This is a genomic window from Pseudoalteromonas sp. XMcav11-Q (assembly GCF_040104525.1).
Lineage (GTDB): Bacteria > Pseudomonadota > Gammaproteobacteria > Enterobacterales > Alteromonadaceae > Pseudoalteromonas.
On the sequence record NZ_JBECOX010000002.1, the window covers coordinates 57,672 to 115,342 of the forward strand.

The following is a 57,671-nucleotide window of genomic DNA, read 5'->3' on the forward strand; positions in this document are numbered from 1 at the left end:
CATTTCTGCTCGCCAGAATGCAGCAATACATTGAGCGCATTACTGGAAAACCTATCCCTTTACGGGTAGTAAAGCGTGGCAAAGCGGACTTAACCATTCGCGTAGAAAATATCGAAACCGAGTTACAGTTTCCTCAGCTGAATATGCCAGAAGACTACCAGCTTCATATTGAAAAGGGTGGAATAGTGCTTAGCGCAACCTCCGTTTTCGGCGTGCAGCACGGTCTTGCTAGCCTATTACAATTGGCTCAGAGTAATACATCGAGTCAATTCATACTCCCCTATACAACGATCAGCGATAGTCCCCGCTTCCCTTGGCGTGGGCTACTTATTGATAGTGTTCGCCACTTTATGCCAATTGCGACAATAAAGCGCCAACTCGATGGTATGGCCGCGGCAAAGCTAAACGTTTTGCACTGGCACTTAACTGATGACCAAGGCTGGCGAATGGAAAGTAAGGTGTTTCCTAAGCTGACTCAACTGGCCTCAGACGGATTGTATTATCGTCAATCAGAAGTGAAAGAAGTGATTGAGTATGCAAGCCTTTTAGGGATCCGCGTGGTGCCTGAATTTGGTATGCCGGGGCATGCAAGCGCGATTGCCGTCGCTTACCCAGAGCTGATGACTAAATCGCAACCTTATGAGATGGAGCGCCATTGGGGAGTATTTAAGCCACTGCTAAATATCGCAAGGCCTGATGTGTACGCCTTTATCGACGATTTACTGGCTGAGATGACGAGTCTATTTCCAGACGGCTACCTGCATATTGGGGGTGACGAGGTAGAGCCTGAGCATTGGTTGGAAAGCCCTGAAATACAGGGGCTAATGGCAAAACATGCGTTGAAAGACGGTCATGACCTGCAAAATTACTTTAATACTCGTGTACAAAAGATTATCGCTAAGCACCAACGTGTGATGATGGGGTGGGATGAAATTTTTCATCCGGCGTTGCCTAAAGATACTGTCGTGCAGTCTTGGCGTGGTCATGATTCGCTAAATGCAATTGCAGAAGCAGGTTATCAAGGCATTTTATCAACCGGGTTTTATATTGATCAGCCGCAGTATTCATCATTTCATTACCGTAACGACCCACATCCGGTTTTACCGACAGTGGATCTCACTCAGCCGCGAGTATTAAGCTTAGCCTTTACGGTCCCACGCCTAAAAGGCAGCGCAGTCAAAGGCGAGCTTGTGGTGTTGGGTGGACAAGTGCTTATAAAGCTTAATAACAATCGCCATCAGTTAGTACAAACAGATAGGCCAATTACTAGCAAGACTCAGCAATTTACCGCAGCCATGGATAGTTGGATGGGACCGTTACAGTTTGAGTTTAATACAGCGCAGCAACAAGGCGCGGCAATGATTGGTAATAGCCGTTATCCGCTCACACTTGAGGCGCTTGAAAAACCACAGCCTGTCGAGGTTTCAACACCGTTAAGCCAAGTAAACGACGGGCGTATTTTAGGTGGTGAGGCGACCATTTGGAGCGAAATGGTCACCGAACATAATCTTGATATCAGAATATGGCCGCGACTTTTTGTGATTGCCGAGCGTTTATGGTCTGCTAAAACGCTTACGGATAGCAAGCAGATGTACGCGCGATTGGATCATATAAGCGATTTTGCACATAACGTCATTGGCTTAGGTCATAAAACGCAGCAACAAGCGGGTTTTAGTAGGCTTATCAGCACAACCTTGGATGAGCCAAAGCGCAAGGCTACGCTTGAATTACTCACTCATCTTGCAGAGCTTGTAGAGCCAAGTCACTATTACACGCGTCACCATATTAAGTTCTTAAACGACGAGTATCACCAGTTTGCAGCGCTTGATAAATTTGTCGACTATGTTGCGGTTGAAAGCCGGCAGGTGAGGCTACTTGAGGAGCGAGTCGCAAGCTATATCGCTGGTGATAACACTGCGTTAGCGCACATTGGCGCGATATTGCAACGTTGGCAAGCGGGGCTTGAGGCGTTAACACTGTTACAGCAAAGTCCCAAACTTACAGAAGCACACTCAACGGCGTTAAAGGTGACGCAGTTTATTGAATTGAGTCAGCAAGTGCTTAAGGTTTGTAAAGGGGCTTTACAGGCTCCGCACCTAGATAGCCATCTGCTAGCGCTGCAAAATTTAACGGATGAAGTGGTCATAACTGGAATATATCCAGTTCGAGCGCTTTACCTTCATTGTAAATAGGAAAGTCATGAGAAAAGTCATATTCAGTTTATTTTTGCTACAGAGCAGTGGTTATGTAGCTGCCAACACGGTTGTAGATACACAAGATTGGATAACGGATGGGGTTTTCACGCAAGGTATTGAGGGACCTGCGGTGGATGCTGCTGGCGTGTTATATGCGGTTAACCATCAACAGCAAGGCACTATTGGTAAAGTGACTGCGCAAGGCAGAGCGGAAACCCTGCTGACGTTAAAAAATGGCTCTATTGGTAACGGTATTCGCTTTGATAAGCAAGGAAATATGTATATAGCCGATTACGTCAATCATAACGTGCTCAAAGTCACCAAAGCAGCTCTTGCACAAGGTGGTGATTTGTCACAATCCGTGTCGGTATTTGCTCACGATAATCGCATGGATCAACCTAATGACCTTGCGATCATGGACAACGGAATTCTTTTCGCCAGCGATCCTAATTGGCAAGCCAGTAGCGGTAAACTTTGGCGTATAAATACAAACGGAGCAGTAACCCTATTAGAAACGGATATGGGCACCACCAATGGCATTGAAATTAGCCCTGACAATAAAACACTTTATGTGAATGAAAGCGTGCAGCGTAAAGTATGGCGCTATGAGTTAGACGAACAAGGCAATATTAGTAACAAACAATTATTTATCTCGTTTACCGATTTTGGCTTAGATGGTATGCGCACGGACAACCAAGGCAATCTTTATATCGCCCGTTATGGCGCTGGTGTGGTCGCTGTAGTTTCACCTCAGGGCAAGCTAATTAAAGAAATTAAACTGAAAGGCAAGTACCCGACCAATGTGGCTTTTGGCGGCGAGGAAGGTAAACGCTTATTTATTACCATGCAAAAACGCGGCGCTATCGAGATGGCTGAGGTAGAGTTTGCAGGGAGAAAGAAATAGTTGGGTTACAGGTGCATATATTTTTCTCCTTGTTACAACAATATTGCAAAGAAGCGCCCATCAATATCTTTACATGTACGCAAAAAGCTTTGCTTTATATAGGAAGTTTATAATGAATAGATAAGTGTTTTTGTATATTCCGCTGTTCTATATATTTCATAAAAATTTCCTGTTTAGGCAAGTGTTTAAAATTCATAGTGAGCGTTGCAGTATTTTACTCACTATGAATTATAGGTTTTAAAGTCAGGGTGTACTGCGTTATAATCGAACGCCAATGCCATCAATCTAATTAAACTAAGCTGGTTGAACCAAAATACTATAATTCTTCCTCATGGCATCCACAATAAGCTCAATTAACATCACAAATAGTTTTTGTTCGACCCACTCTGGAAGATATGGTATGTCGAATTTGCCATTCATACGTGATCCAAGCACTGATGCCAATTCCTTTGCATCTTCATCAGAGATACCATCCGAAGTATCTTTAACCAAACCATAAAGTTCATTAGGTAGGTTTTGATATAATAAGCGGTCAACCAGCTTTACAATTTTTACGAAGATAGTTTGCTCGGTCCCTTCTTTAATAAAGGGTATATTAATCTTTTCGTTTAATTTTGTAGCCAACACTTCAATTTCTTCATCGGATAGCATTTCTATTTTATTATCCATTTCTGCTTTAACTATTTCGCGTTGTTCAGTGGTTAATGTAATGGTTGTCATGGCTCTCTCCTTTCGTGCTCCATTAGTTATAGAAGGCAGGTATTGGAGCAACGTATCTGCCTTTAGGAAGCTAATCTACTAGTGATAGCAGTACGATGTTGTAAATTAATTGATGAAGCATGGTCTACTAGGCTTTCCTTTGACCTTATTACTTTATTCTGTAGCAACACGAAAGTATTTTTGTACACTCTAGGCCGGAGAATGTTAATTCTGCTCATTTAAATCTCCCAATTCCTGTTTTGTTACTATATCTAAAACATCCTTTGGTGTTTCTGAGATAAAAAATCGAAATATAAACCTGGATCATCAACAATAGTAAAGTATATGATTTTTGTGGTAACTTCAGGGTCAACTGAAGTAGAGGTTAAATCTCTTAAAGCATCAAAAGTAATTTTATTGTATGGTTTCGTTGTGTAAACATTTTTTACTTCCCTTAGGTTTTCTGATTCTAAATTTCCAAATCGACTTAACGTAAAGACTTCGTTATCAGAAAGGTTTACGTCAACGGGTCTAATTCCGTTGTTTTTTATTGATATTATGACTTCAATACCGTACTTATTCATTTGAGCTACGCTTAATTGATAAATATCAATTACAAACTCTAATGCTACTTGTTTTGATTCAACTCGGTGCACTTCTTTCAATGCCTAAAGAACTGCAATCATAGTTACCTAGTTGTGCCATACTTCAGAGTTAATTTTTCTTCGTTCTATCTTGTCCAAAACTTATCCTCCAATAATGAAAGTAGTCTCAAATCGTAACTTTTAACTATTTTCAAGCTGAGATGAAAATCAGTCGATATCATCACTGTCACAAGAGTGAGGCATCTTTCTGTTTTTTAAACTGGTACATAGAGCTTGACACATGGGCTTACTTAATTGATAGGTATCGAGGTTGTGCATACTTACTAGGATAGACTCGGCTAAGTCCCCAGAAATATAACTGAAGTCACATTTATTGCTGGAACGGGTTTGGTCTCTAGGGTGTATCAATCCAAAGGAATGATTTCTTTCGTGAATAAGCGTATTTGCAATTGCGATTGTTTTTCGGTCTAATCGCCACTTATTGAGGGTTGTGGTGTTTGTGTTAGGCGTCGTTTTTGCCGTTGTTGAAGACCACGGGTTCCATTTCCACCAGAATCTAATCTCCTCTTCGCTGTATGGGCCGTCATTTTCAAATTTATATAATAGCCATTCAGTGGGAGTGCTATGAATTGAAATTTCTTCCATATTAGTGGGAGTCCGTTTATCCCACTCTATGGCACTTTTGCTTTCAAGCTCTCTTAGTATCTCTTTGAAAAGGGGGTTGCTTAAAGCAGATTTTTGCATTGCAACCGCATCAGAGACTTTTGAAGGAAAGTTTTTCGTTCCTGTCGTTGTGCACCCTGTTATTATTATCACAAGTGTCATTAAAGCTCGTTTCATCTCTAACCCCAATCGTTAATTAGTAACATTACAATTTAATACTGACCGACATAGCCATCTTTCTGCTGCATTTAGATTCGTTCATTCAGAACATTAAAAATTTGTTAGTGTAAAAAGACGACGAGTATTCATAGACTCTTAAAATCTTAAAACGTAACTGAACCTGTTTATACGGCTTGCATGCAGCCCAAGAAACCCGATGGTATAGATATTAGCCTAGTTACTGGGAAATTAAATTACACTAAATTACACTTGTGGTAAGTGATTGATTTTTTTTTGTGGTTACAATAAAAAGCCTGCTGCTAGCGAACCAGACTTTTTGCTAGGTTTTCAATCAGTAAGAATTGTTTGGCTATGTCTTCGGCCCAGCTGGGATCGTATTCTTTTTGTAGCTTTTTAGGGCTAAATAGGTTGGCTCCATAGTCAAGAGAGATCAGTATATCGCTACCTTCTATAAACATTTGGGCTTTTACTTCGGGGATTTTTAACCCTTTTGGTAGGTGACTGGATGAGAAGAACGTTTTGACTTGCGACAATTGCGCCATATATTCTGGCGTGAGTACTTCGCGGCAGGTTTCTTCATCTTTAGCATAGACTTGATACTCTTTTTCAAAGTCTTTTTGTTCAAATTTAACTCGCTGTAATCCTTTTAAAGATTGACGTCGATTTATCAGCATGTTCCAAAGCCCCGCATCTTGTAACACTACGATTGGAGTATCTACAGGTTCAGGCATACTCAGTTTTATAACTGCACCATTAAACAAACGTTTGCTGTCATTGTTCTGGTGATGCGTGCGTATATGCACTTCAGTAAAGTAAAAGGGAATGCCATTTACTTCGCCGTTAAATCCATCTTCAGCCACAGCTCGGCCTCCTTTGGCTAATATACCTGCACTGATAGCTTCCTCGCAGATAAGTAAATTACCGCCGACTGAATATTCTAAGTTAAGTGCTGAAGCAATTGGCGCCATCATATAAGCTCTAGTTAACACACCCTTAGTGAAAGACTTAAGAGAATGTTTTAACAAAAAGTAAATAGGAATTATTGAGATTAAGAGAAAAGGCGCAAGAAATAGTAAGGGGATTGCAATACCAACCGCCCACCATTTATAGCGCTTAAACGACTTCAATTTATTGTCAAGATCGCTATCAAAGCTGGATGTGGTTTTATCTAAATTGTAATAGGCCTCTTTTAACTGCATCTCAGCGCCAGCTAGGCGTGGATCAATATGATGCAGAGACCTCTGTTCTAATAATGGCATAACTTTTCCTTGTAAGTCGCAATGGAGATTGAGAAAAAATTGTACCTTGTAATACTTTATAAAGTAAGTGATAAGAGTGGTGAATATAATAAAAGGCGAGTTCAACTTTTTACGTGACGTCTTTCACTAGGGCGTTTTGACCTTTGCTGTTTGATTTTTATTCTTCTGAGTGTGTTTTGGTCACGACACTCGACTTGCAGGGCATAAACCAGTTCGTACGCAAGCTTTGGCCTATTTAACTCAAACCCATGTCGAACATAAATTGAGTATCCGAATACCTGAGTGTTGTTTACTATCGTCTCGTCAATAAAACCTCGGGATTCCCCGTTGCTTTTAATGGCTTGTTCGCGATAGGAAATGGGACGGTATCAAGATGAATGACGCAAATTTTTCTGGATGCTTAATCCCTTTTTATTATTGTCAATGGTCAAGTGACGTTTGATTTGGCACTTCGACACAGGCAGCGAAATCTATGATCACAAAAGTATCTGAAAAAGTCATCATCTCACATTGGCATATGGTTCTAAGGTCGTTATTTTCCTTGCCTATTGTTGTTAAAAACACTCTATGGTCAATCTACACCTTATAGAAGCGTCATGGTAAAGGGCCAAAATTTCATAAGGAAATATTAAAAACCCGCATAACTTTAGATGCGTCGGGCTTTTAGTTTATTTATATAAATTGGATAAGATTAAAAATGATAACTGACAAATACCGCGATGTTACTAATACTACTTTTGAAACAAACTAATGGTTGTAGTCAACACTCAAGGCGATAGTGTCGCTCAAATGCCAGTAGGCTATTACTAAAACAATGCACAGCATCCCACCTTGGCTTAGATACACGACTTATTTAACCTCTGGCCTATTGCAACAAATTTAACGCAGTAGAAAGGGATAACAGCTGCTAGAAAACATATTGTTATCCCGAGCTCAGGTTATTTATCAAGGCTGGCAGTCAAATTACCGCTTATTATACAGGTGCATACAGTCTTTTAGTTTGGATAGTCGTGACTATAGATAACTAACTCATTTATAGCAGCCTGTTTCGGCGCCAACAGCTGAAATTGGTATAACACCTCCGATTTGGTACCTAGACTTTGGCAGGACACGAGAGCGAAACTATCCCTAAAACTCTCTAGTAAAAGAAGGAATGTTCTAACTCTTTCCTTATGCAAATCTCTGGTTGAAAATTGTATTTTTTGGAATTTCTTATTGAGAATGATTTTTATTAGTGTTAACTTCTTAGGGAACATAACTCAGAATTTGTTTTTATCGTTTTTCATTTGTTAATATTTTGTTGTTCTGATGCGGTTAATAATGGGTGATGTAATAGATAGCTATATACGATTGAATAACTAAAAGTGAAATTCATTCTCATCTGACTTGTTGATATGGTGAAACATCTGGCTGTTCTCGGTAACTTACATGTTTCTCTAAAGGAAGTATTAGCTACAGATGCCTGAGTGATACGGGGATTGGAAGGGGGGGTAAAAATGACTATGTGTAGTGACATTGAAATAAGTACAGCGAATAAACAGCAGCATATTGATAATGTGGTTGGGCAGAATTTTGTGCAGTTGATGCCAGGGCTTTCTGTGAGCCTATCTTCAGCGCAGGATTTGGGGGCGGCAGATACTAAACATGTATTTCCTGGCGATGACCAATATATTCACATTAACAATGTTCTTGCGGGGAAGTTTGAAGCGACGGTCGGTAATACGCTTTTACAATGTGAGTGCGGAGACTTTAATATTGGTTTTTCGGGTGGGGAGAATTTTTGTGCTTACCATAGTAATGATTTTAGTAACTTAGAGATCATGATAAAACCCGAAGTGCTTAATGAGCTTGCTGGTGAAGAGCTCAGTGGGGTAGATCTAGGGAAAAGTATGTCATTCTTTGTGAAGCAAAGTGGCCCCAGTAGAAAAGTCAGCACATGTGCGAACCGTATTCATAAGTTGATAAAAGATCAAGAAGCCAACCCTCTGCTGCTGCATTCCGCTACGTTAGACTATCTATATTGGCATCTCACAGCACTGAAATCAGTTGACACGAGCAACCAACTCCCGCTTCGAGAGAAAAAGCAGCTTATGGCAGCAAGAGATTTTCTATTATCCGATCTTAGTTGCCCACCTACCATATCAGATGTGGCTAAGGTGGTTGGATTGAACCAGTGTAAGCTAAAAAAAGGCTTTAAGGTACTATTTAACAATACGGTTTATGGCTGTTTCCAAGAAGAAAGAATGCACAAAGCTATGAATCTATTAAAAGACAATAATGTAACCGAAACAGCAGTCTCGCTAGGTTATAGTAATGTGAGCCATTTTAGCGTGGCTTTTAGAAAACAGTTTGGGGTGTTGCCTAAAGAAGCGAGACTGAACCTCGCTCCCAGTATTGTTTGTGGTTAATCACTTTTGAGAGTATGTCCTGCGGGCTTTGCCCGCAACACATAAATCCATTCTTCATCGCCTTTTTCCGTTAGCCCATGGCTTGGAGCGTTAGCGTTTTACTCAAAGTGATGTCAACAACACCTTCACCTTTAAAGTTCCAAGTTATGTTCAAATTACTCTGACTGGCTAAAAAGGTTAGTGCTTCTTGCTCCATTTCTCTCACCATGTCAGCAAGCTCAGGGCAACCTAGCTCATTAAACATAGCGGCATACGCACAGTCGGTGATAGAAATGCAAATCGTTGAGGAGTCAGCCTGTGATTCGCTTAATGTAAATAGGCCAAGTTTGGCGTAGTTTCTAAGCCAAGTGAGCCAGTACTCTAAAATCACATTCTCTTTGTTTTCGAATATATTAAAGGATTCAGGATTAGGCCATAGCCAGCGCATTTCCATTTTGCCTGTCTCTAGAAACATGTCACGATATAATCGGTAGGCTTTATCCTGTCCTAGTAGTTTCCTCGCGTTGCCATAACCTGAGCTAAACATACTCATATCTTTAGTGATGGACTTCCAGATTTCGGTATATTCTCCTTGGTGTCTATCGCGCCAGTGCTGTAAGCCTTTATTATCTCGACGCCATGCTAACAGCGTAGAAATTACAAACTTTGCAAAGCTATACCTACTGGTGGCCTCTTTAAGTGCTCGCCATATCTCTGATTTATAGAGATATTCTTGTTGCCTTTTGGCCATTTTTGGATGTTGCTTTGTTACTGTATACCAATTTAACCCCAAATTTCTGAGACTATTGATGTCTGATGATACGCTGTCTACCCAGCCAAACTCTTGATCTGCTCGATGTGTGTTCTGGGTGTTTGCAGGTTTTGCCGTGACACCATATAAAGCCAATGTTTGCAGTAGCTTTTGGCGCGTTTTATAAGACAAATGCTCTACGGCTTTGACGCCATAGCTGTCAAAGAACACATTGTTTAGCCAACACTCAACCACAACACATGCCATCTTGGCGGTTAGTTCATAAGAAGAAATAACCCCGTGTAACATTAGCCCTGATTGCGGATTATTGTCTGGGTAAACCCATAAACAAGTATCGGGATCTGACTCTTTTTTGGTTTTGAGCTTTTGCCCATTGTTAAAAAACATCTTGGAGAAAAATGTATTTTTACGTTCGCCTAAGCGATATTTACTCATAAACTTTGCAAATCCAAGCGTTAGGTGTTGGATGTGATAACGACTATCTAGGTGCTTTATGTCTAGGTCTTCAGCAACATACTCACAACCAAGCCCAGCGACTTCAGGTGTTGCAAATGGAATTAGGTCGGCTGGCTTTTTCAATGCTGGAAAAGCAAACTGGTGTTGTGTGTCCTGCCAAGGCGTCTCAACCTGCTTGCGAGTCCCTTCTCGCCAGCAGGTTAAGTGATTGGTAAAGCTTGCTAAAATCGCTTGTGGACTGGTCTCGCCGCCACCATAGGCTGCGCCCATATACAAACGACATTGATAATAGCCCGTTGCAGATGCTTTTTTATGCGCAAGCTCAGTTAACAGTAGTGTTGAAATACCAGGGGAGAAGCCCATACCTGTGAGTAGCAAACGTTGTTTTGATTGGGCCTCAGTATTCAGTGCGTGTATTTGATCTGCAGCCTGTAGGCTGTCATTAATGTCGAGGGCATCTATATTCGCGTTCAAGCACAGTTGATGCGCCTGTAGGGCAAATTTATCCATTGGACCTAAAGCAATCACAGCTAAGTCGAACTTTTTGAGTGTTTCAATGCTTTTGGCTTTGTCATTTATATCAAAAGGAACAAAGTTAATATGCTCTGGCAATATGCCCGCTTTTGGTGTTCGCCGTGCCGCACAGCTTATTTTTAAATCTGAGAGGCGTTCACTGAGTAAGTTGATAATGCGCCTGCCCGACTCACCTGTACCTCCCAAGACGATGATATTTTTACTCATGCAGCCTCCTGTTTGGTGTTGTTGTCTGATTTAGAAAGAATAAGCCCTGCAACGACACCTGCTTGTTCGAGATCTTTTATAAAATGATTGGCATCAACAGCTTCATGTAGCATCATTGGACCTGTTTTGGTGATTTGATTGTTTAATAATTGCTTAGCCGTTATACCGATGATAAAGCCTGTAGCCTGATAGGTATCTTCTAGAATGATTTGGCCATGGTGTACGCGGTTGTCAGCACATTTAATTTGGGCATCGACGGCGTAAATTGGGTCGAGCTTACGCATATCTTTAGCTGAGGCCTTACATAACCATCGCGCCGCACGAGCGATAGTTTTATGGTTTTTGTACATCTTGAATATCTTGGCAATCATGCAAACAAACATAGCGCGGGGCCCTAGATTAGCACCGTAGACTTTAGCTGTTTGTATGTCATGTTCGTTGGCGAGTTGCACAATTTCTTCTGCATAAATCAACATAGTAGATGCGGTGCCTATGGGAGCAGGAAAGTGTGCTTTAGTACCAGCTTTTGAGAACTTTTCACGTTTAACTTGCTGGTTTTCCAAGTAGCAAAAGCCACGTTCGTGACCAAAGTCTCCTAACCCATTTATAATGTCCCATGCCGAATTGTAGCTCCAAGCGTCTCGGCCAACGTATTGCACTTCTAAGGATTTGATGTCCGCTCCACGGCTACATTGTTGAATAAGATAGGCGGGGAATACGCCTGATAAGCCCGGTAGCAAACCGACGTTGATGATGAGCGGTACTTCACTACTGTGCTTCTTTTCATGCTCGTGGAGAGACGCGTACACTGGATCGTAGCCACCAGCATCAATAATTGGTAAGCCTAACTCTTTACAGGCCAATACTATTTGATCGCCAATAATGCCTGAGGGGCCAACACAGGCGACGACCAGATCAGTATTCTTTAACTGAGTTTTTAAATCGTCGGTGTTTTGGACATCAAGTTGTACAGTATTTATTCGGTCTTGATGTTGCGAAATTGCACTGGGTAATGAGGCTGTTCTACGTGAAGCAAACGTAAGTGCGGCTTGTGTATGCTCAAGTAAATACTCAGCTGCTTTTAAGCCTACTTGACCTGTACCACCGAGCAATAACACGGATTGAGCTTGCATGGTAACTCCCTTAATAAGCGTATCAACGCATTGATATTATTTATACAACGTCACGGTGGCGCTTAGTGCGTGCGCCACTTTCCACTCGTCATTGGTTTAGAAATTAGTACCTACAGTGAGGCCTATGGTTCTCGGGTTTCCTGCTTCTGCCGTGACACCGAAACCAAAGTTAAATTCAACTTTTGAGTAATATTCATCAAGCGCATTCTTCACCCATAAGTGCGCGTACCAGCTTTCGCTTTCAAGTCCTACTTTGGCATTTAAAAGGTGATATGCAGATTGCTTCATTTGGTTACCTGCATCAAAGTAGTGATCGCCCATATAAATGTTTTCTAACTGTGTGAATAAGGTGAAGTCGCTGTTGAGTTCTGTACGATTGCTAATGGACAGGTTGGCACTGATCTTAGGCGTGTTTGGTAAACGATTATCGGAATAATCTTCTATTGCACCAGTTTCAAAGTTCACACTTTCATACTCGCTATAAGTGGCGTCAACATAACTACTTGAGAAGCCAATGGTCCAATCCGGGTGAGGCTGGTAGCGCGACTCAAATTCAACACCCCGGCTGGTACTTTCGCCAGCGTTATCAGTGATAATGGTGGTGTTTTCTAACATCTGTTGCACTTGTTGGTCGTCTAAAGAAACGTAAAATGCAGTGATTGAAAAGCTCAGTTGGTTTTCTAGCGCTAGTGCTTTATAGGCGATTTCATAGTTATTACTGTATTCAGGCTCAAAGCTAGGCTTGCTTAAGTTGGGATATAATGTGTCAAATCCTCCTGCTCGGTAACCTTTACTCCAAGACGCGTAAACAAGGTCATTATTGGCAGTTTGATAAGAGAGGGCTAATTTGGGTAGAACTTCGCTGAATTCTTCCTTGCCACCGTGTTGCGAGGTTACTCCAGTGGACTGAGAGTCGATGTTAATATCGGCTTCTCGCTGTTCTTTATGGTAGCGTAACCCTGCAATGACGGTAATATCCTGAGTGATTGCGTAGTCAACCTGGCCAAATACTGCCCAAGCTTGGTCATCTTTCCCGATAATCGAACGATCAACCATGGGTCCACTACCTGGGTACATAGAGGAGAAGTTTAGATCATTTCTTGTCGTACTCTGGGTATCTGATTGATAGGCATAGAACCCGACTAGCCAATGGTAGTCTTCAGTATTTTTAGAGCTCCAACGCATTTCATGGGAGAGCTGATCAAAGTCGTCCTCAGAGTGACTATGGAACTGATATCCTGCGTCATTGCCTGTATCTTGATCCGCGGTGTTCAGGTTATCCCAGTCACGCCAACTTGTGATCGAGATGAAGTTTACATTGTCACCGCTATAATCCAGTGTAACCGAAGCCCCCAGTGCATCGCGATCGTCAACTCCTTCAAAATCATGTTCTATGTGATCTGGGTTGGCTTTGATACGCTCAAGTTGTCCCATCGCATACGAATCGCCACGAAAACGTTCATAATCCACCACAAAATTGGCTTCAAGATTGTCTGACGCGATCCATCTAAGTTTAGCTCTCGCACTCAGATCGTCGCGTGCACCAAAGTCTTTATCTAAGTAGGTATTTTCAAGATGTCCATCGGTGTTGTATGCCGAAGCTGATAAGCCGAGAAATAGATTATCCGCAGTCAAGGGGGTATTCACACCTAATCTAACCCGCTTTGAGCCAAAGTTATCTGCAGAAAAGGCGCCTTTGAATTCCGGCATTTCGTCTGGTTGTTTGGTGATGATATTAATAACACCAGCCAGAGAATTGCCCCCATATAGTGTGCCTTGAGGGCCCCTTAGGACCTCAATACGCTCTATATCCACAAGGTCCAAATCAAAAATACTATTGCTACTATAATTCACGCCATCGACGTAAAAACCTATGGTGGGTTCGGTGAATAAACCCGGGCCTATGCCACGAATAAATACATTACTGTCTCTTCGGCCACCCCAGCTATAAACGTGAACACTCGGGATCGCTTGTCCAAGATCTGTGATTGAATAGGCTTCAGAGTCGACTAGTTCTTGTCCAAAAATAGCCGTTACGCTAGAAGCAACTTCCATAATATTCACGGTACGCTTTTCAGAAGTAACCTCAATTCGTTCCAAGTCGATATGTTTGGCTTGATCATCAGCAAATACTGCTGAAGAGAAAACGCCTAAACTCATTGCTAACAAGGTACGCGAAATGTGATAGTTGAGTTTAGAAGTGGAGAAGAGAGGTTTGGCCGCAGACGTCAGCTTATAACGAAACATAGTAAATTAGCTCCTAGTAACAACGAATAGTAGAGTAGTTGGGCATTGAGTTATGCTGCGCTAGAAATGGGTTTTTAGGCTTACTTCTCGTCAGCGTTGACCATTTGGTCGGCCCTGTTTTTATTGCCCGTTATTGTCTGAATAAGCAAGGAAAGCCACTACCCGAAAACGGCCATTACCCCTCTGTGCGGTTTTTTTTAAAGGTAGCGAACAAGGCTGATAGTAATTAGGGCGCTTATGTGGCAGCCCTAATCGTTTGTAATGGGGGTTTACAGAGGTAGATTTTGCACTTTTGCGTCATGTAGCGTCATTTGGTGAAATAATATATCTAGTTGTTTTTCATGTTTAGGTTGATTTACGGCTTGCAACAGCTTCAGGTACAACTGTTGTGCCGATATGGGCTGTGAAGCACTCTGCACTCGATAATGTGCTAGGGTATCATTGATCACATTGCTAAATTGCTCATTATCAATGAGCTGTGACACTTCATAAACAACAAGCTGCGATTTACTTTTGGCGTATGGTTGGTGCGTCAATGCTAAGGCGTTTTTCTCCACACCGGACTCTTTAGTACGTGCTAATAAGTAGTCATTTTTAATGCTAGCCAATAGTTGTTGTGTTGCTTTGCTACTCAATCTTGATTTGGTCAGCGCAAACCAAGTTGGCACTCCCTCAGACAGTATGGGGTAACCTGCGGTGTTTGCGATTGCGATATTCTGCCACCAAACCTGAGCAACTGCATCGTGTACGGTGTATTCTAACCAGTCGGAACTGGATGGATCATTATAATTGTGTTGCCAAGCGGACATTTCGGGGATAAGCACTAAATTTGCGCTAACCGTTTGTTCTCCCATACCCTGAGGTAACGCTGCTATTTTTAAGCTGTTGTATGGGTAGGTTCCAAATATTGCTTCGCCTTGTTCAAGTGCATGTTTTGCTCGTTGTGTCATGGAATGTAGAATGGCTTCATCGGTGTTAAGATAAAACAGTTCTATGGGAATATCTTTGCCGGTTTTTGCGCTTGTCCATGTAGACTGGTGAATTTTGTATCCGGCGCTCACAATGACAGGATCCCAATGACTCGCGGTCATTGTTTGAAATTCATAGCTGTGGCGCTGTCCTTGTGTTTGGTGTTTCTGCAGATCCCCCGGCGCCACAACTACTTGATTGTTGGGGACGTCAATTTTTAGTTTATAGGTGAGCAGATCGGCGTCGTCGTGTTGGTACAAGTCTAGTGTTTGTGATTGGCCGAAAAAGTCTGGTGCCAGCGGGTCAAGGTTAAACTTCTCTCGTAACACGTTGTCTTTGATGATGTTGTTTTTCTCGAACCCAATGGAAGGCCAAAAACTTGCATCAATATAGCTGGCATTTTTTGTCACTTTGCCAATGTAATCAGTTGCGTGATTACTATAGCCTTGATATTTGACTGAAGCCGCAAAACTGAGCTGACTTTGTTGCTCATGAATGAGAGGCGTACTCAAGCCCCAAACCGAGGCATGATGCGCTTTGTCTAAAGCGAGCAGTGAAAGCGCTTGACCAGAAAGTAAGATTTCATCAAAAGCGGTATAGTTGTTGGTGTTGAGTAGCAACTGCTCGATTGCATTCTGGTTTGAATTAACCAGTGTTAAGTTGGCCGTGTATTGTATAGCGCGCTGATTTGGGTGTAGCGATATGGCAATTTCTGCGTGGCGAATTTTAGGCTGCGGTTGTGTATCGAATTGCCGGTATTGGTTTTCGTAGTCGGCTTGTACAGCATAACCATCGGCTTGTGTTTCAAATTGACCGTTAATGATCATCTCTTGATGAATTGAATAGGCTTGATAGCCAAAAACTGTGCCTGACAACAGCATAATAGCCAGTGATCGCGGTGTAACCTTTTGTGGTAAAGCTATTAATCTTTCTTTAAAAGGTGCAAGCACTCCTCGTGTCCACAGCCAGCTACTTAATACTAGCAATACACAATAAAAACTGAGCCAGTAGAGCATAAGATTGAGATCTCTGATGATAAATTGCTCGGTAGATGCAATTTCGGAGAGTTGAGCAATAGATGGCCATGCCCATAAATACATAAAGTTCTCTATCGCGTGAGTTTCATTGAATATCGCAGGAGAAATACAGAGCACCACGGCACATACCTGTGCGGCAACTTTAGACTGCAATAGCCCGTAACTAATGATGGCTATAAACACGTAAGCGAGCATTAATGGCAGCAAAACAAGCATACTCAAATGCAATAAACTTTGCCAATCGGGGTCAAAATAACCTTGTATAAATTGTGTACCCAATAAGCCTGAAATAGGCACTAGCATTAATACGAACGCAACAAGAACAGCGCAGATTATATGGCTTAAAGGAGCTTGCCAATCGGGCGTTGGGCACACAGCGACCAGCTGTGCGGTATTTAGCTGGTGGTCTTTGTGGCACTGATCAACTATAAAAAAAGCGGCGGCAAGCATGGTAAAAATCAAACTGGGATAAATTAACACGGGAAGCAGCGTGTGCGTTCTTGGCAAAATAGCTGCGCTGCCCTCCATGCCCGGCAAACGGTAGCTTAAACCGGCGATGATCTGCATCAACGAAAGCGTCAACATTGATAGGTAAAACGCCTTATTAGTAATGATTTGGCGAGCTTGAAGATAACCGGAGTAGGCGCTGAATTTAAGCCAGTAGACTGTGGCTTTATTGGTTATCAAGGTTAATGGGTTCATATTTAGTTTGCTTGAACTGTGCGTGTGTTGTTGCGCTTTTGCAACGGGTTTTGCTGAGGCTTTTTTGTTGTTACTGGTTCTAAATTTCGTTAAATCGAAGCGCCACCATGCAAATACTAGCAAAGCTAATGCTAGTGCTAAATAAAGCAAACGATTGTAAAGTAACGCCCCATCTAAACTTAAAAACTGGGTCATTCTTTGCTGTGCCGTCCAGTAAAAGATTTGTCCTTCAACTGTAACCTTACCCAATGGATCAACAACTTGCAGCCAAGGGGCTTGTGGTGCGCCGTCACCAAACAAAGCGGTGATAATGACAAACGAGCCAACGGCTATCATCATCGCTGCATAAGCTGGTGTAGCGCGTCCAGTGAGTGCCGTGAGCGCAAACGGAATAGCGGTATAAACAATGCAAGCTGGGAGTACCCAAAGCAGTATAGCGTGTAAAATATGGGGCCATGAAGTTGCTATAAAATCACTATCTGGGTAGAGTCCAAAGAGGCTTGAGATCAGAGGTAAAGTCACCATGGCGATGACAACTGAGCTCATGACTAACAGCACAATAGCTAAACTCGCTAAATATTTACCGATAAAATAGTGTTTGCTATTGATATCAAAACTATACAAATAGTCTGCAGTTTTAGAATTAAGATCCCTGAGTAATGTTGGGACTACCAGTGCGCTACCCACCGTGGCAGCCCAAAATGTGTAGTACATAAACAAGTAGTAGATTGCATATGGCGAGTTGCGTGCAACCCTGCCACTTTGCATGAGTGTATCCCATTCACCGCCTAACATTTCTCGGTAGCCCATGGCTATCATGGCTATTAAACAACCCCAAGTGGCTATGGAGCGTAGTCGATATTTTAACTCAAACAAAAAACTGGTGAACATACATGCTCCTTAAACCGCAAGTTCAGGGACGTAGCTGAAGTAAAAGTCTTCTAGGTCCGCAGTGCTTTGAATAAAGTTTGCGGTGGGTGCGGTGTCGTTTTGGATAGTGGCTTGGATGTTGCCTTTAACAATACGTGTCGAAATCACTTTGTAATTGTCTCGTAGTGTTTTCAACTCATTTCTTGATACTGATTTGTGCCAAATCTGGTGCTCTATTGAGGCGACGAGCTCATCGGGCTTGCCGCGTGCCAGTAGAGTTCCTCGGTTGAGGATCCCCATATCATCACAAAGGTTAGTGACGTCTCCTACAATATGTGTGGAGAGGATCACGATGGCACTGTCAGTGAGTTGGTGCAAAATACTATAAAAGCGGTTGCGCTCTGCTGGGTCTAGTCCCGCGGTTGGTTCATCAACAATGATGACCTTAGGGTTGGTCAATAAAACTTGCGCTATACCAAACCGCTGGCGCATACCACCTGAGTATGTATCTACCGCTTTATGACAATGCTCTGTGAGGTTAACCAGCTCCAACAATTCATTAATTCGACTTTTTCGTTCCTTGGCATTGTGAATACCCTTTAAACGAGCGAAATAGTCCAGCATATCGGTGGCGGATGCATTTGCATAAACACCAAAATCCTGAGGCAAGTAGCCCAGTTGACGACGGAACTCAGCAGGGTTTGTGAAGATATCTTGCCCATCAAAATATATTTTGCCACTGTCGGGCGTTTGTAGGGTGGCAATGGTGCGCATAATACTGCTTTTACCAGCTCCGTTGGGACCAAGCAGGCCGAACATGCCCTTGCTTATGGTTAAATTGATATCTTTTAGTGCGTGAACACCGTTTGCATACGTTTTTGATACGTCACGAATTTCTAATTCCATTTCATTAGCTTCTGTTGTTGATTTTAGATTGCGACACTGCGCAGTGGTGCCGCTGAATTAGAGGTAAATTGATCCTCTGTTCCAAGTGGTAAGCACAGCGGCTTAGTTATCTGGCCATAGCACTGAGACACAATTGCAACATCAATGTTGAACAGCCGTTTAATGATTTGCTCTGTGACGACTTGTTGCGGTGTGCCATCAGCTATTATCGAGCCATTGTTAAGAGCGATAATTCGGTCACTGAATTGACTGGCTTGATTGATATCGTGTAGCACCATCACAATGGTTTTGTGTTCATGAATTTGTAACTGCTTAAGTAAGTCTAAAAGCTGAAACTGATGACCTAAGTCTAGATAAGTCGTGGGTTCGTCTAGGAGTAAAATTTCAGATTGCTGTGCCAAGGCCATTGCTAACCATGCTCTTTGGCGCTCACCACCAGATAAATGCTGTAACGGCTTATGTTGCAACGCTTCAAGTTTGGTCTTTTTGAGCGCCCAAGTAATGGCATCCTGATCATGTTGCGATAATGTCTTGAACATTCCCAAATAGGGAAATCGACCATGACCAACAAGCTGTTTAACGAGCATACCACTTGGAGCTTGTGGACTTTGGCCGAGTAATGCGAGTTTCTTTGCTAACGTTTTAGGGGACCATTGGTGAAGCGGCTGTTGCTCCAAAGAGATAGTCCCTTGCTGCGGTTGAATGAGTCCGCCAAGTAGTTTAAGTAAGGTGGACTTACCACTGCCATTTGGACCGACAATTGCGGTGATCTGATGACGTGCAATAGAGACAGACAAGTCTTTTAGCACCGGCCTATGTTGATAATGTAAGGTTATTTGATCTGCATTTAACATGATAAATCCTAATTTTGGCGGCGGATCAATAACAGCAAGATGGGAATGCCCATCAAGGTGGTTAGCGTGCCTGTGGGGATCTCTAAAGGAGAGATGAGCGTTCGGCTTGCAATGTCTGCCGCCAGCGTTAATGAAGCCCCGGCTAACATACAGACCACCATCAGGTGGGGGAGGCTGGTACCTAAGCCGAGTCGGTTAAGTAGCACTTTGGCAAAGTGTGGCACAATTAAACCAACGAATCCGAGTGGACCCGTGATTGCGGTGGCACTGGCCGCCAGTGCTACCGCAATCAATAAGCTAATTAAACGCCACCTAGTGACGTTTAGCCCTAAAGTTCGTGCGGCATCGCTATCTAATTGCAGTATCGACAAATACTTTAATAATGCGAAGCAACTAAGCACGCCAACAAATGTCCAAGGAAGAAGCAAAAACAATTGGCTAAAGTCCCTGCCATACAGGCTACCTGCTAACCAAATCAAACTGGTTTCTGTACGATTCCCTCCCCATGCCAAAATGGCCCACATAACTAAAGCATTTAACACCGCGCCTATCGCGACCCCGTTAAGCGCCAATTGATTAGGCTGTAGTTGCTGTCGCCAACTAAGTTTCAACACCAAAGCCGTGGCTAGCACCCCACCGAGCAATGCTACAGCGGGAAGCCAAGCAAAGTTAAAATTGAAATCACTGAAGCCGAATACATGAAGTTGAATATAATCCACCACAAGTAAACAAAGTACGATGGCTAAACTCGCGCCACCATTGACTCCTAAGATACTAGGGTCGGCAAGTGGGTTGCGGATCACGGCCTGTAAAATTAGTCCTGCCAGCGCAAAATGGATCCCAACCAACATGGCTAACAATGAGCGAGGTAAACGCAGCTGCCAAAGAATATTCGAATCACTATTTTGTGGTATTGAGGAAATCAGTATCTGCCAAACAGATTGCATCGACAGTGGTACAGACCCCATACTTAGCGCGGTAAAAAATAAGCAAATAAGTAGCGCGATGAGTGAGATTAATAAACCATAGAAAGGCCAAGGCTTAATTTCTCGGCAAGCGGATATAGTCATTGTTCGATTCATATAGACGCCTGCTGATAGCGAGATTGGATGAGCCAAACTAAGCTTGGTCCGCCAAACAGCACGCATAGTATACCCACAGGGATCTCCTGATAATTTGCCAGTAAGTCGGACAGACTGACAAGCACAGCACCGCTTAGCGCGCTGCCAAATAAGACATAGCGGTACTCATAAGCCAAGTGCTTGGGCAGTAAAGTGCGGCACAAGTGAGGAGCAACCAGCCCCACAAAAGCGATGGGGCCCGTAACAGCCACGGTGGCAGATGTTAGCACAACGGCAACGGTGAGCGTTTGAATACGCCAGCGTTTTACACTTCCCCCAATACTTTTTACGACATCGCTATCGAGTTGTAAAATGGTGAGCGGGCGGGCTAACAGTGCACATAAAATAACACCGAGTAATGCGATAGGAGCTAATAACGAGACATGTTGCCAAGTGCGATTTGCAACGCTGCCAAGCAACCAATAAAACAACCCTCTGGTGTCAGTGCTTACCGAGATTAGTAGCAAAGTTGTTGCGGCGGCGCAAAACAGAGAAACGCATAAACCAGATAGAATAAGATTCACAGGCTCTAGTTTTTGCTTCCAAGAAAGCCATAGTGTGACTGACATCGCCAAAGCACCGCCAAATATACCCGCTATAAATTGGAAGTAGGTACTTAAACCGGTAAAAGTGAGGACCAGTACAATAGCCAATGCGGCTCCAGAAGAGACGCCGACGAGGCTTGGGGATGCGAGCTCATTTTGTGTTACTGCCTGAATAATGGCTCCTGCTATGCCAAGTGTTGTACCTGCGATGATAGCCAATGTTAGACGAGGTAGTCTCAGCTCCCAAACGACAAAACTAGCTTGTGACTTTGACGGGTTAATAAGTACAGACCAAACTTCTTTTAATGTGAGCTGATAGTCGCCGATTGTTACAGACAGCAGTAGGCTGAGTAGTAACATACATACGCCGATTAGATATAAGCCAGTGGGCGTTGTAGCGAAGCGAGGTCTCTCTGAGTTAATCATAGCGTGCTTACATTACCTGCTATAAATGACCAAATTGCATTGGTGTGGCCCGTGCTTTATTAGCTAGGTCGCTTGGTGGGGCAAATTGGTCAGGGTGCAATAGATGCGCTAATTCTTGTAAGACGAGCCTTCTAGCAATTGGGCCGTGAGGCATCACGTAATGGTCTGCGACTCGGTAGGCGCGGCCATTGGTAACGGCTTTGAGCTGCTTCCAAACTGGATGTGATTTAAAGGGCCCAGGTTCGCCTTTGAAGGAAATAATTACATCAGGGTTAAGCTTTAACAACGACTCCATCGAAATCGGGGCGGAATCAAGCTTTTTTAAGTCCGGCTGTGGAGAGGTGCCGACGCTATTTTTACCTTTGAGGGTCGCCATCATTTCAACGGTAAAATGATGGTCGTAAAATGCATAAGGTACATCTGACCAATGCCACAAAAACACCACAGATTGTGCTTTTAGAGGTGCAGTTGCAAAATGCTTGAGCTGATCTGCAAATACTCGGTTTAATTCAGCACCTTTTGCTTCCTTGCCCAGCGCTTTAGCCGCAGAGATTATAGCCCGATCTGAGTCGGATTTGGTGACCAAGTCATAAGCTAAAAAGGGACTGATTTCCTCAAATTTGGCTTCAAATGGCTCGGTGTAGGTACGCAGTCCGATGGTGAGATCGGGTTTTAGCGCAGTCAACACTTCCAAGTTCGTCTCATGAATTTCACCAAGATCTAGCATATGTTTAGTTTGCTCACCGAGGTAGGGTGACATCTGATGATTGAGTGTTGAGATCGCTACAGCTTGCATACCTAGAGCACTGAGTAAATCAGCACCAAATACTGAGACCGCGGCGACCTTTTTGGGTGAAGTGTTAATAGTAACAAGTTTGTCGCGGTCATCTTTCACTACGACAGGAAACTGAGCATTAACGCTGAGAGACGATAATGTTGATAAACATGCACAAAATAGCAATATGAAGCGACGCATTAGCGTTTCCTTGCGAATAATTGGGTTGGTTTAATAGGTACATTTTGCAATGCTTAAAAACCCAGCACTACCCACATCGGATTTGTAATCCCCAAAAGAGATAATTTTTAACAGCGCTGGAAGAAGGAGCTGGGGGGCAGCTCCTAGTTTGAACAAACTTTATCCTCAAGGGGGATTGATTACTAAGGTGCACACAACCATGTTTTTTGTACTGGGAACAGCGTGCCCAAATGGGTCAAAATAGCCTCAACATGATTGGCTAAGTAGAAATGGCCACCTTCGTAGACCTTAATGTTGATGGGCTGACTACTCACTTGTTGCCAGGCTTGGGCTTCTTCGTAGGTGAGCTCGGTATCAGTTGACCCGAGCATCACGGAGATTGGAAGCTGCAATTTTGGTGCATTGAGGTTTGGTTGATAAGTCTCAATTAACTGGTAATCATTGCGCAGCAACGGCAACATCATCTCTAGTAGCTCTGGAAGGGCATTGAGATCAATCTCCGTACCATTGAGACGTTTAAGCTCATTAAGCATGACTTCATCGGGGGCTTTGTGTACTTCGGTCGCATGGTGGCAACTAGGTCCTTCAACAGCAGACACCACCAGTTGAGTTGGAGGCGGATAGCGATAGGCCTGAATGCGCTTGGCAAGTTCGTAAGCGATACCGCCGCCCATACTATGTCCAAACAAGATATAAGGCTTGTTGAGTATTGCTTTAAGACCTGTGGCCAAGTTGCCGACCAAACGATCCATGTCCGAAATCAAAGGCTCAGCCATGCGGTTTTCACGACCTGGATATTGTACAACCACGACTTCTAAATCTGAGTCGGCGATATTAGCCCACTGACGAAAGTAGCTTGCACTGCCCCCTGCATGAGGCAAAATGATTAACCGTTTAGCGGCATTGGGGCGTGCTTTAAAAATGCGGTAACACGCACTGTTGTTGGTGTATGTGGTATTAAGCATTGTTGTACTTCTGTGTAAGTGGCTTTAGGTAATCGCGGCTGACCGCAAAGTTTGGGAGACTGAATTGGGCCAATATGGATTTTAGGTTATCTGTGGCGTATTGGTGGTGACCACCTGATTCCATACCTTGCTTGAAGTAAAGCTCAACAAAGCTGCGCACAAAGTTGTCATTGAGTTTGTCTTTCCATGTTATAAAATCAAGTGGTTGAATATCGCAACCGAGTTCGTTAAACCAATTATAGATCTGTGCAACATCGGTACTTTGGTCTGACACTAAGTGGAAGTTACTGTTTTGGCCCGTCGCACCTTTCACTATGGCCGTGATGCAGGTTGCCACATAGTCTACGGGAACAATGTTTACCGCCAGCTCGGACGCAGGATAGGCGTGAATATTCAAGCAAGCACGATAAAATTTTAAGAATGCATCATCATTAATAAAGGGTGTTTCTGTGGTTGCCCAAGTGATGGTTCCTGGACGTAAAATATTGACTGGTACGCCGTGTCTTCTTGCTTCAGTAAATAAGGTTTCAGCCATAATTTTTGACTGCTCATACGTTAACTCCACTTCACGCCATGGCACCACTTTGGTATGTTCTACCACAGGCTGAGATACATCACTTGGTAACGCGTGGTGTACTCCGATAGTAGAAATATAATGCACTGGCTTCACTTGATGCGAGCTTGCTAAACGGATAATTTCACGGGCGCCTTCGACGTTGGTTGGGTACAGAGCAGAAAGCGGATCCATGAGATTAATGATCGATGCATTGTGAACTATCACATCCACTTGTGCACTTAGAGCTTGATAGTCTGTATTGCTTAAACCAAAGTAAGGCTCGGACATCGTACCGCTGATTATCTGAATACGCTCGTGAGGTATAGCTGTAGGCAGGCCTTTTTCTGCAGCGGCCTGCTCTAAGCGTGAGAATCCATGCTGAATATCATCACAGCGCATCAAGCATAGAATACGATAATCCGTAGCATCCAATATTTCGTGCAAAACATAGCTACCCAAATACCCCGTGCTGCCAGTCAATAATAGGGTTTTTGGTTCGGAATTCGAATCATACGGTAGGGCATCAGCAAGGCCTTCGAGTGCTTCAGTAGCCATGCTGTTTAAATCAATACTCTCAAGCCATGCTTGTTTTGCTTCATTTGCTTTTGCCAGTGCTTCGGACATTTCGCTGAATACGGCATGATTGAAAATCAGGTCAATATCTGCATCAAAGCCTGCTGCTAGAAATGCGCTTAGCAGGTTGATGGCATTTAAGCTGGTACCACCAAGTTGGAAAAAGTCATCGTGACGCGATACCTCCCTCACGTTGAGTAAATCACGCCAGATTTGCGCCACGGTTTGCTCAACATGATTGTCAAATGGTGCTTCATATTGTGTTGTCAGTTGCTGCTGTAATTGCGTCAGTTGTACTTTAAGCTGTTTTCTATCAACTTTACTGTTTTGACTAAGAGGAAGTGTGTCTAAGCTAAAGAAATGCGTCGGTAACATGTATTTAGGCAACTTGTCATTAAGTAAGGTGCCCAACTCACTGAACATGATTTCGCTATCGGTTACTTCTTTGACAACCAGTGCCGCAGCTAAGTTACCATCAGTAGATAGATTGACCACCGCGACGTCTTTTACAGCTGGGTGTGCGGCAATAGTTGACTCTATTTCACCCAACTCAATACGATGACCATTGATTTTGACTTGGCCATCTTCGCGCCCTTGAATGGCAATGATGCCGTCATCCATAATGCAGCCTAAATCGCCAGAGCGATAAAGCCTTTCACCTGTTTGTGGATGTTTAATAAATAGCTCAGCAGTTTTTTGTTTATCGTTTAAATACCCTAATGCCAAACCATCACCTGCAATATACATTTCGCCGGTGACCCAAGTTGGGCAAGGCTCTAGTCGGTCATTTAAAATGTGAATTTGGTGGTTTGCTAGTGGCTTACCATATGGTACTGAAGCAGCATCATCCGCGATGTCTTTGACAGTGTGCTGGACACACCAAATCGCAGTTTCTGTAGGGCCACCTTGGCTGTTCAGGTCAATATGAGGCAGTTGTTGGATTACTTGCTTTGCAAGTTGGACAGGGATCCAATCGCCAGAAAGCATGGCCAGCCTAAGTGTACTGAGCGTCTGATCTTCCGCCCATGGCAAACTGGTCATCAGCATTTGCATTTGCGCAGGCACCGAATTCCACAGACTGACCTGATGCTTGGCGATCACTTGATGCCAGTGGTTTGGATCTCCTCGCAGCTCTTGAGCTGGTAATACCAAAGTCGCCCCTGCTGAGAGTGTACCAAAGATATCCCAAACTGAGAGATCAAAGCCGTAGCTCACCAGTCCTAAGGTTTTATCTTTCGAGTTGACATCATACAGGCGATTAATTTCCAACACGGTATTCAGTGCTGCGCCGTGCGATAGCTGCACCCCTTTTGGCTGACCTGTCGTACCGGAGGTGTATATTACATAAGCTGGCGCTTCGACAAAAATTTGCTGCTGTCGACGTTGCGTGAATATTTCCAATAAACCTTGAAGGTCCTGCTGCGGAATAGCCGGTAGTAATTGATCTAATGCAATAACAGTGACATCAGAGCCAAAGTCTAGGTTAGCATATTGCAACTCTGTGAGTACGATTTTGGCACCTGAGTTAGCGATGATTGATTGCTGACGAGCAAGCGGGTGTTTTGCCTCAATAGGTACATACACACAATCGGCAAACAATACAGCAAACACTGCTGCAATTTGTTGTGTGCTTTTGTCTGATACGATTGCAATATGGTCGTTCGGTTTTACCGAGTCGACAAAGGTGAGCCTGATTTGAAGTGCCAACTGTGCAAGTTGTTGGTAAGTCATTTCGCCGTTTTGGTCGATCACCGCAATTTGATCTGGGGTATCTAGAACATGTCGTGCAAATCCAGAGTGCAAATATCCTTTAGCTTGTTCTGTTTTGGTGTCGTTTAGCGCGGTGATGTGTACTTGCGTTTGCTTTGGCAAACTCACCGGGCTGGTGGACTGCCATAAGGCTTCATTATGAGCCAGCCCGTGTAATAGTTCACAAAATGCTTGATGTGCTTGCTCAATCACACCGGCTTGGAAAATCCCTTGACGGATATCCCAATCTACGATCAGCTCTCCACTGCGCTCCGTTGCTTGACAATCAAGCCAGACTTGCGGCGTTTGAGTAATTCCGTAACGCAACTGTGCATCATGCATAAATTGGTTGCTGTCTAACTCATCACCTGACAAACCAAGGGTGCTAGTGTAGACAATTGGTACTATGGTGTTGCTTTGCTGCGTTTGGTTCATAGCTCTTAATACTTCAACGCCAGTAAAGTCGCTGTGTTCCAAATCACGCCAAAGTTGTTGCTGTAACTGACTTGCCCGTTTCGCGAAACTTGCTTGCGGATCCGGCGATACCCCCAACACGTTTACTGCGATAAAGTCGCCAACCACGCCACGGACATCTGGGTGCACATTGGCGCGATTCAACATAGTGAGGTTTAAACAAAAATTAGGATGGCGAGACCAGCGTCCAATTACCTCTGTAAATGCGGCTAATACAAGGCTAGAAGGTGTTAGTTTATGCCTTGCCGCTCGCTCGCCAAGGCGCTGCCAAAGGGTGGGATCTAACTTAAAATGTAAGCGAGAAAACGCGACGCTTTCCTCGTTGCCCGTACTTTTTGCTCTCGGTAGCTCGGGAGGGACTGGCAGCGTTTTAATGCGTTCTAGCCAATAGGCTTTGTGCTGTTCATAGCGCTGTGCTGTTTTAGGGTGTTCTAACAAGGCTTTGCGTGCGATAACAATATCTCTGTACGAAACCCCCAGAGGCGCAAGAGCACGCTCTGGATGGTTATATAATTCACCGAGCTCGGCGAGCATAATTTGAATGCTAGCAAAATCGGCGATAAGCAAGTCGATAGAAAAATGCAGAATTGACCCTTCACCAGTTTGGCTAAGGTGTAAGTCATATTGTGGCCATTTATCTGGTTGATAGTGGCGGTGAGCCAACTGTTCACGCAGGCCTAATAGTTTTTGCTGACGAGTTTGCTGGTCAAACGCTGCGAATTCATGCACGCGGATCGCTTTTGGCGTAACCTGTGCGATAATTTGTTGAGTACCATCAAGGTTGATAATAGCGCGTAGCATATCGTGGCGCTCAACTAACTTGTGCCAAGCCGTTTGCAGGCGTTTTGCATCAATATTCGGTAGGTCCAACTCAATGTAACTATGACAGCCAACACCACCATACTCAACGGCATTGTTACGGCCAACTAAGTAAGCGACCTGTAAATCGGTTAGTGGAAACGGCTGATAGCGGTCTGCATAATTAGGCTCTATAGCTGCCATTACAGGGTCGCTTAAATAGTCGATAAGCGCTGCTTTGTTGTCTTGTAATTGTGTTTTTAGTGCTGCTGTCATTACTCCAGCAGGGGCCTTAAATTTTAAGTTGCCTTGATCGGCCCACAGGTAAACGCCGCGGCTTTCGAAGTCAGCGATAATACTGGCGATTGTCATAATGTACCCTCTTCAAATAGTTCATCTGTGTCAGAGGTTGTGCCGCTTAGGTCACGCCAAGCTTGTGTTATGGCATTAGCGAAGCTGACAATACTTGGGGCGCTAAATAGTGCTGTAAGTGACACAGATGTTGGAATAATGTGTTGTTGTTGCAGTGTTTGGATAAGCTGTGTTGCGCTCAAGCTATCACCACCTATGGCAAAAAAGTCGTCGTGGCGAGAGAGCTGAGGGCGTTTTAAAAGTGATTGCCAGATTTTTGCAAGCTGTTCTTCAAGCTCACCTTCAGGCGCCTCGAACTCAGCTTGCTTTAGCTCCAATGCCATAAATTCATTGAGCAATTGCTTTCGGTCAATTTTACCGTTGGCGCTTAGCGGTAATGTCTCAAGTTCTAATAAATGGCTGGGCACCATGTATTCTGGAAGTTGCTGTTCCAGTTGTGCAGTAATTACCTGTGTATCTAGCGTGGCTTGGGCTTCCTTAACAAAGGCGGCAACGAGCTTTTTCGGCTCACCAATCGTTAGTGCAACACCGCGACTTAAGCCTTTAACCTGAGCCAAGGCGGCGTCGATTTCACCAAGCTCAATGCGATGTCCGCGAACCTTAACTTGGTGATCAATTCGGCCTAAGAACTCGAGGTTGCCATCCGGCCAGTAACGACCGCGGTCACCCGTGCGGTACCAACGCTTACCATCAGCCATCACAAAGCGCTGAGCTGTAAGTTTTTTGTCTCCTCGATAGGCAGTGGCAAGGCCCATACCGCCGATCCACAGTTCACCTGCAACCCAATCTGGACAATCACGGCCACATGGGTCTACCACACGATATGTTTGGTTCGGGAGCGGTTTACCGTATGGAATAGATGACCAATGTTCAGGCAACTCACCTTTTACCTCACAGCTGTTTGACCAAATGGCTGCTTCAGTGGCACCACCCATGGCAATTAATGGGATCTGTGAGTGAGTCTTGGCTTGTAATCTTGGCGGTAAATCTAGGCCAATCCAATCACCCGATAGCATCACTTGCGAAAATGGCAGTGGGCGTGCATCGTTTTCAGCAACGACCAGTAGCATGTCGAGCAATATCGGCACTGAATTCCAAGTAGTGACTTGATGTTGATGCACTAGTTCAAGCCACGTAGCTGCGTCTCTACGGCTTGCCTCATTGAGTAATACAACACTGCCGCCAACGCTTAACAAGCCAAATAGATCGTATACCGAGAGATCAAAATCCAATGCAGAAACAGCAAGTACTCGGCTATTGCTGTTGATAGCATAGTGTCGATTTAGCTGGTCAATGGTATTTGCAGTCGCTTGATGACACATTTCGACCCCTTTGGGTTCACCGGTAGAACCTGAGGTAAAGATCACATATGCGGGTGCATCTGTTGCTACTGTCAAGGGGGTTGCCAGTGGCGTAAAGTCCTCTGCATCCGTTACATTGAGGCGAGTGACACCCTGCTCAACGTCTTGGTTGATGTGTGCTTCGTTCGTAAGTATCCAACGGATCCCCGCAGTGCGATGAATTTTCGCTTGACGGCTGGTGGGTTGATGAATACCAATTGGCACATAGCAGCCTCCAGCGGCCATAATGCCAAATACGGCAGCAACCTGATCTACCCCTCTTGGCAAGCTCACTGCCACCGCTTCACTTAGCGATAATCCTCGTTGAGTAAGTAAGTGGGCGATACGCAGTGCTTTGTCAGCCAATTGGCCATAGGTTACTATTTGCTCATCAGCTATCAGCGCAACGGTATCGGGGTGCTGACGGGCATAGTCAAACATCGCCTGGTGTAAAGTACGAGGCGTTTGTTCAGCGTAGGTGCTGTTTACTCGGTCTCGCACCAACTGTTGAGATTTGGGTAATGCGTGGCTAAATGCTGTATCCGTTGAAATAGATACTTCGTCCAGTAATGTTAAGAAACGGCTAAACATATTGTCTAGCAACTCAGCTGGAAACAGTGCATCGACGGCATCCCAAGATAGAATTAGCTCACCTCTGAACTCATACATTTGATGATCAAGCCAAACCTGTGGGGTTGCTGACAATCCGCCATCGGTAAATTGTGGTAAATCTTCGTTGAAAGAGTCTGCCAGTAAGTCGTCAGCCATCCCTAACGTACTGGTAAAGACAATGGGCAATGCAGCTGCGGTGCGCCCCATAGTTCGGCTACGCTCTCTTTGCACCCACACTGATGAAACTGCTCGGTGATCAAGTACATCAGCAAGTTGCTCTTGTAGTTGCTTTGCATGTTGAGCAATTGTGATGTGCTCATCAGGGTGGTAAGCAAGGGGGGCCAGAGACGTAAAATCACCAACAATACTGCCAACTTCTGGATGTACATTTTGACGATCAAATAGAGTTAAATTTAAGGTATGTGGATGGCCACCACTGTACTGACTGAGTACTTCCGCATAGGCACTCAGCACTAAAATACTTGGTGTTACATTTTGCGAGCGAGCCGCTTGTTTAATGGCTTGCCACTTGGCTTTTGGCAATCTTGCACTGCGGCGAGAGAATTCGCTGTGTTCAATTTGCAGTGGATCTTGTGCCAGTGGTAGTGCCGCAGCATCCGGCAAGGTAGATAAACGTTCTTGCCAGTATGCTTGGGCTTCATCTATGGCTTGCTGGCTATGTTGAACTTGGGTGACATAGTCTCTAAAGGTTAAGGAAAGTGGCGTTAGTTCAGTATCTGGCGCTTGGTATAAAGCAGCGAATTCGCGCAATAACAACATGATGCTATAGCCGTCTAGTGTCATGTAGTTAAACATCAAAGCAAGACGCGTACGCTCAGTTTCACCCGCTTGATATCTTGCAACTTTAATCGTTATCGCATCATGTAAATGTTGGCTATTTTTAGTTTGCCACCATGCGTGAATTTGCGTTCGTGCTTGCTCTAAACAGGTGTAAGTCATTGGATCGATATCCAATTTTGGTATGCCGCTTTGCTGCAACACAACCTGTTGGTTATTATCGCTCACTTGGGCGCGCAACATATCATGGCGTGCATACAGCTTTTTCCATGCGAGCATCATTCGCTCGGTATCAAGCGTTAAACTATCGAGTTCGAGTAAGTAGTGAGTGCCGCAATTAAGCGGGAAGCCCGGGGTTTGGCCTAACCAATAAGCACTTTGTACTTCAGTCAGTGCAAATAGTTCAAACTGATGTTCGGGTCTAGCTACAATTTGCTTGCACTGTGTGGCTTCATGCATCTCAAGTGTTGCTGCAAATGCACCAAGCGTTGGGCTGGCAAACAAAGTGCGTAAAGGTTGCTTGGTCGACAACCCTTGTTGGGCGAGCTGAGTTAGGAATTGGGTCGCGACCAACGAATCGCCACCGAGTGCAAAAAAGCTGCTTTCTAGGCCAACATTGGCAACCCCAAGTAAGTCTTTCCAAAGCTGTGCAACTTGAAGTTCGTTATCTGTTTGTGGCGCTGTTACAGCCACTTCAACGCTAAGTTGGTCGTCAAACTGGGTAGCAAGTTGTTTTCTATCTACTTTCCCATTAGCGCTTAGTGGCAGTGCATTTAAGGCTAAGAAGTGACTCGGTACCATATAATCTGGCAAAGAAAGAGCAAGTTCTGTTTTTACTGCATCGAGATCCAGTTCCGTGCTTTCATCCATTACCAGTGCAGCAACCAACATTTTAGGCTCGCTAATGGTTAATGCCACTCCACGAGAAATGCCTTTAATACGGGCGAGAGCCGTATCAATTTCACCCAGTTCAATACGATGACCGCGTACTTTCACTTGGTGATCTATACGCCCTAAGAACTCAAGGTTGCCATCTGGCCAGTATCTACCTCTATCGCCGGTACGATACCAACGAGTACCTTCGTGGTTGACAAAGCGCTCAGCTGTGAGCTTTTTATCTCCCCGATACGCACTAGCAAGGCCTGCGCCACCTATCCATAGCTCACCTGCAACCCAATCTGGGCAGTCGCGTCCGTAGGCATCGACGACACGGTAGGTTTGGTTCGGTAGTGGTTTACCGTAAGGAATGGAGTTCCAGTGAGCTGGAATGTCGTCTCTTACCTCACAGAAATTCGACCAAATAGCTGCTTCTGTTGCGCCACCCATAGCGATAAGTGGAACTTCAGCTTTATTTTTGGCTTGTAAACGCGGTGGAATATCTAGGCCAATCCAATCACCTGACAACATCACTTGTTTGAAAGGCAGTTGCCTGTCATCTTGCTCTGCAACGATGAGCAACATATCCAGCAGGACGGGTACAGAGTTCCAGACAGTGATATTATGTTGGTGCACGAGCTGTAACCATTCGCTGGCATCGCGGCGGTTTTCATCACTGAGCAACACAACTTGGCCACCCACACTGAGTAAGCCAAAGATATCGTATACCGACAAGTCGAAATCCACTGCAGACACTGCTAATACACAGCTATGTTTATCAATTTTATAGAGTTGATTGATTTGATCTATGGTGTTTGCGGTTGCCTGATGGCACATTTCCACCCCTTTTGGTTCACCAGTCGAGCCCGAGGTAAAAATAATGTATGCAGGTTGTTCTGGTGATACTTCTATAGGCATTGCTTGTGGTGTACTTGCTGTAGCCACGTCCAACCTTATCACTGACTCGATGGATTCGACTTCTAAGTGATCACTGTCAGTAAGCACTAATCGGATCCCTGCTATACGATGTATTTTTGCCTGACGACTCGCAGGCTGATGGATCCCGATTGGCACGTAACAGCCGCCCGCAGCCATAACTCCCAAAATAGCCGCAATTTGATCTATGCCACGTGGCAAAGTGACTGCAACAGGTTCTGCTAGTTCGAGCTGATGTTGCTGCAATAGCGCTGCAATACAGAGCGCTTGCTCACATAGCTGTGCATAACTGACATGCGAGTTTTCAAATACTAGTGCCGTGTCGCCGGGGTTTTGCTGTGCGTGCGCAAAAATAGTATGGTGCAAAGTGCGTGGTGTTTGTGGGCGTCCGGTGTGATTTACCGCGAGACGTGTATGCGCTTGTGCATCAGGTAATGGTAAGGACATCTCATCTTCCCAACTGCTATGACACAGCTTTTCAAGCGCACCAACATAGCTGTTGAACATGTCATCAATCATACCGGCTGGGAAAAGTGCATCCACCGCATCCCAAGATAGAATAAGTGAACCATCAAATTCGTATAATTGATGGTCGAGCCAAACTTGCGGTGTTTGTGATAAACCTCCAGGTACAATCTTGGGGAAATCGCCGTTTGAGTTTTCAAACAAGCCGCCACCAAGACCCAAGGTGCTGGTAAATACCACAGGCAGCGCTGCTGATGTGAGTGTGCTATGGCGAGCTTGTTCGCGCTGGATCCAAATGGATGAAATTGCTTTGTGTTCAATAGCCTGTGCAATTTGCAGCTGCGCTTCCTGCGCTTGTGCCAATAATGAGTCACCAACATTTTTACGAAATGCGATGGGGGCTAATGTGGTGAAGTCACCAAACACTTTATTGATATGCTCGTGCACGTCTTGGCGGTCAAACAGGGTTAAATTGAGCGTGTGATCACCTTCGCTCCAGCGCCTCAGCACATTGCTGTAGGCCGTTAATAGTAGTACTGAAGGGGTAATGCCATAGGATCTCGCTTTATTCTTAAGTGCTTGCCAAGTAGTCGCATCTAGCTGTGCTTCGCGGCGCACAAATTCAGGCTGAGTAATATTTTGTGGGTCTTGTGCCAGTGGTAATTGTGGCGCAGGTGGTAAGGTATTAATCTGTTCTCGCCAGTATGCTTGTGCAGCTATACGCTCTGCATCATTGTGTTGCACTTGGATCACGTAGTCTCTAAACGAAACATTAATCTCAGGCAAGTGATAAGCGGGATCGTTATAAAGGCTTGCAAGCTGATCTAGCAGCAATTTAATGCTAAACCCATCGAGCGTTAAGTAATCAAAAATGATCCCTAAACGGGTCTTATTAGCACCATAATTTACGGCGCAAATACGGTGGTTAGGTAGCGTCACAGACTCATTTTGGTCGTGGCTTTGTAGCGCTTGTTCACAAATTCTACGCCAAAACTGGTGGAGATGATCCCGAGCAGCATTGGCGTGATTATTGGTTTCTGATTTCAAGCTCACTTGTGCGATAGACACCGCAGGTAAATGAGACAGCAGTTGTTGCTGACCGTCTGGTGTGATCACTGCTCGCAGCATCTCATGGTGCTCAACCAGTTGGTCCCAAGCTTTTGCCATACGTTGAATATCGACATTTTCTCCCTCCAATTCTAGCAAATACAAAGTGCTGCAGTTAAGCGGCAATCCCGGTGTTTGGCCCATCCAATAAGCACGTTGTACCTCGGTGAGAGGGAATGGTGCATAACGATTATCTAGATCTGGCACTATTTCGAGTTTTGTTATCGGCGCGATGCTTTCTAAACGCGCTGCGTAGGCGCTTAATTGAGGAGATGAGAATAAGTCGGGCAGTGGTTTTGGAGATGCCAAACCTTGTTGTTTGAGCTTTGCAATAAGCTGAGTCGCAATTAAGCTATCTCCACCTAACTCGAAGAAATGGCTTTGCTGACCGATTTGCTCAACCCCCAGTATAGACCGCCATATATTGGCAAGGCATTTTTCGTTGTCTGTTTGCGGCGCGGTTAAACTCAACGCACACTGCTGCTGCGTGGCAGCCAGCTGGTTGACAAGTGCTTTTCGGTCTATTTTACCATTGCTACTGAGTGGCAGCTGCGGTGCAAATTCGATATGGCTTGGCACCATATAATCTGGCAGTAGCTTGTGTAATTGGCGTTGTATGGCGGCGCTGTCTAACGTGCTTTGAGCAGCTAAAACCACAACACTCGCTAGGCTCTTAGGCTCGCCAATGGTCACGGTAACAGCGCGCTGAACACCATTAATATTGGCAAGGGCTGTATCAATTTCACCCAACTCAATACGATGCCCGCGTATTTTAACTTGATGATCGATGCGTCCTAAAAACTCGAGGTTGCCATCAGGCCAGTAACGACCTTGGTCGCCAGTACGATACCAACGCTCGCCATGTTGCTCAACGAAGCGTGCTGCCGTTTGTATGCTATCACCACGATAACAAGTTGCTAGACCAATACCGCCGATCCATAGCTCACCAGGAACCCAATCTGGGCAATCTTGACCGTGCTTATCAACAACGCGATACTTTTGGTTTGGCAGAGGTTTACCGTATGGGATTGAGTGCCAATGCAGTGGCAGTGGTGAGCGAACTTCACACCGGTTTGACCAAATCGCTGCTTCTGTTGCGCCACCCATTGCAATAATAGGTGGATTGGTGGCGCTGATATGTTGTAGCCGAGGAGGAAGGTCTAAGCCTATCCAATCACCAGACAACATCACCTGCTCAAAGTGCAGTTGGCGGCTATCTTGTTCCGCCGTGGTCAAAAGCATATCTAGCAATATCGGAACAGAGTTCCAAATAGTTACCTTGTGTTGATGTACCAGCTCAAGCCATGCTTGTGCATCACGGCGCTGCTGCTCATCAATAACGACTAGCTGTCCGCCAACACTTAACAAACCAAAAATATCATATACAGAAAGGTCAAAATCAAGCGCTGAAACTCCGAGCGCACAGCTATCTTGGCCAATTTGATAGTCTTTATTGAGCTGATAAATGGTATTGGCAGTGGCCTGATGACTCATTTCAACCCCTTTGGGTTCACCTGTAGAGCCCGAGGTGAATATGATATAGGCGGGATTTGCAGGGTCTGTGATAACAGCTGATTCTAGTGGCTCAGCTAAAAGCGCTTGTTGAATATCAATACATTTTACTGCTGGGTCATGTTCTGGATCGTCACCAATAGCAATTGCTAGCTTGACCTCTGCGGTTCGATGGATCTTTTCTCGCCGTGATTGAGGCTGGTGAGGTCCTATAGGCACATAACAGCCACCGGCTGCCAGTATTCCAAGTATCGCTATGATCTGCTCAGCGCTTCTGGGTAATGTTACGGCTACAGGTTCTGCACCATTCAGCCCTTGTTGCTTCAAATAAGCGGCTATGCGTAGCGCTTTTTCAGCGACGGTGCGATAGCTAAACCGTTCGCTGTTGAATATTAATGCAGTCTTATCTGGGTGTACCTGAGCACCTCTAAAAAATGCTTCATGCAATGTATGTGGGGTATAAGGTGCATCGGTGTTATTGGCTGCTTTGCGTTGGATTTGCTGATACTCTGGCAGGTCAATGAGATGTAATGCGTGCCATGCACTGCTATTTGCCGCTAGGTTTTCAAGTAATGCAACATAGCTTGCAAACATAGTATCAATCAGCGACTCTGGGAAAATCTCATCCACAGCATCCCATGCCAGCATCAAACCTTCATCGACTTCATACACTTGATGGTCTAACCACACTTGCGGCGTTTGCGAGATCATATAGTTAAATTGACCCAATACCGTGTCTTGTTGCGACAGAAGTGGGGTGCCTAAGTTACAGGCAAATACGATAGGTGCGCTCACACCCTGTGCATAACCGTGTTTTACTAAATCGCGTTGGATTTGCACTGCGGAATAATCACTGTGTGCAACGTTTTGGTGAAATTGGCTTTGTATTGCTTTTGTATGATCAATAAAACCTTTAGCTTCACTAAAATCACAATCTAAAAGCAATAGATTGGTGAAGTCGGCAACCACGTTTTCAATGCCTGGGTGCTGAGTCTTGCGATCAAAAAGTGGTAAGTTCAGTGTGAATTTCTGCTCGGTACTAAATTTGGCAAGTACGTACGCATAACTAGTGACGAGCAACATAGCGGGCGTCACTTGATGCTGTTGTGCGGTATTTTTAAGCGTCTTCCACTGGTACTGGCTCAAGGTGTGCAAACGGCGAGAAAATGTTGGTCGAGTGATCGCTCGAGGGTCGCAACGAAGGGGAAGCTGTGGGCCCGAAGGTAGAGTTGCTAAACGCGTTTGCCAATAAGCTTTGTCTGCTTCAAACTTATCTTTATTTTGTGCATTTTCAAACGCTAGGTACTTTGCGAAGCTCCAGTGTGGATCCGTGTTGAGTGTACCGCCATGATAAAGCACCGCAAGATCTTTCAATAAGATATTTAAGCTCTGCACGTCAGCGATCAGTAGATCTACATCAAAGTGGATCCGACATTTTCCTTCGGGAAGTAAACTCAATTCCAGCCCAAGGGTTTGACCATACTCAATACCTAATTTTCGGTGTGATAGACGGCTGCGGATTTGTTCTGCCGCTTTAGTTGCCTCATCAAGAGTTAGTGACCTAAAGTCGTTAATTGCAAGCCCCGGAGTGGGAAGCTGTGAATGCACTTGCTGGGTACCAGATTCAGTAAACTGCGCACGTAGCATGGGATGATAGTGATAAAGTGCATGCCAAGCTTGTTCGAGCCTAATTGGATCGATGTCTTGATTGTCTATTTCCAGATAGGCGTGACAACCGACGCCACCAAGCTCTTGCTCATCTTGGCGACCAATCCAATAGGCATATTGCACGTCAGTGAGCTCAAACTCTGCGTAGGGATCTATATCGGGTAGTTTAGGGGCTTCAGTAACTTCGACATCAGTATCAATTTGCGTACATAAAAGTGTTATCCAGTCGCTAAGAACTGGTTGTTCAATCAGTTTTGAAAAGGTCACTTTTGCGCCTTGTTTTCGCCACTGATTGACCAAACGCATCATATGCATTGAGTCTAAGCCAAGTTCAATAAGGTTGGCATCTAGCTTGTCTTCAAGCGGTGTTTGCACAAACGCTTGTACATGTTTTAACAGCTGTTTCTTATTTAGGGGGGTCTTTACCTGTGCCATGTGTTAGCCCTGCGCCTCTTCTAACGTTTTTTCATCAATTAGGTAGTTGGCGATGCAACTGAGTTTTTCGATGGTTTCTGTCAATTCACGCTCAGGCTTAGATTGATCAATGACACCAGCGCCAGCTTGTAGCCATGTACTGTTATTGGCGCGATAAATTGAACGCAGCACTAAAGCTGAGTCCATAAACCCGTCATTATCTACAATCATTACACAGCCGCTGTACCAATCTCTGCTATTTGGTTCAAGGCGCAATATGGCTTCTATGGCCTCACGTTTTGGGATCCCTGACGCCGTAACCGCAGGGAAGAGCGCTTGAAATGCATGCCATGGGTTTTTACCATTACTTAGTTGACCGCAGACGCGAGAGGCTAGGTGTTGTACACTGCCGCGACGGCGCACAGCCATAAATTCACTTACCGAAATTGAACTGGGTTCACATATTTGCTCCAATTCTTCTTGGGCTAATTTTACTGATACAGCGTGCTCGGCTATTTCTTTGGTGTCGTTAAGAAGTTCTTCTCGCAGCTGCTGCTCTTCTTGTGGCGAGTTACCAAGTGAGCGAGTACCAGCTAGAGGCTGTGTGCTGATATATCCCTTGTTGCTGGCTTCAAGTAGGGTTTCTGGGCTGAAACCTGCAATTGAAAAGTCGTTTAGCTGGTAGAGGAATGAGCGTGCAGGGGAATTATGTAAACGGCCGTAGCGGAAGCTCTTATTCAAGCAAATGCTGTCCGGTACATGAATACGGCGAGACAAGATCACTTTTTGATATTGCCTGTTGCAAATTTCTTCAATGGCTTTAGCAACCGATGTTTTATATTCATCTTTATATTGCGTGTTGATCTGTGGTGTTTTTAGAGGCTTAAAGGCAGCCGTACTTTCCGTTTGTACGCATGATGTATCTGCTTTTAACACTAATGTTTCAAGCGCTTTGAGGTCAGCCTCAGTCAACGCGCGCAATGTCGCTTTATTTGCTTCAAGGCGTACCTCTAGTTTTGGCACAAATAATTGTAAAGACTTTTCATGCTCAGTGCGTGTTTGAATACCGTGAAATACGCTGGCTAGTTCAAACTTAGCTACGCCATATAACCGCCAGTTTTCGAATTGAATACTTTGCAGGGCCTGCGCCATCAGCTCGGGAAAAGGCTTGCCATTAAAGTGTTTTGTCTTTTCACCTTGTTGTAAGATTATTTCGTTGCCGTTAGAGTGCAGTTCAGCTACTTTGCCAAGGCCAACAGACCAAGCAGATTTACACTCGTATACGGCTTTAAATGGATGATTACTGAGCTCAGAAATACTCGGGGCTAACTGCGCTAAAGTTGACTGGACAGAGATGGTTTTTTCAACATAGGGTATTGGTTTTAACTGATTCATGGTGGTCTCTACATACTCATCTTCAGCACGTTTTATTAGTGCTTTTTTATTGATCTTTCCTATAGCAGTGAGTGGCCAAAAGCTGAGCGAAATGATTTGATCTGGATATTTAAAGCGTGCTACCTGCTGTTCTTGCAGTAGTTGATAAACCTCACTGAGGGAAACAGGTTGACTAGAAATAATGCAAGCACAGCTACGTTCGCCAAGATATGCGTCTGGTACGGGCACTAGTATGGCTTCATCAATATAGGGGTGGGAGAGCAGGCGTTGTTCTATTTCTGCGACAGCGATTTTTTCTCCTGCTCGGTTAATCTGTTCTTTGATCCGCCCTTCAACAATTAGGTTACCAGCTTGGTTCATACGTACTAAATCACCCGTACGGTAAAAGCCATCGGCGGTAAAGGTTGTTTGGTTATGTGCTTGTGCTTTGTAGTAACCCGCGATGGTATAGGGACCTTTGGTTTGCAGCTCACCAACGCTACCTCGAGCGACGGGGTTGCCTTGTTCGTCAACAATGCGTATTTGATCGAGGTCGCAAAGTGGGCGGCCTTGGGTATGCATCACTTCATTTAACGGATCATCCAGGCGGGTGAAGCACAGTAATCCCTCGGCCATACCAAACACTTGTTGCAGTTGACAACCAAGTACATCAGGCACTTGTGTCGCTTGCTCGGCAGTGAATTTAGCACCACCCACTTGCAGCAGTTGCAGGCTACTTATATCGGTGTCATCCCATTGTTTAGCCTCAAGCCATAGTTTCGTTAAAGCGGGTACCAAAGCGGTGTGAGTAACTTTGTGTTGTTCTATAAGTGGAAACGCTTCGTCTGGCCCAGGTGTTGGACACAGCACCACTGTTCCACCCTGACAAAGCGTGCCAATGATCCCGGGACATGCCAAAGGGAAATTATGGGCGATTGGTAAAACCGCTAAATAAGTGGTTTGCTCATCAAATTGACATAGCTTGGCAGAAGCTTTGGCATTGAAGTAATAGTCATTGTGACTGCGTGGAATAAGTTTAGGGGTACCTGTAGTACCACCAGAAAGCAACATGAGTGCCGTGGATGTTGGATCAATATTAGAAACCTGCATGGGCTCGGTGCTGTCTAACTGAGAAAGGGATGTATACGGGGTATCGCTTGGTGTATCACTCGTGACCAAGACATGCTCAATACTTGAACATTTGGACACAATACGTTGGGCCATGGCAATATAATCGTGACCCAAATAACTGCTTGGCACTACGTATGCTACAGGGTTACTGAGTTCACACAACGCTACAATATCGGACTCACGCTGCGCGGGCATGGCCAAAATTGGGATGACACCTAATTGGAACATTGCGAAGCAACTAATTACAAAATCGAGAGAATTAGGCAATTGCATCATCACGTGGTCGCCGGCTTTTAAGCCGATATTGCAAAATCCAGCACGGCGCGCTATCACGCGTTGCTCAAATTGAGCGTAAGTGAGCTCAGTTTCACCTTCAATCAGGGCGACGTTATCTGAAAATTGAGACCGCCAATCGGCGACAAGGGAACCAAGACTTTGTTGCTGCCAAATATTTTTTTCAATATAGAGGTCTTGCTCAGCTTTCAGTCGGACTGGCGTATCAGTTGTTGTTTTCACTATTGTTCTCCGGTTATGAAGCACGGTCGCGGTTTATTTTTTGAGTCGAGGCAACTGCGAGTGTTATTTGTCATGAAGTTTTTTTTTCTTGCCCAAAAAATATGTTTTTGGACAATTTGTTCCCACCCCAAAAAGTTGTTGTATGCCCCTATCGGTAATTTTTTCGGGAAAATTTGCGTGGATATCAGAGAACTTATACTTATTTCCGATCTGGGGGATATTGAACGGATAAGGGGAGCGTTGTCAGGGTTGCTGCAATAGGCTTAGCGCTATTTTTTATTGTGCTTAGATAAATCACGGTGTGGTAAAAGTGGCAGCATAAACCAGAGATACAAACTAGGTATTTGTTCTAGTCTTTAATGATTGACTCTGCTGTTCAAGTTGCACGTTTGGTTGATATAAACCTGATATCTCTAAAAGCTATGGGATCGGCAAGAGCATATTTGCGTTGTTGCACGATTTTAATACCGCTTAGGGTTAGTTTATACGACAGATTTTTAACCGCATTTAAAGGAGTAGGTATATGCGTGTTGAATCGCATGAAACCGAGGGACATTGCAGTCCCTGGTCAATTATTTTTGCTATCTGTGCACCTTATAAAGGCAAGATGTTGATAGCTTTTAGCCTAATGGTGCTTGTCACTTTGCTTGAAATCGTGCCTGTGTATTTGTTATTTCTTTCTATTCAAGCCTTACTTAATCCTTTATCGGCTTCGATTGAACAATTGTTATGGATTGCTGCAGGGATTTGTGGCGCGATTTTATTGAAATCTGGGTGTGCTATGGGCGCCTATTACTTCAGCCACCAAGTCTCTTTTAAGGCGCTCACTAAAGTTAGAATGACACTCGCAACCCAATTGGCAAATATGTCGTTGCTATGGCTCAGTGCTCAAAACCCCGCCGTTTTAAAACAAAATATATTGCAAGATGTTGAGCATATTGAAAACTTTATAGCCCATCAAAGTGTTGAGTTGTTTAACGCAATCCTTACACCTTGTGTCGTCTTTACGGTGATCGCATTTATAGATTGGCGGCTTGCACTCAGTGCGGTTGTTGTTGTGCCGCTAGCATTTTTTGTTAGTGGTTTATTTATGCATAAAACAGCAGGTCAGTACGAGCGGTTTAGCCTTGTGTCAGAGGATTTGACCACGACACTAAGTGACTACGTTAAAAATATGCCGTTGATGAAGCTATATAATTTAGACAGTAAACGATTTGCCGTTTTAAATCGAAAGTTGGATCAATACCAAAAATTGGTACTCGAACTCACCGGCCAAACGGTACCTGGCTGGACGTTATACACCGCATTGCTGAGTGGATCTTTTGTTTGCTTGCTACCCGCAGCGATTAGTTTACATAGTGCGCAAAGTGTCACTACTGAGCAGGTTATTTTAAGTATATTATTGGCTGTTGGCATGCTTAACCCAATCATCAAAGTGAGTCGTTTTTTTATGGAAGCAAACGAGCTGCTCGCTGGCGTTAAACGGATCACGCCTATCTACATGGCGCGCTTTTCTAATTCAGCTAGCACACCTGTTAAAGTTGATAAAAGGTTGCCGCTGATGCAGTTTCATCACGTGGATTTTGCTTACCAATCTCATCAGGTTTTGGCGGGCGTGCACTTTAAGCTAGTACCCAATTCATTGAATGTTATAGTCGGTGCATCTGGTAATGGTAAATCCACGCTTGCGATGTTGGCATGTGGTTTATTGTCTCCTTCATCAGGTAAAGTGCAACTATTCGGGCAGGATGTGTGTTTAATGAGTGACAGTGTCCGATCACACTTTATGAGTGTGGTGACGCAAGAGTGTTATTTATTTGAGGGTACCCTACGAGACAATATTTTGTTTGGCCGTAACCATATTAGCTCCGATGCGATAGAGCGCGCCATTATGGTCGCTCAACTAAAGCTTTGGATAAGTCAATTGCCTGATGGCCTCGAAACCCAGGTACAAGTACGCGGACAAAATTTGTCTGGGGGAGAAAAACAACGTATTGCTCTTGCACGTGCTTTGGTGGCCGAGCCCCCTTTGGTGATTTTAGATGAAGCTGCGGCCGCAATGGATAATGTGACACAATCTAAATTCTATCAGGCTATTCAAACGTACTATCCAAACACCACTTTCTTGGTGATCACCCACAAGTATTTAGGTCTTGAAAATATCGGTCAGATCCTTGTCTTGAAAGAGGGGAAAATTGTCTCACAGGGAACTCATGGCGAATTGTTGTCGAATTGTGATTATTATCGTCACAGCTGGTTGCTACAACAAAGCGAAGGAGAGCAACAAAGTCCGATGAAAGACTCGTCAAATTTCCAACCTATACATTATGAGATTTAAATGGACAGACAAGCATTATTGAGTATTGGTCGTGTGATAGAGCATGCAAGCTCTGGCAAGTGGCGCTTTTATACTGGCGTTGTTTTTCGAGTATTGGAGCGCAGTGTGGCAATTACACCGCTGCTGTTATGTTTCCACTGGCTACAACAGCAGTTTTTAACCACGCCAAAAATGATGCCTTGGCTTTCAACACCAATGGATTATTTGATGGCGCTAGGTGGTTGCTTTGTGATGCAACTGATATGTGCATATATAGGCCAATACCAAAGCTTTGTAGGCAGTTATCAGGTTGTTCATGCGTATCGTATTAAATTGATTAATCATGTACGACATCTGCCTCTTGGTCGTGTGCGACGCACCCATAGCAGTGAGTTTTTAGAAATGCTCACTGAGGATATAAAGAAAATTGAAGGTATTTTTTCCCATATCGCTCCCGATCTGATTTCTGCTTTGGTGACACCTGTGATTGGTCTAGTGGTGATGTTATTTATCAATCCTATTTATGCCCTTAGTGCATTGATACTATTGCCTTTAGCATTTTGGGTAATGGAGGTGTCGAAACGAAAGTTTGTGCAAGTCGCTAGCGCTAAGCAGCAATCATATCGCCAAAGTGCCAGCACTATTACCGATTATATTGAAGCGTTAAAAACCCTCAAGTTATATGACCAAGCACAAACATGGTTGTCCCATCTTGCCAAGCAGCTAGAGAAAACAAAGCAGCATAGCCTACAAGTGGAAATGTGGGGAGCCGGCCCCGTATTAACCTATCGTATAGTGCTAAATATGGTGCTCAGTATGTTTGTGATAATGCTAGCCATAGCCTTACCCGAGCAGCGTTTTTCAGGCGTAGATTTTACCACTATTCTATTTGCCCTGCTGCTAATCAAACTACTTGAACCCCTTCAAGAAGTTGGCGAATATCTAACGGTTTTACGTCTGGCTATGCAGTCTGAGCGCAAGCTTGAGGTTATTCTAAATGAGCCTGTGTTGGTAGAGCCAGATAGCCCCCAATTACCAAGCAATTTTGATATAGAGTTTGAGCGAGTATCGTTTCAACACGGGGCTAAAAAGGTCATAGATGATGTGAGTTTTTGTGTGCCACAAGGCACGACAATGGCCATTGTAGGTGCATCTGGTAGTGGCAAGTCTACATTATTAAATTTGTGTGCCCGCTTTTTTGACCCTAATTCAGGTTGTGTGAAAATCGGTGGCCTAGATCTTAAAGATATTGGCTCCAAGGGCGTGCATCAGTTAGTTAGTATGGTGTTTCAAGATATTCAGTTAATCGATGCCAGTATTGTTGAAAACATTCGTATTGGTCGGCTAGATGCCAGTGATGAAGAAGTAAAAGACGCGTGCAAAACGGCTAACTGCTTAGAGTTTGTTGATACGTTACCAAATGGCATAAATACCCGAGTAGGCGATGGTGGTTTATTGCTATCTGGCGGTCAAAGACAGCGTATTGCAATTGCCCGAGCACTATTAAAAGATGCACCTATTGTACTGCTTGATGAAGCCACAGCCTCACTTGATCCTATTACTCAATCAGAGGTAATCATCGCCATGAATAACCTGTTGCACAATCGTACCGTGGTGACCATTGCACATCGGCTTTCTAGTATAGAGGGTGCTGATCACATTATTGTACTTGAGCAAGGTAAAGTAGTGGAGTCGGGTTGTCACCATCGCTTGTTAGCGCAGAGGGGGCACTATACATATCTTTGGAATACGCAGGCTATGCAATTTGTGTAAAAGGAGTTTGTATTGCCATCATCAAAAGGAAACCAAATGACCAATTTAGTCAACAATGAGGGGATGCCAGAGGCGGGTGATGCATTTAGCCTGAAGCCGCTGATGTTTGAGACATTTGTTTGCACTATGGCTGTAATGGGATTTACTGCGTTAGCAGGTCCTATTGCTCATGTGATTGGGCTCAAAGCATGGCAAATTGGCGCGGCGATGACAGTTGCTGGAGTTGCTTGGGTTATTATGGCTCGGTTCTGGGGAAGCCTTAGTGACCGAAAAGGTCGGCGCCCGGTGATACTCTTTGGGCTTACAGGTTTTGTCATTAGCTATGCATTTTTAGCAGTCTTTATCGACTTTGCGATGCAGACCGCATTAGTGCCCGTGCTTGCATTTTCAGGCATAGTGGTTGGACGTGGATTCGCTGGGATGTTTTATGCTGCGGTACCTGCGACTTGCGCCGCTTTAGTCGCGGATCATGTTGTGCCTAAACAACGCGCGGCAGCGATGGCGGGGATTGGTGCGTCAAGTGCGGCTGGTATGGTGATTGGTCCTGGGTTTGTTGGACTACTTGGGCCTTTTAGCTTAAGTATGCCTTTGTATATTTCCGCAATGTTGCCCCTTATTGCCCTGATTGTTCTTTGGCGGGTACTGCCAAGGTACGAACGACATGCAAAACCCAGCAACAATCGCGTTCGTTTAACGGATGTAAGGCTACGTCGACCTGTTACCGTGGCTTTTATAGCAGCTTTTAGTGTGGCTGTTGCGCAGATCACAGTTGGCTTTTTTATCCTTGATAGGCTTCAGCTTGACCCTGCTGACACTGCACGTGCTGCAGGGATTGCACTTGCGACTGTTGGTGTGGCACTGATTATCGCGCAAGTAGCACTCCAGAAGCTTGAATGGCAGCCTGCGCGGCTAATTCAATTCGGCGGAGTCATCGCTGCCGCTGGATTTGTGTCTGCGATTTTTGCATCAGCGCCTATCTTGCTCTGGGTTTGCTATGGTGTCGCTGGCTTTGGTATGGGATGGATATATCCGTCTGTCTCTGCTTTGGCTGCCAATTCGGTGGAGGCTGATGAGCAAGGCGCGGCTGCCGGAACGATATCAGCGGCGCAAGGACTGGGTATTGTAGTTGGCCCGGTTATTGGAACTGTTATTTATGAAATTGAGATTGGGTTGCCGTATGGGCTAATAGCAGGAATGCTATTATTAGTCGCTCTGATCCCAGCTCGCACTCGCGCTTAATCACTCAAAACTTGGGATAGTAACTTGCTCTTTAGCCGTTGATATCCCTTAGGGTAGCGTCCTTCAACTTCTATATGCCTTGAATACACGCACATAGGTCAGCAGGTGTGCGTATGATAAGAGTTTTAAGATGAAGTGCGGGGCAAAGTCAGAGTGAATTTAGCACCGCCGAGTTCGGAGAACCCAACATGGCAAGTGCCGCGATGCCAAGTGGCGATTTTACGCACGATAGCCAACCCGAGGCCATAACCACCGTTGTCTTTACTGCGACTTTCATCTAAGCGAGAGAAGGGAATAAAAACCGATTCCCACTGAGATTTAGGGATCCCATCGCCATCATCCTCAATATGAAGATAAGCGTTGCTTTTGTCACATTCAAGACTAATTTCGATGTTTGAGCGACCGTACTTATCGGCGTTTTGCACAATATTTTGAATGGCTCGAGAGAGGTAGTGAGCGTTACCTGAGACGATAACCTGCATGCTCTTTTTATTAAGAGTTATTTGTTTATCGGTGAGCTTACGGAGTTTGTTTATCTGGTCGTCGACAAGCGCGCAAAGATCCAGTGGTGTTACCTCAAGTTTATCTACTTCAAATTCAAGCCGTGCGTAGGCTAGCATTTCATCAATCATGGCTTCCATTTCGACCACATCATCCGCCATATCGTTTGCTTGCTCACGGCTTTGCTCTGGTAACATGGCTAAAGCAAATTTGAGTCTGGCAAGTGGGGTTCGCAGGTCGTGAGAAACCGCATTAACGAGTAGTTTTTGATTTTCAATTAGCCTTGCGACTTGAGATGCCAAATCGCGGATCTGCTCGGTTAAATTTGAAATAGCAGAAAACCGGGAATGTCGGGTCGCTTTGGGCAGTTGACCTTGAGTGAGATTTTCGGTGATATACCTCAGTTGCAATAAATCAAGCCACAAGGGCCGTATCCACAGCATAAGTAAAAATGCGAGCACGGCATAAGAAAGCAATTTGATGACCCATTGTTTATTGGCAGCTGAAGCGGCTGGTGCTAATGGCCCTAGCTGCATCAGTAATGTTGAATCAGGTACTTTGAAAGTCAGCCATGCGCTACCTTCATCGTCAAAGCTCGTTAAAATACCACCTTGAACTAAAGTGCCGGCTTGCTCTGGAAGCCAAGCGACATCGTCCATGTTGAGTATTTTCACGGTTTCCGACTCTTGGGGTAAGTTGTGTGAGGAAATACTCGCTTTGAGCGTATTAGCAACTGCTTTTGCGTGTCGTAACTCATCGGGCGCGGAGTGCACCCAATGAGACCAAATAGCTTCGCTCACTTGGTTAATAACGACAATGCTGGTAAACACAGCCAAATAGAGGCTGAGCAATAGTTTTAGCACAAATACACTAGCCCCAAGCAGACTTAGAGCAGAGGTAGCCCTTGCCCCACACGGTAATAAGCCTTGCAGGTTGCTCTAGATTGTCGCCAAGTTTTTTACGTAAACGGCTAATACGTACATCAACGCTTCTATCTAATCCGTCATATTCGCGGCCAACAACATGTTTATAGATATAGTCTCGACTCAGCGTTTCGCCCGCATGGCCTGCCAATGTCTTTAGTAAATCAAATTCATAACTGGTTAGTTCAACTTCGTCACCTGCCAAGTAGACCTTACGGTCCGATTTATCTATTTGTAATTCCCCTAAGGTAATGGAGTCAGACTGAACTTCATCATTTTGTGTGCGTCTTAATAGCGCATTCAAGCGGGCAAGTAGCACATATGGCTCAACGGGCTTGATAATGTAATCATCAGCACCGATTTCAAGTCCTTTTACATGGTCGAAGTCGCTATCTTTGGCGGTAAGAAATAAAACCGGCCCTTTAAAATCACCGCGTGCAGCTTTGCAAATAGAAAAACCATCAAGGCCTGGAAGCATAATATCTAAAATTAAAATATCTGGTTTTTCGGCTTCTATCGCTTTAATGGCGTTAATACCATTGTGTAATTGAACGACTTCAAAGCCATTATGGATTAAGAACTTTGCGGTTAACTCCGCTAGTTTTACATCATCTTCGACAAGTAATACCTTGGCCATTAAAACACACTCCAATCGCTTCTGAGTTTGCGTCTATATTGTTGGTTGACGCTTGTGTGTACTTCAATATTTTGTTTTGCAACAACGTTATTTTTAGCATCTTTTAGGGTAAAGAGCATGGACTTTGAGAGGTGGATAATTTGTGTTGATTTCGCCTCCTTGGCCTGCTCCCAGCATTGTAATTTTTGTTTTTCCTGAAATAAACAGAGGTCCATTTTAGCGGGCGATTGCCAAGCAATTTTTGCCGTCATTTCGCAGCGTTGCCCTGCTTGTTTCACCATACATGTAATAGGTTTTATTTCTAATTTAATGCCATTGTTGGGTTTGGTTAAAGCTTTACTTGGTGCGCTGAAAATTATAATTGTGATTAAGTACAGCCTAAAATTCATATTTTCCCCCGACAAAAACCGTCGCGGTATAGCTATCCTCGACTATCGGGCTATCTGTCATTGTGCTATCAAGTTGCTGATATTTAGCGTTAAATTTGAAGGTCCAAGACTCACTTACGGGATAAGAGTAGGCAAAGCTAACATAAGGCTGGAAGCTTGAACTGCCTTTATACCATAGTTCACTATTCGGTGTATCCGCTTTGTCTATGCCGTAGTAATAGTCCACCAGTTGTCGACTTTTCCATTTTAGCCCCGCTTTAATAAACACATAAGTGTTAGGTGAATTATTGAACCTAAAACGATAGCTAACCCCAACATCGGCATTGTAACCTTGATAAGTGTTGGTGATATCGGTGAGCCATGATGCGCTGATTTTTACGCTATCACTTATTATCCAGTGGGCTAAAACGCCGCCATCTATGGCCCATTTTCTCGATTCGATATCGTCTAAGGAGATAGCGGTTTGCTCTGCGGCAAATTCACCGCCAGGTAGCTCATTGCTGGCATCAAACCCCATTTTTTGCACGAATATATTACTCGGGTGAAATTTTTCGAAATAGGCCTGCTCGGTATTAAACGTGCCGATCAAGCTAAGATCAAATTTATCAGTGTAGTGAAAGGTATAGCCCAAAGTCCCATTATCAAGAAAGAGGTGTTCACCGTAATAACTAATATAGGGCACAACAACCAAGGGAATATTTTCACCGTCATGGAGTGGGTTGGAGATCACGCCGCCGCCAAGCGCAATGCCAAATCGCCATTCATCGACTGGCGTACACTCGCTGTCATTGGCGTCACATGGCACCACCGTGGCATTTACCTGAGTGGTAACCAGCAAGGTTAAGGCCATTAATAACTTATTCAACTTGGAACTCCAGTTCTGAATTTGGGCTTTGCACTGGCTTTTTAGAGGTGTCAATCAAAGCGCATTATTACTACCAGTGTAATTTACCAGTCGCTGTACAAATTACCAGAAAGGGTAACATTAAATAACAAAACAAGTAGCGAAGATAACAGAAATTTTAGTGTGAAAGTTTAGGCTTACGTTGGCACTTAACTTACAAGGAAACATATCATGAGATGCAAAATTTGGCTCAGTCTTCCGCTTGCCGCTAGCCTTTGCGCATGTGGTGGTAGTAGCGACAATGATGAAGATAAATTACCAGAACTCAACGCGCTTAATAATAGCTCTGCGCCGTTGAAGTCAGCTTCATCAGCTCAGTTTAGTCAGTTTATCAAAAACGGCATTTTCGTTGCCAGCGGTGGGTTGAATAATGGCGATGATTTAGAAAATCCATCTGTAATCACAGATAGTGCACCTTACTCAGGCACCAATCAACTGGTTGAAGGGGTATCAGAAAGCGACCGGATTAAATTCGATGGTCGTTACTTATTTATCGGCGGCTCGACCAGCGTTGCATACACGGATACAGACAGCAAAACCTTCGTTAGGATCTTGGATACTGAGGCTACGGATGTCCCTACACAAGTTAATGAATTAGCGGTATCAGATTCAGAGTTTGCAAGCCAAAATCTTTACCTTAAAAACAATCAACTCATCAGCGTATTAATGGACTATGAGTATGACTTTGCTGATGGTATGTCTGAACTGGATGTTCAACCTGAAGTAAATTATCAAGGCGTGATTGAGCTTGCTTTTAGTAACGTATCCCTACCCGCACAGGCTGAGGTCGAAAAACGCTTTCAAATTGATGGTTCATTAGTTGGCAGCAGATTAATCGGTGACAAACTCTATGTTATCGCCGACCACACTATACGCTACAGTGGTTTTAATAGCGCTGACAAAGTAGCAAGCTACAATCGCTTAATGGATACTAACATTAACGATTTATTACCCCAATTTAGAAATTTAAAGCAAGGAAGTGTAGCGCCACTGGTTGCCGCAGATGGCTGTTATTTGCCAGCAGATGCTACCACGCAAGATGGATATAATGGCTTAACAACAGTCACGGAAATTGACATTCGCAATCCTGATGAGGTGAAAACAACTTGCGTCAGCACGCGCACCTTTGGTTTTTATATGTCTGCAACAGCAGTGTATCTTTACAATTACTCGTTTAATGGCAGTGATGGTGATGTCAACACATCAATCTGGGATCCATCAGGCATAGTATTACATAAGTTATTGTTAACGGACGAAGGGGTGACGTACCAAGCAACAGGTGAGGTGGAAGGTCAACTTGCTCGTGTCAGCGAGACGATGGCTGCGACTCGATTTGATGAAAAAGATGGCGTTCTGCGCGTAGTAACGAGTCAGTATGATACAGATATCGGTAATAGCCATAAGTTGTATATGCTCAAACCAGAAGGGAATGAACTCAACACTGTGGCGACGCTACCAAATAGCCAAAATTCAACCCCTATTGGCAAGGTTAATCCGGATACGGGGCTTGTGGATGAAGATATTTATGCGGTTAGATATTTTAACGATACAGCTTATATCGTGACCTTTAGACAAATAGATCCTCTCTACGTTCTGGACTTATCTGACGCATCACAGCCTAAAATCGCGGGAAGTATAGAGATCCCCGGTTTCTCTTCTTATTTGCACCCTGTTGGTGACGGTTTGCTTCTTGGGGTAGGTCAGCACCTTGGAGACCCTGATGGAAACGTGCAGCCCGGCACCAAAGTGAGTTTGTTTGATGTTGCAAATCCTGCTGAACCCAAGCTATTAAAAGATCATACATTTGCAGGGGGGTTTACACCGCTGGAATATGATTATCGCGCTTTGGCCATGCTAAAAGACAATGCCTCAGTAACTCGGTTCACTTTGCCGATTGTTTACTGGAATACAGAGCAAGTGAATGAAAGTAGTTATAACTGGTATAGCCAAAACGATCTCGCCGCATTTGAAATTATCCACGGTGTGGACTCAACACTCAGTTATCGCGGGAGTAGCCGTGCCGAGGTAGCAACGCCCATAGAGAGTGACAAAGCACTCGGGTATACCGAAGCAGATAGAGGGCTTATTCAGGCTGATAAACTGCTTTATATCCATGGCAACTACGTGTGGCAGAGTAATTGGCAAACGCCTGCTGACAACAGTGGACCACATTAATCCTAACTCCCTTTGAATATTAGGTTGTTGTACACTGTTTCGTTGCCAAGCGGTGAACTGTAGCACTGCTTACCACAGCTTCAGAGTTAACGTTACTTTTGCTGAGTCTGTATCAGCGAAACAGTGATTTTGGCCCCGCCCAGCGCGGGGCTTTTTTGAATTACGATGGTACCACCAAAACGAGTGACTATACGTTGCACAAAGGCTAAGCCAATTCCATACCCTGATTGTGATTGAGAATCGTCGCGATAAAATGGTAGTAACACTTTGTCTCGAACCTCGTTACTTATACCTATCCCGTCGTCTTCAATAATAAACTTAACCTTGTCATTATCGACTCGGGTTTCTAGTGATATTTTAGCGTTGGCATATTTTATCGCGTTAGATAATAAGTTATTGATTAGCATGCGTAAGTACTGACCTTCACCGATTATCCAGCAAGGTTTTGACGAAAGTTTTAGTGTTAAGTCATGATGGTGGGCGTTATTGGCTAACTGGTGAGCCATCGCATTCAAGTCAACAGGCTGAAGTTCCACGTCGTCAAGGCGGTGCTGCAATCTTGCGTAATCTAAAATAGCATCAATCACTTGCTCCATTTCATCAAGGTTTTGGTTGATCCTATCTTCGTACTGTGCCCGCAGCTCATCATCATGAGTTTCAACCAGTGTGTCTAGCCCCATTCTTACCCTTGCAAGTGGCGTACGTAGTTCATGAGAAAGTCCGCTGCTTAATAGCTTCATGTCAGTCATTAACCCGGCTATTTGTCGTACCATTTGATTAAACGCTTGCTCAATATCCTTTAAGTACCATACCGTACCGACTTGCACGCGGGCGTTGAGTTCGCCTTTACCCAGCTGATGTGCGGCATTTTTGAGCTTTAACAGCCTAGCAATAAATGGGGATAAAAAGGCGACGACAACAATCAGAACGATAGTGTAAAACAACAAGGTCATGAGCAGGCCATATTTAGTCTGAAATTGCTTCGTCATTGTCAGGATGTAGATATTATCTTGGCTTGTAAGTATGCAAGCGCTTACTGATGATTCGCTTTCGAGGTAAATAAGTCGCTGTTGTGAGAGTGTGCTGCTTAAGCTCGCAGGGAGTGGATAGTCGGCCCTTGGTATAAGTTGAGCGGTTATTGTTTGGTGCAGTGGAAGCGCAGTAATTTGTGACTCAGGTATGTTGTCTTTAGCCATTGCGGCAATAATTGGTGCGGTTGTGCTAAGTGGATCGTAATGCGCTTCATTACTCTCGGAGGATGCGGCGATAAGCTTATCAAACACCTGACCTGTGATAACGCTTGTAAGCGTTAAGATGGTCAGTAAAGCAAACACAAAGCGCCACATTACCACACGTCCTTCGCCAACTGATATCCTTTACCCCATACCGTCTTTATTTTAAATGGGTTTTGGCCATCATCACCTAGCTTCTTTCTCAGTCGTGAAATACGCAAATCTATAGAGCGGTCAAACCCATCATAATCAAATCCTCTGAGTGCTTTAGTAAGCTCATCTCGGGTAACAATTTGTCCGGCTTTACTGGCAAGCACCCAAAGCGCATCAAACTCATTGCTGGATAAGTTAACTGGCTGCTTTGCAAGGGTAACGTTCCTATCTTCTTTATTAATGTAGAGTGTGCCAAACTCAAGTGTTGCTTTGGGCGCTTGGTGTTGAGGTTGATGACGCCTTAATAGCGCTTTGATACGAGTTTCTAATAACCGGCCTCTTACAGGCTTTTTGAGGTAGTCGTCAGCCCCCATTTCTAAGCCGATAATTTCGTCAATTTCCTCATCCCGTGCGGTGAGCATTAATATTGGAATGCTGAGCGACAGACGCAGTTGCTTGCAGACTTCAAAGCCATCTAAACTTGGCAGCATACCATCTAAAATCACCAAGTCGGGGGGAGAGGCTAAAACGTGCTCCAGCCCGTCTTGACCATCATGATATAGCCGCACTGAAAATCCTTTGGTAGAGAGGTAATCACTCAGCCACTGGGCCAACTCTTTATCGTCTTCTATTAGGACTAACTCGGCTACCACAACTACTCCTAGAAAAGTCGCCAACGCACGGCGTTACTTTTTTGTTGTTTAAACACCCAAGCATATTGCAGAGCATAGCTTGCGAGAATATCCTTGTTATCTTCTAAGGTAATGAGCAAATCTTTCTCAACTAAAATCTCGCCTTGCCAACTCGCGGTTTTTTGCTGCTGCCAACAAACCAGCTCTTTTTCATCGGCATGGAGACAAAAGTTACCGGTCACAGAGGTTTGCCAGGTCACTGAGAGGTCGATAAAACATTGCTGACCTTGTTCGAGCGCAACACATTGCCCTGGTTTTACGGTCCATACGGGGACCTTAATTTCTTCTTTCGCTTGAGTTTGCATAGCGAGTAGGGCTAAGCCAAATAGTCGTTTTTTCATATTTAGCTCCTTAAAATACGTAGCTAAGTGACAGGCCAATGCTTTCACCGTGCTCAATTCTATCGTTAAAACTGACAATTGCTTTAGTGATAGGGCTATCCATAATACCTGATGCATATTTGGTGTAGCTGACGTGGCCATCGACTATCCAATTTTCTGTTAAAGCTCGTGAAAATCCGAGCTTTACCCCAAGATTAGCCCCACCTTTGGCATCGTAATCTTTAAATGGTGCGCCACCGTAGTAATAATCTAACATGGCCGAGTTTCGGTATTGTGCACCGACTGCGCTATAAAAGTGCCAGTTTTTGTATTGCCAAGGCTTAGAGATCCATAATGAAGCGTAGCGACCATCTGAATAATCTGAGTTAATCACTTTTGGTGCAACAATAGCTCTAATTTGTAAGCCAAATACATTCCCTGTAGCTCTTACCCCAAGATAAGACGAAGTGTTTAGCTCATAGCGAGTCCCGCCAAAACGGTAATTTATTCGCCCATGAGCGGTTGAGAGTAGGGCATCAAATTCCCAATTTTCTGTTTCATAAAACTGATAACCGAGTGCAAGTGCTGGGTCATACTTCTCAGCGCGGCCTGGAAACTCGACAAATAGACCATTACTAAAATAGTAGGCGCCATGTACAGTGGGCGAAAGCGAGGTCTCGGCATTATTGTAAATATCGCTGTTGTAATTGATCCCGTAACCAATGGCCAAATAGCCGTGACCTTCTTTTTTTGCGTCAGTGCTTTTGGCCTGCGCTGCACTTGCGGCCATAAGTGAGGCTGCAATCAATAAATGTGTTTTCATAGCAATTTCTATTAGTTATTAATTTGCTAGTTACTGTAGTGAGTGTAAGCGAGTATAGCTGTATCGACTTTCTGCAAGTTGTATCGAATTGTATCAAGCTTGTTCTGGCCTTCCATAATGGTCTGACATTATGCATGAAAATAAAGGAAGTCGTTACTGTTTGATACATTTTGAAAAAGTCAGAGACAGCATGGCGTACATACCTTAGTTATTGTTTTATCACTTAAACGAAACGAGGTATTTCTCATGAGAACACTAAAACTGGTCACATTATTGTGTGGTGGACTGTCGTTATTTGGCTGTAATGATAGTCAGTCGACGTCTAACCCTAAACCGAGCCCTGTCTCTCCTCCCGTAGCCGAAGTTGATTTTCAAGCGATGCTCGAACAAAGTGTTGAAGCGGGTATCCCTGGTATTGTGCTCTATATTGACTCGCCTACGCTTCAATTTTATGGTGCTGCAGGGTTAGCAGATAAAGAAAATACGATACCCATGACCACGGACGCTAGGATCCCAAATGGCAGTGCGGGTAAAAAAGTAACTGCGCTCTTAATGGCGATGTTGCATGAACAACAGTTATTAGATCTAGATGCACCGATAAGTGACTATTTGTCTCACGAACTTTTACAACAGATAGAAAACAGTGACGAAATGTATGTTCGGCAGTTACTCAATCATACGGCTGGATTATATGATTATCTCAATGATGCTAACGGTGAATTTTTTGCTGCAGTATTACAACAGCCAGACTTAATAAAAACGGACAGCTTTGCACTGCAGTTTGCTCTCAATCAAGACGCCAATTTCAAACCCGGAGCTGCGTGGAAATATTCTAATACTGGATATTTATTGGCGGGTCTAATTATGGATAAAGTTTTGGGGGAGCATCACTCAAAGGCGATGCGTGAGTATATCTTTGAACCATTTGGCTTAAGTAGTATGAGTTATGGAGGGATCGAAAAGGCGTTTGGTGAAATTGCATCAGGGTACTTTGTTGATGATGAGGGCAATGAAATTAATACGCAACCTTACTATGCCAATATTGGTGTGGCTGATGCACCGATTGTATCGACGGCTAAGGATCTTGGTGACTTATTTAAAATCATGATAACGAGCCCAGATATTCCCGCTAATGTGCGTGAGCAATTGCTAGGAGAATCCGTATGGGTGGATACTGATGTCACCGGACAGCAATACAGCATGGGTATCTTTAGTGAGCACGTCGGAAATGAACCTGTTTATCATCATAACGGTGCTGAGATTGGGTATGCGACGTTAAATTGGTATCTGCCGTCAAAAAACATGGTTATGAGTGCAATTATTAATTGCCAAGGCTACAACCAATGCAATGCAGAGATTGACAAAATCTCAGATAAGTTACGCGATACACTTTTTGGTTTGTAAAGATAAGGGGCTACTCAGTGGTAGCCCCTCGGATCAATGCAGAAGTCTAAAACTGGTATTTTGCTCCAATAAACGCAAAACGGCCAACACCTGAGCCATAGGCGCTATCAAAATTACCTGTACCGCCGACGATGAACGGACCTTTTTCGTCGAACAGGTTATTCACACCACCATAAACAGAGAGAGTGCGGTTATCGCCTAGCTCCATGCTGTAGTTTACCGTTAAGCTATGAGTCGTTACTGATGGCAGCGCACCTTGCCATAGGGGCTCTGGATTGGCTATACAGGTTGTTTCGCCTGTTGCACAGCGTTCATTATTCTTCTCGATAGCAGCTTGCCAGTCTTCATATCTCGAACGGCTGGCTTCCACTGCACCTTTATATTTTGTGCTAAAGCGTACACGCCAGTCATTCTTATACCAAGTTAGTGAAATAGCGCCTTTGTCTTCAAAGATATCGGTGCTGAGGTAGCCTTCATAAAGGTCTTCGTATTGTCCATCAGGACCCGTACTGGTGATTGAGTATTCGATAACATGTGTCCAGTCTGCTTTCACCTTAAAGCTACCGTAGTCGCTAGCGTCATACACATATTCGAGTGCGATGTCGTAACCTTTAGTGCGGATCTCATCGGTATTAATGACACGTTGATTAACTTCATAAATCTGGCCTTCTTCATCGCGTTTAACATCACGACAAAACTCGTTACCGTCACCGAATTCCATTGATGATGCATAACAGAACTTAATGATGTCTTCGTTAGCAAGTGAGCTTACCGCATCATCAATTTGAATGTCGTAGTAATCTAGCGCAATTCTAAAATCCGGTGCAAAGGAAGGCGCTAAAGATAAACCAATGGTGATAGTATCTGCGGTTTCCTCAAACAGCTCGCTATTTCCTGAATTAGGTGAGTAGCCGTTATTTTCGTCTTCAAAAGTACCGTCAGCGGCGATAGTGGCTTGTATTCCCGCATCTTTGCGGCAGTTGTCGTGGCCTGCATCTGTTGACGTCGCGGTAACACCATCACAGATATCATCAAAGCTATCATAGTCTCCACGAGGTGGTGACATTAGCTCTGTTATTGTTGGAGCTCTCATTGCTCGAGCCCAATTAGCACGAATAGAGTAGCCTTCGATTGGTTCGTAAATGAAACCTGCTTTGTAGCTTTGGATTAATCCTGTGTTTGCCCAGCTGTAATCTGCGATACGTGCAGAAACCTCGGCGCTAAGTGACTTGGCCATCGGTGCGTCTTTTAATAGCGGTAACGATAATTCACCGAAGATTTCACGAACGCTGACATCGCCTTCAAA

General features: G+C 44.4%; 34 protein-coding genes (2 of these 34 cut by a window edge). 8 read left to right on the forward strand and 26 right to left on the reverse strand.

What is annotated here, in order from left to right:
- Together ABMY45_RS03755 and ABMY45_RS03760 are read left to right on the forward strand one after the other, a co-directional pair.
- Positions 1-2,192, forward strand: the 3' portion of a protein-coding gene (locus ABMY45_RS03755; protein ID WP_349288416.1) for a family 20 glycosylhydrolase. Its footprint begins 175 nt before the window's first position; the window shows 2,192 of its 2,367 coding nt (coding positions 176-2,367); its start codon lies beyond the left edge, outside the window; its stop codon occupies positions 2,190-2,192.
- Positions 2,193-2,199: 7 nt separating this feature from the next.
- On the forward strand, positions 2,200-3,099 hold the full coding sequence (locus ABMY45_RS03760; protein WP_174169671.1) for an SMP-30/gluconolactonase/LRE family protein: 900 nt from the start codon (positions 2,200-2,202) through the stop codon (positions 3,097-3,099).
- A 294-nt stretch (positions 3,100-3,393) separates the two neighbouring features.
- Here the strand turns inward: ABMY45_RS03760 and ABMY45_RS03765 are convergent, their stop codons facing one another.
- From ABMY45_RS03765 to ABMY45_RS03780, 4 genes are all read right to left on the reverse strand, one after another.
- The gene (locus ABMY45_RS03765; protein ID WP_174169670.1) at positions 3,394-3,819 is read right to left on the reverse strand and encodes a hypothetical protein; all 426 of its coding nucleotides are present in this window, start codon (positions 3,817-3,819) and stop codon (positions 3,394-3,396) included.
- A 251-nt stretch (positions 3,820-4,070) separates the two neighbouring features.
- Positions 4,071-4,454 (reverse strand): hypothetical protein, encoded by a 384-nt coding sequence (locus ABMY45_RS03770; protein ID WP_349288417.1) that lies wholly within the window; start codon positions 4,452-4,454, stop codon positions 4,071-4,073.
- A 156-nt stretch (positions 4,455-4,610) separates the two neighbouring features.
- Positions 4,611-5,243, reverse strand: a complete 633-nt coding sequence (locus tag ABMY45_RS03775; RefSeq protein ID WP_174169668.1) for a hypothetical protein — start codon at positions 5,241-5,243, stop codon at positions 4,611-4,613.
- Between the two features lie 302 nt (positions 5,244-5,545).
- On the reverse strand, positions 5,546-6,505 hold the full coding sequence (locus tag ABMY45_RS03780) for a DUF3137 domain-containing protein (RefSeq protein ID WP_349288418.1): 960 nt from the start codon (positions 6,503-6,505) through the stop codon (positions 5,546-5,548).
- Positions 6,506-8,001: 1,496 nt separating this feature from the next.
- Between ABMY45_RS03780 and ABMY45_RS03785 the strand changes: the two genes are divergently transcribed.
- Entirely contained in the window at positions 8,002-8,913 is a 912-nt protein-coding gene (locus tag ABMY45_RS03785) for an AraC family transcriptional regulator (protein WP_174169666.1), read from the forward strand.
- A 70-nt stretch (positions 8,914-8,983) separates the two neighbouring features.
- On the opposite strand, the gene ABMY45_RS03790 is transcribed toward ABMY45_RS03785, so the two are convergent.
- The 13 genes from ABMY45_RS03790 to ABMY45_RS03850 form a co-directional block, all read right to left on the reverse strand.
- Complete coding sequence (locus ABMY45_RS03790; RefSeq protein WP_349288419.1) at positions 8,984-10,861, reverse strand: hypothetical protein; 1,878 nt, start codon at positions 10,859-10,861, stop codon at positions 8,984-8,986.
- Positions 10,858-11,994, reverse strand: coding sequence for an NAD(P)H-binding protein (locus ABMY45_RS03795; RefSeq protein WP_349288420.1), 1,137 nt, complete (start codon positions 11,992-11,994; stop codon positions 10,858-10,860). The genes ABMY45_RS03790 and ABMY45_RS03795 overlap by 4 nt, the downstream gene beginning before the upstream one ends.
- A gap of 96 nt (positions 11,995-12,090) precedes the next feature.
- Complete coding sequence (locus tag ABMY45_RS03800) at positions 12,091-14,241, reverse strand: TonB-dependent receptor (protein ID WP_349288421.1); 2,151 nt, start codon at positions 14,239-14,241, stop codon at positions 12,091-12,093.
- 269 nt (positions 14,242-14,510) lie between these two features.
- Positions 14,511-17,840 (reverse strand): hypothetical protein, encoded by a 3,330-nt coding sequence (locus ABMY45_RS03805; RefSeq protein WP_349288422.1) that lies wholly within the window; start codon positions 17,838-17,840, stop codon positions 14,511-14,513.
- A 9-nt stretch (positions 17,841-17,849) separates the two neighbouring features.
- On the reverse strand, positions 17,850-18,725 hold the full coding sequence (locus ABMY45_RS03810) for an ABC transporter ATP-binding protein (RefSeq protein ID WP_206471745.1): 876 nt from the start codon (positions 18,723-18,725) through the stop codon (positions 17,850-17,852).
- A 23-nt stretch (positions 18,726-18,748) separates the two neighbouring features.
- Positions 18,749-19,579, reverse strand: a complete 831-nt coding sequence (locus ABMY45_RS03815) for an ABC transporter ATP-binding protein (RefSeq protein WP_349288423.1) — start codon at positions 19,577-19,579, stop codon at positions 18,749-18,751.
- 8 nt (positions 19,580-19,587) lie between these two features.
- Positions 19,588-20,661 (reverse strand): iron ABC transporter permease, encoded by a 1,074-nt coding sequence (locus tag ABMY45_RS03820; RefSeq protein ID WP_239421006.1) that lies wholly within the window; start codon positions 20,659-20,661, stop codon positions 19,588-19,590.
- Positions 20,658-21,671 (reverse strand): iron ABC transporter permease, encoded by a 1,014-nt coding sequence (locus tag ABMY45_RS03825; RefSeq protein WP_349288424.1) that lies wholly within the window; start codon positions 21,669-21,671, stop codon positions 20,658-20,660. Before ABMY45_RS03825 ends, ABMY45_RS03820 begins: the two co-directional genes overlap by 4 nt.
- Before the next feature lie 19 nt (positions 21,672-21,690).
- Positions 21,691-22,647 carry an ABC transporter substrate-binding protein gene (locus ABMY45_RS03830; RefSeq protein ID WP_349288425.1) on the reverse strand — a complete coding sequence of 319 codons (957 nt, stop codon included), beginning with the start codon at positions 22,645-22,647 and terminating at the stop codon, positions 21,691-21,693.
- Positions 22,648-22,829: 182 nt separating this feature from the next.
- Positions 22,830-23,612, reverse strand: coding sequence for an alpha/beta fold hydrolase (locus tag ABMY45_RS03835; protein ID WP_349288426.1), 783 nt, complete (start codon positions 23,610-23,612; stop codon positions 22,830-22,832).
- Complete coding sequence (locus tag ABMY45_RS03840) at positions 23,605-28,134, reverse strand: amino acid adenylation domain-containing protein (protein ID WP_349288427.1); 4,530 nt, start codon at positions 28,132-28,134, stop codon at positions 23,605-23,607. The genes ABMY45_RS03835 and ABMY45_RS03840 overlap by 8 nt, the downstream gene beginning before the upstream one ends.
- Positions 28,131-37,883, reverse strand: coding sequence for an amino acid adenylation domain-containing protein (locus ABMY45_RS03845; protein ID WP_349288428.1), 9,753 nt, complete (start codon positions 37,881-37,883; stop codon positions 28,131-28,133). The genes ABMY45_RS03840 and ABMY45_RS03845 overlap by 4 nt, the downstream gene beginning before the upstream one ends.
- 3 nt (positions 37,884-37,886) lie before the next feature.
- Positions 37,887-40,883, reverse strand: coding sequence for a salicylate synthase (locus tag ABMY45_RS03850; RefSeq protein WP_349288429.1), 2,997 nt, complete (start codon positions 40,881-40,883; stop codon positions 37,887-37,889).
- Between the two features lie 523 nt (positions 40,884-41,406).
- Between ABMY45_RS03850 and ABMY45_RS03855 the strand changes: the two genes are divergently transcribed.
- From ABMY45_RS03855 to ABMY45_RS03865, 3 genes are read left to right on the forward strand one after another with little or no spacing between them, the layout of a single operon-like run.
- The gene (locus ABMY45_RS03855; protein ID WP_349288430.1) at positions 41,407-43,221 is read left to right on the forward strand and encodes an ABC transporter ATP-binding protein; all 1,815 of its coding nucleotides are present in this window, start codon (positions 41,407-41,409) and stop codon (positions 43,219-43,221) included.
- Positions 43,222-44,973, forward strand: a complete 1,752-nt coding sequence (locus ABMY45_RS03860; RefSeq protein WP_349288431.1) for an ABC transporter ATP-binding protein — start codon at positions 43,222-43,224, stop codon at positions 44,971-44,973.
- 36 nt (positions 44,974-45,009) lie between these two features.
- The gene (locus tag ABMY45_RS03865; protein WP_349288432.1) at positions 45,010-46,212 is read left to right on the forward strand and encodes an MFS transporter; all 1,203 of its coding nucleotides are present in this window, start codon (positions 45,010-45,012) and stop codon (positions 46,210-46,212) included.
- Between the two features lie 125 nt (positions 46,213-46,337).
- Here the strand turns inward: ABMY45_RS03865 and ABMY45_RS03870 are convergent, their stop codons facing one another.
- From ABMY45_RS03870 to ABMY45_RS03885, 4 genes are read right to left on the reverse strand one after another with little or no spacing between them, the layout of a single operon-like run.
- Positions 46,338-47,576, reverse strand: coding sequence for an ATP-binding protein (locus tag ABMY45_RS03870; protein ID WP_349288433.1), 1,239 nt, complete (start codon positions 47,574-47,576; stop codon positions 46,338-46,340).
- A 7-nt stretch (positions 47,577-47,583) separates the two neighbouring features.
- A complete protein-coding gene (locus tag ABMY45_RS03875; RefSeq protein ID WP_010603913.1) occupies positions 47,584-48,273 on the reverse strand; it encodes a response regulator in 690 nt (229 codons plus the stop codon).
- Positions 48,273-48,677, reverse strand: coding sequence for a DUF3019 domain-containing protein (locus tag ABMY45_RS03880; protein ID WP_227388036.1), 405 nt, complete (start codon positions 48,675-48,677; stop codon positions 48,273-48,275). Before ABMY45_RS03880 ends, ABMY45_RS03875 begins: the two co-directional genes overlap by 1 nt.
- Positions 48,652-49,527: a MipA/OmpV family protein gene (locus ABMY45_RS03885; protein ID WP_227388037.1), complete on the reverse strand. Its 876-nt coding sequence runs from the start codon at positions 49,525-49,527 to the stop codon at positions 48,652-48,654. The genes ABMY45_RS03880 and ABMY45_RS03885 overlap by 26 nt, the downstream gene beginning before the upstream one ends.
- A gap of 210 nt (positions 49,528-49,737) precedes the next feature.
- Here ABMY45_RS03885 and ABMY45_RS03890 point away from each other — a divergent pair, with 210 nt between their 5' ends.
- Positions 49,738-51,741 (forward strand): beta-propeller domain-containing protein, encoded by a 2,004-nt coding sequence (locus tag ABMY45_RS03890; RefSeq protein ID WP_349288434.1) that lies wholly within the window; start codon positions 49,738-49,740, stop codon positions 51,739-51,741.
- Between the two features lie 92 nt (positions 51,742-51,833).
- Here ABMY45_RS03890 and ABMY45_RS03895 read toward each other — a convergent pair whose 3' ends face one another.
- From ABMY45_RS03895 to ABMY45_RS03910, 4 genes are read right to left on the reverse strand one after another with little or no spacing between them, the layout of a single operon-like run.
- Positions 51,834-53,087, reverse strand: coding sequence for an ATP-binding protein (locus ABMY45_RS03895; RefSeq protein ID WP_349288435.1), 1,254 nt, complete (start codon positions 53,085-53,087; stop codon positions 51,834-51,836).
- Positions 53,087-53,779, reverse strand: a complete 693-nt coding sequence (locus ABMY45_RS03900) for a response regulator transcription factor (RefSeq protein ID WP_174169649.1) — start codon at positions 53,777-53,779, stop codon at positions 53,087-53,089. The genes ABMY45_RS03895 and ABMY45_RS03900 overlap by 1 nt, the downstream gene beginning before the upstream one ends.
- An 8-nt stretch (positions 53,780-53,787) precedes the next feature.
- Positions 53,788-54,159: a DUF3019 domain-containing protein gene (locus tag ABMY45_RS03905; RefSeq protein WP_102058272.1), complete on the reverse strand. Its 372-nt coding sequence runs from the start codon at positions 54,157-54,159 to the stop codon at positions 53,788-53,790.
- A 10-nt stretch (positions 54,160-54,169) separates the two neighbouring features.
- Positions 54,170-54,961, reverse strand: a complete 792-nt coding sequence (locus ABMY45_RS03910; protein WP_010603906.1) for a MipA/OmpV family protein — start codon at positions 54,959-54,961, stop codon at positions 54,170-54,172.
- A gap of 246 nt (positions 54,962-55,207) precedes the next feature.
- On the opposite strand from ABMY45_RS03910, the gene ABMY45_RS03915 reads away from it, so the two are divergent.
- Positions 55,208-56,365: a serine hydrolase domain-containing protein gene (locus ABMY45_RS03915; RefSeq protein WP_102058273.1), complete on the forward strand. Its 1,158-nt coding sequence runs from the start codon at positions 55,208-55,210 to the stop codon at positions 56,363-56,365.
- Positions 56,366-56,411: 46 nt separating this feature from the next.
- Here ABMY45_RS03915 and ABMY45_RS03920 read toward each other — a convergent pair whose 3' ends face one another.
- A protein-coding gene (locus ABMY45_RS03920; RefSeq protein WP_349288436.1) for a TonB-dependent receptor crosses the window boundary here: on the reverse strand, positions 56,412-57,671 show its 3' end. It continues 1,776 nt past the right edge of the window; only the last 1,260 of its 3,036 coding nucleotides appear in the window; its start codon lies off the right edge, out of view; the stop codon is at positions 56,412-56,414.

Coding starts and splice junctions, on each gene's coding strand:
- ABMY45_RS03760 (WP_174169671.1), top strand. CDS start 2,200: ATGAGAAAAGTCATATTCAGTTTATTTTTGCTACAGAGCAGTGGTTAT.
- ABMY45_RS03765 (WP_174169670.1), bottom strand. CDS start 3,819: ATGACAACCATTACATTAACCACTGAACAACGCGAAATAGTTAAAGCA.
- ABMY45_RS03775 (WP_174169668.1), bottom strand. CDS start 5,243: ATGAAACGAGCTTTAATGACACTTGTGATAATAATAACAGGGTGCACA.
- ABMY45_RS03780 (WP_349288418.1), bottom strand. CDS start 6,505: ATGCCATTATTAGAACAGAGGTCTCTGCATCATATTGATCCACGCCTA.
- ABMY45_RS03785 (WP_174169666.1), top strand. CDS start 8,002: ATGACTATGTGTAGTGACATTGAAATAAGTACAGCGAATAAACAGCAG.
- ABMY45_RS03790 (WP_349288419.1), bottom strand. CDS start 10,861: ATGAGTAAAAATATCATCGTCTTGGGAGGTACAGGTGAGTCGGGCAGG.
- ABMY45_RS03795 (WP_349288420.1), bottom strand. CDS start 11,994: ATGCAAGCTCAATCCGTGTTATTGCTCGGTGGTACAGGTCAAGTAGGC.
- ABMY45_RS03800 (WP_349288421.1), bottom strand. CDS start 14,241: ATGTTTCGTTATAAGCTGACGTCTGCGGCCAAACCTCTCTTCTCCACT.
- ABMY45_RS03805 (WP_349288422.1), bottom strand. CDS start 17,840: ATGTTCACCAGTTTTTTGTTTGAGTTAAAATATCGACTACGCTCCATA.
- ABMY45_RS03810 (WP_206471745.1), bottom strand. CDS start 18,725: ATGGAATTAGAAATTCGTGACGTATCAAAAACGTATGCAAACGGTGTT.
- ABMY45_RS03815 (WP_349288423.1), bottom strand. CDS start 19,579: ATGTTAAATGCAGATCAAATAACCTTACATTATCAACATAGGCCGGTG.
- ABMY45_RS03820 (WP_239421006.1), bottom strand. CDS start 20,661: ATGAATCGAACAATGACTATATCCGCTTGCCGAGAAATTAAGCCTTGG.
- ABMY45_RS03825 (WP_349288424.1), bottom strand. CDS start 21,671: ATGATTAACTCAGAGAGACCTCGCTTCGCTACAACGCCCACTGGCTTA.
- ABMY45_RS03830 (WP_349288425.1), bottom strand. CDS start 22,647: ATGCGTCGCTTCATATTGCTATTTTGTGCATGTTTATCAACATTATCG.
- ABMY45_RS03835 (WP_349288426.1), bottom strand. CDS start 23,612: ATGCTTAATACCACATACACCAACAACAGTGCGTGTTACCGCATTTTT.
- ABMY45_RS03840 (WP_349288427.1), bottom strand. CDS start 28,134: ATGACAATCGCCAGTATTATCGCTGACTTCGAAAGCCGCGGCGTTTAC.
- ABMY45_RS03845 (WP_349288428.1), bottom strand. CDS start 37,883: ATGGCACAGGTAAAGACCCCCCTAAATAAGAAACAGCTGTTAAAACAT.
- ABMY45_RS03855 (WP_349288430.1), top strand. CDS start 41,407: ATGCGTGTTGAATCGCATGAAACCGAGGGACATTGCAGTCCCTGGTCA.
- ABMY45_RS03860 (WP_349288431.1), top strand. CDS start 43,222: ATGGACAGACAAGCATTATTGAGTATTGGTCGTGTGATAGAGCATGCA.
- ABMY45_RS03865 (WP_349288432.1), top strand. CDS start 45,010: ATGACCAATTTAGTCAACAATGAGGGGATGCCAGAGGCGGGTGATGCA.
- ABMY45_RS03875 (WP_010603913.1), bottom strand. CDS start 48,273: ATGGCCAAGGTATTACTTGTCGAAGATGATGTAAAACTAGCGGAGTTA.
- ABMY45_RS03890 (WP_349288434.1), top strand. CDS start 49,738: ATGAGATGCAAAATTTGGCTCAGTCTTCCGCTTGCCGCTAGCCTTTGC.
- ABMY45_RS03895 (WP_349288435.1), bottom strand. CDS start 53,087: ATGTGGCGCTTTGTGTTTGCTTTACTGACCATCTTAACGCTTACAAGC.
- ABMY45_RS03905 (WP_102058272.1), bottom strand. CDS start 54,159: ATGAAAAAACGACTATTTGGCTTAGCCCTACTCGCTATGCAAACTCAA.
- ABMY45_RS03910 (WP_010603906.1), bottom strand. CDS start 54,961: ATGAAAACACATTTATTGATTGCAGCCTCACTTATGGCCGCAAGTGCA.
- ABMY45_RS03915 (WP_102058273.1), top strand. CDS start 55,208: ATGAGAACACTAAAACTGGTCACATTATTGTGTGGTGGACTGTCGTTA.